The organism is Mycolicibacter senuensis, from assembly GCF_003284925.1.
GTDB lineage: Bacteria > Actinomycetota > Actinomycetes > Mycobacteriales > Mycobacteriaceae > Mycobacterium > Mycobacterium algericum_A.
This window is the reverse complement of record NZ_QMEX01000012.1, coordinates 1-57,257: the sequence shown is the minus strand read 5'-3', so window position 1 is coordinate 57,257 and position 57,257 is coordinate 1. Positions and strand designations below refer to the sequence as shown.

Here is a 57,257-nt window from a genome sequence, read left to right as displayed (position 1 = left end):
TCGTAGCGGACCAGCGTGTTGGTGCCGACGGTGACGGCGTAGCGAGCCCGCCGACCGGAGCGCCGGTCGTCGATGCGCGGGAATTCCACGCCGCGGTCGTCGAGCTGGGTCTGCTCGACGGAGCCATCCGCCAGGTCGATCGTCCAGCGCCACAGCGTGGCGGCGTCATCGAAAGCGCTGTCGTCGCGCCACAATTCGGGGTACCGGATCACTTGCAGCACAACGGAATCGCCGTCTGCTGACGTCACGTCATAGGCGTTGGCGATGTGAAAGACGTAGCAGGGGTCGACCTCGAACCAGCGCACCGCGCCGTACGGGTCGTCGCGGCGCAGCACCCCCAGGCGCGCACCGTAGGAGTCGTCCCACCGGTAGGGCAGGTCCTGGTCGGCGTCCATGGTCAGGGCCAGGCTCAAATCGAACAGCACCGGTAGGTCCAGGAACACGATGTGGCGGGCGGTCAGAGCGAAGTCGTGCATCAGGGTCAGCGCCGGAACGTCGATCGGACGGCTCAGGATCAGCTCGCCGGCGGCGTCGGCACGGTGATAGGTGACGTGCGGCTGCACCAGGCTGCCGTAGCCGAAGAAATGCAGCTCACCGGTGTCCGGGCAGATCTTGGGATGGGCGTTCATGGCGTCGACCAATTTGCCGCCGAAATCGTAGGCCCCCAACGTCTCCAGGTCGTTGCTGATCTGATACGGCAGGGACGTCTCCATCAGCGCCAGGGTCTTTCCGGCGTGTCGTATCACGTGGGTGTTGGCCACGCTGGAGCGCAGGTTGCGGCGGCCTCCGGCCCCGTACACCGGGAACGGGCGTTCAAAACTGTCGGTGTGCACCCAGCGGTTGCGGTACCAGGCGGCCCGACCGCGCTCCAACCGAATGCCGTGGACCATGCCGTCGCCGATGCACCAATGCCCCCTGGCGGTGCGCGGGTTCGGGCCGTTGCGCAGGTACCAGCCGGTCAGCTCGGGCGGGATGGCGCCCTCGACGGGGAGGTCGAACGCGATCAGCTCGTCGGGCACCGGGGCGTAGTTGCGGGTCCGGAAGAACGGCATGACCGTCTCGATCGGTGGGGCCGTTTCGCCGGTGCCCGGCGGCCCCGACCCGTTGCCGCTCAGCACCGGGACCCGGCGGGCGGGCAGTGCCCGGTCCGCCTCGAGGGCGTCCAGGTCCTCGCGTGAGAGCAACGACAGCAGCCGGGGAATCGGGGCCAGCTCGGCCACCGCACTTTGACACGATGAACACCGGTCGAGGTGCCCCTCGAATTCCCGGCGGTCGGCACTCGACAACGAACCCAGCACGTAGGCGGCGTCCCACGTGGCGTAGGGGTGATCGTCGCCGGTGGTGCCCGCGTCGAACTCGCCCGTCATCGCGTCATTCCCATCTCGTCGAGCGTGTGGCGCAGTGCGCGCAGTGCGTAATGCAGCCGGGATTTCACCGTGCCTTCGGCGATCCCGAGGTCGTCGGCGATCTGTGCGGTGGTCCAGCCTTGATAGTAGGAACGGCGAACCACGCCCCGGTGGTCCGCGGACAGCCGGGCAATCGCCTCGGCGACCAGCATCCGGTCCAGCGACAACCCGGCCTCATCCGGGCCCGGCGGGTCGGGTGTGGCAGGACCGGAACGACTCTCGGAGCGGAAACGCATGCTGCGGTGCTCGTCGATGACGATGTTGCGCGCGACGGTGAACAGCCAGGCCCGCGCCGAGCGGGTGACGTCGTCGACGACCTCGGGGTGCTGCCAGGCGCGCAACAGCGTCTCCTGGACCACGTCCTCGGCCCGGGAGGGGTCGCCGGTCAGCCGCAGCGCGTAGCGGCTCAAGGCGGCCGCGTGTTGGTCGTAGAGCATCCGCATGGCACCGGCTTCCGGAATGTCCATTCACAGCCTTCCGGTGGGAAATACGTCAGATCCGCCCCCCGCGTTCACCGCCGGCGCCGATGGCAGCGGTGCATTCAAGTGTGCGGCACCCGGCCGTTCGTCGCCACCCCCGCGGTACGGTCTTCGTCGTGTCGGTAGTCGAGGCCGCGATGTCGTGGCCGCAGGTCATCGTCCTGGCGATCGTGCAGGGGCTCACCGAATTCCTGCCGGTCTCGTCCTCCGGGCATCTGGCGCTGGTATCGCGGCTGTTCTTCGCCGGCGACGCCGGCGCGTCCTTCACCGCGGTCACCCAGCTCGGCACCGAGGTGGCGGTCCTGGTCTATTTCGCCAAGGACATCGCGCGGATCGCCACCGCGTGGCTGTCCGGGGTGGCGTCGGCGCTGACCAAGACGCCGCTGGCCGCCGACCGCCAGGTCGACTACCGGATGGGCTGGTACGTCATCATCGGCACCATCCCGATCTGCGTGCTGGGCCTGGTGTTCACCGACCAGATCCGGTCCGGGGTGCGCAACCTGTGGGTGGTGGCGACCGCGCTGGTGGTGTTTTCGGCGGTGATCGCCGCCGCCGAATACCTCGGCCGGCAGACTCGCCACGCCAAGCAGCTGACCTGGCGCGATGCCGTACTGGTGGGGTCGGCGCAAACCCTTGCGCTGGTGCCCGGCGTGTCCCGCTCCGGCGCCACGATCAGCGCCGGGCTGTTCGCCGGCCTGGACCGCGAGCTGGCCGCCCGGTTCGGCTTCCTGCTGGCCATCCCGGCGGTGTTCGCCTCCGGGCTCTTCTCGCTGCCCGACGCGTTTCACCCGGCCGGTACCGGGATGAGTGCCAGCGGGCCGCAACTGTTGGTGGCCACCCTGATCGCCTTCGGGGTCGGCTGGGCGGCGGTGGCCTGGTTCCTGCGGTTCCTGGTGTCCCACAGCATGTACTGGTTCGTCGGGTACCGGGTGGTCGTCGGGACGACGATCCTGGTCCTGCTGGCCACCGGTGTATTGGCGGCCCAGTCATGACGGTCATCCTGCTCCGGCACGGCCGGTCCAGCGCGAACACCGCCGGGGTGCTGGCCGGGCGTTCCGAAGGTGTCGAGCTCGATGCGTTGGGCCGCGAGCAGGCCGCACAGCTCGTCGACCGGTTCGCCGGGCTGCCCATCAAGGCGCTGGTGCGCTCACCGCTGCTGCGCTGCCGCAGCACCGTCGAGCCGCTGGCCGCCGCGCTCGGGCTGGACCCGCTCATCGACGATCGGCTCGCCGAGGTCGATTACGGAACCTGGACCGGTCGCAAGATGAGCGAGCTGACCGGCGAGCCGCTGTGGCGGGTGGTGCAGGCGCAGCCGAGCGCGGCGGTGTTCCCCGGCGGCGAAGGGCTGGCGCAGGTGCAGGCCCGGGCGGTTGCCGCGGTACGCGAACATGACCGGAAGCTGGCCGAGCAGCACGGCGCCGACGTGCTGTGGGTGGCCTGCAGCCACGGCGACGTCATCAAGGCGGTCATCGCCGACGCGCTCGGTGTCCACCTGGACGGTTTTCAGCGCATCACCGCCGACCCGGCGTCGGCCAGCGTGATCCGCTACACGCCGTTGCGCCCGTTCGTCATCCACCTCAATCACACCGGGGACTCACTGGCCGCCGCGGTCACAAATTCGCCGCCCGCCGACGGCTCGTCGAGCGACGCCGTCGTCGGTGGGTCCACCACCTAGTCGACGGGGATACCGGTGTCATCGCCGACTGCCGGTATTTTGGGAGATGCCATGTCCCGAGCCATCCACGTCTTTCGCACTCCCGACCGCTTCGTGGCCGGGACCGTCGGCCAACCCGGGAATCGCACCTTCTACCTGCAGGCGGTGCATGACGAGCGGGTGGTCTCGGTGGTGCTGGAAAAGCAGCAGGTAGCGGTGCTCGCCGAGCGGATCGGTGCACTGTTGTTGGAGGTCAACCGCCGATTCGGTACCCCGGTACCACCGGAGCCCACCGAGATCGAGGACCTCAACCCGCTGGTGACGCCGGTGGACGCCGAATTCCGGGTCGGAACCATGGGATTGGGTTGGGACTCCGAGGCGCAGACCGTGGTCGTCGAGCTGCTCGCGGTCAGCGACACCGAGTTCGATGCGTCGGTGGTCCTCGACGACACCGACGAGGGCCCGGACGCGGTGCGGGTGTTCCTGACGCCGGAGTCGGCGCGGCAATTCGCCACCAGATCGAACCGGGTCATCTCCGCGGGCCGCCCGCCGTGCCCGCTGTGCGACGAGCCGCTGGATCCGGCCGGCCACCTCTGCGTCCGCACCAACGGCTATCGGCGGGGTGCATTCGGGCCCGACGATGAGCCCGATGACCCCGACCTCTGACGATAGGGAGGCGCTGCGCTCCGGGGAGCTGGAGATCCTGGGCCGCATCCGCTCGGCGAGCAACGCCACTTTCCTGTGCGAGGCGACGATGGGGGAGCGGCGCACCCACTGTGTGTACAAGCCGATCGCCGGTGAGCAGCCGCTCTGGGACTTCCCGGACGGCACGCTGGCCGGCCGCGAGCTCGTCGCGCACCTGATCTCCGTCGAGCTGGGCTGGAACCTGGTGCCCTACACCATCATTCGCGACGGCCCCGCCGGGCCCGGCATGGTGCAGCTGTGGGTGGACCAACCTGGCGACGGCGGCGACCCGCCGGCCGGGCCCGCGCTGGTCGACCTGGCGCCGGTCGGCAAGATCCCGGCCGGCTACCTGTCGGTGCTGCGGGCCTACGACTACGCCGGTGACCCGGTGGTACTCGTGCACGCCGATGACCCCCGGTTGCGTCGCATGGCGGTGTTCGACGTGGTGATCAACAACGCCGACCGCAAGGGCGGACACATCCTGTGCGGCACCGACGGTGTGGTCTACGGCGTCGACCACGGCGTGACCCTGCACACCCAAGACAAGTTGCGCACCGTGCTGTGGGGCTGGGCCGGCATGCCGCTGGACGACCTGGCCGAGTTGCAGGCGCTGACCCGCTTGGCCGCCGCGCTGGACGGTCCGCTGGCCGCCGACCTGGAGCCACATCTGACGTCGGCCGAGATCGCGGCCCTGCGGCGGCGCGTCGAGGATCTGCTGGAACATCCGGTGATGCCCGGCCCCAACAGCCATCGCCCGATACCCTGGCCGGCGTTCTGAGGGCCTTCAGCACCGCCGCGGGTGCGTTCTGGTCGCGAAAATCCGCTTCGGGAGTACCAACCGCACACTCGCGGCGGGGCCCGCCAGCCGGGTCGGGGATACTTCCTGACGTGACGCTGACCGACGCGGCGCTGGCCGCCGAACTGGCCGTCGAGGCCGGGAAGCTGTTGCTCAAGGTCCGCGACGAGGTGGGGTTCGGCCACCCGTGGCGCCTCGGCGATGCCGGGGATGCGCTCGCGAACCGTTTGATCCTCAGCCGGCTGCGGGAGGTACGCCCCGACGACGCGGTGCTCAGCGAGGAATCGCCCGACGACCTGGCCCGGTTGCAGGCCGACCGGGTCTGGATCATCGACCCGCTCGACGGCACCCGGGAGTTCACCACCCCCGGACGTGATGACTGGGCGGTGCATATCGCGCTGTGGCAGCGAGACGGCTCGGGGCCGGGCGCCATCACCGACGCCGCGGTGTCGCTGCCGGCCTATGACAACAGGAGCAACGTCGTGTTCGCCACCGACACGGTCACCGCGAACGCCACGCCGGCCCGGGTCCCGAACCCGATACGGGTGGCGGTCAGCGCAACCCGGATGCCGGCGGTGGTGCGCATCATCCGGGAGGTACTGCCGGTCGAACCGGTGCTGATGGGTTCGGCGGGCGCCAAGGCGATGGCGGTGGTGCGCGGCGACGTGGACGCCTACCTGCACGCCGGCGGCCAATGGGAGTGGGATTCGGCCGCCCCGGCCGGTGTGGTGCGGGCGGCCGGGCTGCACGCCTCCCGGCTCGACGGTTCGCCGCTGCTCTACAACCGCCCCGACCCCTACCTGCCCGACCTGCTGATGTGCCGGCCCGAGGTGGCGCCGACACTACTTGACGCCATGCGGCGCACATTGTTCTGACCGCGGTGTTGATTCCGCGGTTCCAGCTTCACCTCGCCTCCGGCGAGCCTCGCTAAACCGCGGTGTTGATGCGGCGGTTCCAGCTTCACCTCGCCTCCGGCGAGCCTCGCTAAACCGCGGTGTTGATGCGGCGGTTCCAGCTTCACCTCGCCTCCGGCGAGCCTCGCTAAACCGCCGGGCCTTACAGTCGAGGGCATGCAATCGTGGTCCGCGCCGGCCGTTCCGGCCCTGCCCGGGCACGGCCCGGCGCTGCGTCTGTACGACACCGCCGACCGGCAGGTCCGCCCGGTGTCGCCGGGCCCGACGGCCACCATGTACGTCTGCGGCATCACCCCTTATGACGCCACCCATCTGGGTCACGCCGCCACCTATCTGGTCTTCGACCTGATTCACCGGCTCTGGCTCGACGCCGGCCACCCGGTGGACTACGTGCAGAACGTCACCGACGTCGATGACCCGCTGCTCGAACGTGCCGACCGTGACGGTGTGGACTGGCAGCTGTTGGCGGCCGATCAGGTCGAGCTGTTCGCGGCGGACATGACCGCGCTGCGGGTGCTGCCGCCCCAGCACTACGTTGCTGCCAGCGAGGCGATCGACGAGGTCGTCGAGGTGGTCGAGAAAATGCTGGCCTCCGGGTCGGCCTATGTCGTCGACGGCGAACACCCGGACGTCTATTTCCGCGCCGACGCCACCGAACAGTTCGGCTACGAATCGGGTCTCGACCGCGCCACCATGCTGGAACTGTTCGGCGAGCGCGGCGGAGATCCGGACCGGGCCGGCAAGACCGATCCGCTGGATGCCCTGCTGTGGCGCGCCGCCCGGCCGGGCGAACCCAGCTGGCCCGCGCCGTTTGGCGCCGGACGGCCCGGCTGGCACGTCGAGTGCGCCGCGATCGCGTTGAGCCGGATCGGCAGCGGGATCGACATCCAGGGCGGCGGGTCCGACCTGATCTTCCCGCACCACGAGTTCTCCGCCGCGCACGCCGAATCGCTCACCGGGGAGCGGCGTTTCGCCCGCCACTACGTGCATACCGGGATGATCGGCTGGGACGGACACAAGATGTCCAAGAGCCTCGGCAACCTGGTGCTGGTGTCCAAACTGCGCGCTCAGGGTGTGGAGCCGGCGGCGATCAGGCTGGGTCTGCTGGCCGGCCACTACCGCAGCGACCGGTTCTGGGACGACGCGATCCTGCGGGAGGCCGAGGCGCGGCTGGCCCGCTGGCGCGCCGCGACCACCCTGCCGGCCGGCCCGGCCGCCGACGACGTGATCGCCCGGCTGCGCCGCTACCTCGCCGACGACCTGGACACGGTGAAGGCGCTTGCGGCGCTGGACGGTTGGGCCACCGACGCACTGGAGTACGGCGGTCACGACACCGCCACCCCGCGGCTGGTGGCCACCGCGGTCGACGCCCTGCTGGGTGTGGCGCTCTGACCCAGCTGCGCCGGGAGTAGTTTGGCCGCATGGTTGCGATTCACTCCCAAGTCATCTTCATCACCGGCGGTGCGCACGGTATCGGCGCCGACACGGCCCGCCGGCTGCACGCTCAGGGCGCCAAACTGGTGCTGACCGACCTGGACCAGGCCCAGCTCACGGCGTTCGCCGACGAACTCGGCGGTGACCGGGTGCTGACCGTGGCCGCCGATGTCCGCGACCTGGACGCCATGCAGGCCGCCGCCGATGCGGCCGTCGAGCGGTTCGGACGGATCGACACCGTGGTCGCCAACGCCGGCATCGCCAGCTACGGCTCGCTGCTGGCCGTCGACCCGGAGGCGTTCCGGCGGGTGATCGACGTCAACCTGGTGGGGGTGTTCAACACGGTGCGGGCCACGCTGCCGGCCATCGTCGAGCGCCGCGGCTATGTGCTGATCGTGTCGTCGCTGGCGGCGTTCGCCGCTGCGCCGGGCATGATCCCCTACGACGCATCCAAGGCCGGTGTCGAGCACCTGGCCAACGCGTTGCGCCTGGAGGTCGCCCACCTCGGGGTGACCGTCGGCTCGGCGCACATGTCCTGGATCGACACCGCGCTGGTGCGCGACACCAAGTCCGACCTGTCGACCTTCGGTGAGTTGCTGGCCAAGCTGCCCTGGCCGCTGAACAAGACCACGTCGGTGGCCGAATGCGTCGACGCGTTCGTCGACGGCATCGAGAACCGTCGCACCCGGGTCTACTGCCCGCGCTGGGTGGGGCTGTTCCGCTGGCTCAAGCCGCTGCTGTCCAGCGGGGTCGCGGAGGGCCAGATCGGCAAGGTGGCCGCCGAAATGCTGCCGCGGATGGACGCCGAGGTCGCCGCGCTGGGCCGTTCCACCAGCGCCTACAACGAGGCCATAGAAAAGTAGGGCCGAACTGGGTCAGCGCCGCCGGCGGCGCAGGTAGCGCTCGAACTCCGCGGCCAGCGCGTCGCCGTCGATCTTGTTGAGCGCATCGGTCATGTCGACCTCGGCGTCGCCGCGCTCCTCCAGCGAGGTGACGTAGTCGGCGATCTCCTCGTCCTCGCTGGCCATCTCGGTGACCGCCAGCTCCCACTCCTCGGCTTGCGCCGGCAGATCGCCCAGCGGCACCTCGATGTCCAGGGCGTCCTCGACGCGGCGCAGCAGTGCGACCGTCGCCTTGGGATTGGGCGGCTGCGAGACATAGTGCGGCACCGCCGCCCAGAACGTCACCGCCGGAATCCCGGCCGCCACGCACGCGTCCTGAAACACCCCGGTGATCCCGGTCGGGCCCTCGTAGCGGGTCTCGGTCAGACCGAATCGGGTGGCCGACTCCGGCGAGTAGGCCGCCCCGGAGACCGGCACCGGCCGGGTGTGCGGGGTGTCGGCCAGCAGCGCGCCCAGGATCACCACGGTGTTGACGTCGAGTTGCTCGATGACCGCCAGCAGCTGGGCGCAGAACGTCCGCCAGCGCATGTTGGGCTCGACGCCGTGCATCAGCACGATGTCGCGGTCGCTGCCCGGTGGCCGGCAGTGCGAGACCCGCATCGACGGCCACACCAGTTCACGGGTGACACCGTCGAGCTGCCGGATCACCGGCCGGTTCACCTGGTAGTCGTAGTACGCCTCGTCGTCGATGTCGACGATCAGCCGGGCGTCCCAGATGTCGTGCAGGTGCTGCACCGCGTCGCTGGCGGCGTCGCCGGCATCATTCCAGCCCTCGAAAGCGGCCACCACGATGGTGTCGTGCAGGTCGGGAAGCGCGGTGCCGTCATCCGGTCGGGTCACACCGCCAGGGTAAGGCCTGTGCGGAGATCACGGGCCCTACCGGAGCGGCTGAGTCGGCTCGGTCGCCGGGGGATTCGTCCCTATGGCGGGTGAGCAAGTAGACTTTTCGGCGTCGAGAGGCGTTGCAACGGTTCGCCGGTTCCCGCCGGTGGCCGCCACGCTCGACGGAGTCAAGGACGCCTTCCGTCATGGAAGGGACCCGCGTGACTAACTTTGAGCCCAACATCCAGCCTGACTGCACCGAAGAGCTGACGGCTGCGCTGCGCCGGCGGATCGTGGTGATCGACGGCGCGATGGGCACGGCGATCCAGCGCGACCGGCCGGACGAGGCCGGTTACCGCGGCGAGCGCTTCAGCGAGTGGCCCACCCCGTTGCAGGGCAACAACGACCTGCTCACCTTGACGCAACCGGAGATCATTGAGGGCATTCACCGCGAGTATCTCGAGGCGGGCGCCGACATCTTGGAGACCAACACCTTCAACGCGAACGCGATCTCGCTGTCGGACTACGACATGGCGGACCTCAGCTATGAGCTGAACTATGCGGGCGCCGCCCTGGCCCGCAAGGCCGCAGCTGAATACAGCACCGGCGACAAGCCCCGCTACGTGGCCGGCACCATCGGGCCGACGACGCGCACCGCGTCGATCTCGCCGGACGTCAACGACCCCGGCGCCCGCAACGTCTCCTACGACCAATTGGTCGCCGCCTACCTCGAAGCCGCCAACGGCCTGGTCGACGGCGGCGCCGACCTCATCCTCATCGAGACGATCTTCGACTCGCTGAACGCCAAGGCCGCGGTGTTCGCCGTCGAGACGTTGTTCGAGGAACGCGGACGCCGCTGGCCGGTCATCATCTCCGGCACCATCACCGATGCGTCCGGGCGCACATTGTCGGGTCAGGTCACCGAGGCGTTCTGGAACTCGATCCGGCACGCCAGGCCGATCGCGGTGGGCCTCAACTGCGCCCTGGGCGCGCCGGAGATGCGGCCCTACATCGCCGAGATGGCGCGAATCGCCGACACCCACGTGTCCTGCTATCCCAACGCCGGCCTGCCCAACGCCTTCGGCGAGTACGACGAGGACCCGGAGCGGCAGGCCAGCTACATCGCCGAGTTCGCCGAGGCCGGCCTGGTCAACCTGGTCGGCGGTTGCTGCGGAACGGCGCCGGAGCACATCGCCGAGATCGCCAAGGTCGTCGAGGGCAAGCCGCCGCGCGAGCTGCCGAAGATCGAGGTCGCCACCCGGCTGGCGGGCCTGGAACCGCTCAACATCACCGACGACTCGCTGTTCGTCAACATCGGTGAGCGCACCAATATCACCGGTTCAGCCCGGTTCCGCAACCTGATCAAGGCCGAGGACTACGACACCGCGCTGTCGGTGGCGCTGCAACAGGTCGAGGCCGGTGCGCAGGTCATCGACATCAACATGGACGAGGGCATGATCGACGGCGTCGCCGCGATGGACCGGTTCACCAAACTGATCGCCAGCGAACCCGACATCAGCCGCGTCCCGGTGATGATCGACTCCTCCAAGTGGGAGGTCATCGAGGCGGGCCTGAAGAACGTGCAGGGCAAGCCGATCGTCAACTCGATCTCCATGAAGGAGGGCGAGGAGAAGTTCATCCGCGAGGCGCGGCTGTGCCGCAAGTACGGCGCCGCCGTCGTCGTGATGGCCTTCGACGAGCAGGGGCAGGCCGACAACCTGGAGCGCCGCAAGGAGATCTGCGGGCGCGCCTACCGGGTCCTGACCGAGCAGGTCGGCTTCCCGGCCGAGGACATCATCTTCGACCCGAACTGCTTCGCGCTGGCGACCGGCATCGAGGAGCACGCCACCTACGGGATCGACTTCATCGAGGCCTGCGCCTGGATCAAGGAGAGCCTGCCCGGGGTGCACATCTCCGGCGGCATCTCGAACGTGTCGTTCTCGTTCCGGGGCAACAACCCGGTCCGTGAGGCGATTCACGCGGTGTTCCTGTACCACGCGATCAAGGCCGGCCTGGACATGGGCATCGTCAACGCCGGAGCGCTGGTGCCCTACGACTCGATCGACGCCGAGCTGCGGGAACGCATCGAGGACGTGGTGCTGAACCGTCGCGCGGATGCGGCCGAGCGGCTGCTGGAGATCGCCGAACGGTTCAACTCCTCCGAGAAGGGCGAAGACCCCGCGGCGGCCGAGTGGCGCAACCTCCCGGCCCGCGAGCGGATCACGCACGCCCTGGTCAAGGGCATCGACGCGCACGTCGACGAGGACACCGAGGAGCTGCGGGCCGAGATCGCCGCCGCCGGCGGCCGGCCGATCGAGGTGATCGAGGGCCCGCTGATGGACGGCATGAACGTCGTCGGCGACCTCTTCGGCGCCGGCAAGATGTTCCTGCCGCAGGTGGTGAAGTCGGCCCGGGTGATGAAGAAGGCGGTGGCCTACCTGCTGCCGTTCATCGAGGCCGAGAAGCAGCCGGGCGACGCCGACCACACCAACGGCACCATCGTGATGGCGACGGTCAAGGGCGACGTCCACGACATCGGCAAGAACATCGTCGGGGTGGTGTTGCAGTGCAACAACTACACCGTCGTCGACCTCGGGGTGATGGTGCCCGCCGAGAAGATCCTGACCGCGGCCAGGGAGTACGACGCCGACATGATCGGCCTCTCCGGCCTGATCACCCCTTCGCTGGAGGAGATGGCCGGTTTCGCCGCCGAGATGGAACGCGAAGGCCTGGAGATCCCGCTTTTGATCGGCGGCGCGACCACCTCGAGCGCCCACACGGCCGTGAAGATCGCGCCGCGTCGTAGCGCTCCGGTGATCTGGGTCAAGGACGCGTCGCGCTCGGTTCCGGTGGTTGCCGCGCTGCTCGACGACAAGCAGCGCCCGGCGCTGCTGGAATCGACCGCGGCCGACTACGCGTCGCTGCGGGAACGGCATGCCCAGAAGAACGAGCGGCCGATGGTGCCGCTGGAGAAGGCCCGCGCCAACCGGACTCCCATCGAGTGGGACGGCTACACGCCGCCGGCGCCCGTTATTGGTACGGGAGTTTGGGAATTTCTTGACTACGATCTGGCCGAGTTGCGCGAGTACATCGACTGGCAGCCGTTCTTCAACGCCTGGGAGATGAAGGGCCGCTTTCCCGACATCCTCAACAACCCGGCTTCCGGCGAGGCCGCGCGCAAGCTGTACAACGAGGCCCAGCAGATGCTCGACACCGCGATCGCAGAGAAGTGGCTGACGGCCAACGCGGTCATCGGGTTCTTCCCGGCCAACGCGGTCGGCGATGACGTCGAGGTCTACACCGATGACACCCGGACCGAGGTGTTGACCGTGTTCCACAACCTGCGCCAGCAGGGCGCGCACCGGCCGGGAATCCCGAACCGGTCGCTGGGCGACTACATCGCCCCCAAAGACACAGGTCTGGCCGACTACATCGGCGCCTTCGCCGTCACCGCGGGGCTGGGCAGCGGCGAGAAGATCGCGGAGTTCAAGGAAGCACTCGATGACTACAGTGCGATCCTGCTGGAGTCGGTCGCCGACCGGCTGGCGGAGGCGTTCGCCGAACGGATGCACCAGCGGGTTCGTAAGGAGTTCTGGGGATTCCAGCCCGACGAGGCTTTGGACAACGACGCCCTGATCGCCGAGAAGTACCAGGGGATCCGCCCGGCCCCGGGCTACCCGGCCTGCCCGGAGCACACCGAGAAGGCGACGATCTGGAAGTTGATGGACGTCACCGAACGGACCCGCATCGAGCTGACCGACTCGATGGCGATGTGGCCCGGTGCCGCGGTCAGCGGCCTGTATTTTTCGCACCCGCAGTCGCAGTATTTCGTGATCGGCCGGTTGGCCCAGGACCAGGTCGCCGACTACGCGAAGCGCAAGGGCTGGACGCTGGCCGAGGCCGAGCGCTGGCTCGCCGCCAACCTCGGCTACAACCCGGAGGACTGAGTCCTGAGGTGCTGCCCTGATGGGTGAGTTGCGCGCGGTGCTGTGCGACATGGACGGCACCCTGGTCGATTCCGAGAAGCTCTGGGATGTCGCGATGGATGCGCTCTACGACCGCCTCGGCGGGGTGCTGACACCCCAGGTGCGGGCGGCCACGGTCGGTGGCAGCGCGGCCGACAACATCCGCATCGTCTACGACGACCTGGGCCTGACACCCGACCCGGCGGCGATGGCCGCCTCGGCGGCCTGGATGCACGACTACACCGCCGAGTTGTTCGATGCGGCCCTGCCCTGGTGCGACGGCGCCCAGGAGTTGCTGGAGGGACTCGCGGCGGCGGCCGTGCCCATGGCGCTGGTCACCAACACCCCGCGGCTGCTGGCCGAGCGGGCGCTGAACACCATCGGCCGGCACTATTTCGATGCGGTGGTCTGCGGTGACGAGGTGGGCCGGGGTAAGCCGGCGCCGGATCCCTACCTGCGGGCGGTCGAGCTGCTGGAGCTGGATCCGCGCGAGTGTCTGGCCGTGGAGGACTCGCCGACCGGCGCCGCCTCGGCCGAACTGGCCGGTTGTGCGGTGCTGGTGGTACCCAACGCGATACCGGTGCCGCCCGGTGCGATGCGTCACCAGGTGGGGTCGTTGGCCGGGCTCGGGCCGGCGGACCTGCACGAGATCTACACCCGACTCGCTGCCCCCCGCGAGCGTGCGCGTCTGCCCGCCGACACGCCGTAAAAACTGTGCAGCTGTGCACGCTCGCCCGGGCACCGCAACCACCACGGGCGAAACTGCCGTGACTGCCCGTGACCGGGCATGAAACAATCCCTGCTCGTGAAGACCTTCGAGGAGCTGTTCGCCGAGCTCGGTGAGCGCGCCGCCACCCGACCGGCCGGCAGCGCCACCGTCGCCGCGCTGGACGCCGGGGTGCACACCATCGGCAAGAAGATTCTGGAGGAGGCCGGCGAGGTGTGGCTGGCCGCCGAGCACGAGTCCGATGACGCGCTGGCCGGCGAGATCAGTCAGCTGCTGTATTGGACCCAGGTGCTGATGATCTCGCGCGGGCTGACGTTGTCCGACGTGTACCGGAAGTTGTGACCATGTTGCGTGTCGCGGTTCCCAACAAGGGAGCGCTCAGTGAGTCCGCCGCGGCGATGCTGGCGGAGGCCGGCTACCGCAGCCGCACCGACGCCAAGGACCTGACGGTCCTGGATCCGTCGAACAAGGTGGAGTTTTTCTTTCTGCGGCCCAAAGACATCGCCATCTACGTCGGGTCGGGGGAGCTGGATCTGGGGGTCACCGGCCGGGACCTAGCCCTGGAATCGACTGCGCCGGTGAGCGAACGGCTGGCGTTGGGATTCGGCTCGTCGCGGTTCCGCTACGCCGCCCCGGCCGGACGGGACTGGACCGTGGCGGATCTGGCCGGCAAGCGGATCGCCACCGCTTATCCCAATCTCGTTCGGAAAGACCTGGCGGCCAAGGGAATCGAGGCGACTGTCATCCGTCTGGACGGCGCGGTGGAGATCTCGATACAGCTCGGGGTGGCCGACGCGATCGCCGACGTGGTCGGGTCGGGCCGCACGTTGCGCCAGCACGACCTGGTGGCTTTCGGTGAGACACTGTGCGATTCGGAGGCGGTGCTCATCGAGGCCGCCAAACCGAACGGCCGCAGCCAACAGACGGCCGCAGCCCGCGATCAGCTGGCGGGCCGGATGCGCGGCGTGGTCTTCGGCCAGCAGTACCTGATGCTGGACTACAACTGTCCGCGGGCGGCTCTTGAGCAGGCCGCCGCGATCACCCCCGGCCTGGAGTCACCGACCATCGCTCCGCTGGCCGAGCCGGACTGGATCGCGGTCCGCGCGCTGGTGCCGCGCCGCCAGGTCAACGCGATCATGGACGAACTGGCCGCCATCGGAGCCAAGGCCATCCTCGCCTCGGACATCAGATTCTGCCGATTTTGATCAGTGCAGGTCGGGGAGTTGTCGACGTGTTAGCGTCCGGGAGAATCTAGGAGGCTCTCGTGACGCATTTCCTCGTGCTGCTCCTCGCGCTGTTGATCGGTGTCGTCGCCGGACTGCGTGCGCTGACCGCACCGGCCGTCATGGCCTGGGCGGCCGCACTGCACTGGATCAACCTGGACGGCACCTGGGCTCAGTGGTTGAGCCACCCGGCGACCGTCACCATCCTGACGGTGCTGGCGGTTGGTGAACTGGTCACCGATCAATTGCCCAAGACCCCCAACCGCACCATGCCGCTGCCGTTCACCGCTCGGATCGTGTTGGGCGGGTTCGCCGGTGCGGTGCTCGGCACGGCCTGGAACTACACCTGGACGGCACTGGGCGCGGGCATGATCGGCGCGGTGATCGGCACGTTGGTCGGTTTTGCCCTGCGGCAGCGCTTGGTCGCCGTCAGTGGCGGGCGCGACCTGCCGATCGCGCTGCTGGAAGACAGTGTCGCGGTACTGGGCGGCATCGCGATCGCCGCTTACACCGCGGTGCTGTGAGCTGAGACGTTCAGCGCCGCTGCAGCACCGAGCGGCCGTTCACGCGGCGCCGTCCATCGGCCAGCCGGGATAGGCCGGCGGGGTCCCGCCGAACGCCGGACACAACGCGCGGTGCGCGCACCAATCGCACAACCGCGACGGGTTCGGCCGGAAATCACCTGTGGCACCGGCAGTTTGGATTGCACGCCAGATCGCGATCAGAATCTTCTCGAAGCGCAGCAGCTCCGCGTGATCGGGTGAGTAGTCCAGCAACTGCCCGTCGGCCAGGTAGATCAGCCGCAGCTGGGCCGGAAGCACCCCGCGTGACCGCAGCAGCGCCACCGCATAGAACTTCATCTGGAACAGCGCCTTCGACTGGGCCGACGCGCTGCCCGGCGACGGCGCCCGGCCGGTCTTGTAGTCGACCACGCGCAGGCCGCCGGTCGGGGCGACGTCGATGCGGTCGACGAAACCTCGCAGCAGCGTCCCGTCGGCGAGTTCGACCTCGACGCGTTGTTCACAGCTCTGCGGATCGAACCGGCGTGGATCCTCCAGCCGGTAGTAGCCGCTGAGCAGTTTGCGCGCTTCGGCCAGCAACTGCTCGACATCGAGCCCGGCCGCCAGATCCGGTTCGGCGCTGATCAGCTCCTCCAAGGCCGGGGCGGCCAGCTCACGGGCCGTCTCCGGACCGCGCTGGGCGGCCGGCAGCGCGTAGAGGCGCTCCAGTGCGCCGTGCACCACCGTGCCGCGCAGCTGCGCCGTCGACGGCGGCTCGGACAGCCGGTCGATTGCCCGGAACCGATACAGCAGCGGGCACTGTTTGAAGTCGGCCGCCCGCGACGGGGACAACGCCGGCCTACTCATACGCGGAACCCTACGGGCATGCTCCGACAACCCACGCCTGCCACGCTGCGTAGGGTGAACGGCTGTGTCCGAATCCGGGATCTTCCAAGCAGGCGACCGGGCCCAGTTCACCGACGCCAAAGGCCGCCGCTACACCACGGTGCTGGTCCCCGGCGGTGACTTCCACACCCATCGGGGCGCCATCCCGCACGACGAGGTGATCGGGCTGCCGGACGGCAGCGTGGTCAAGTCCGCCAACGGTGACCCGTTCCTGGTGCTGCGGCCGCTGCTGGTCGACTATGTGATGTCGATGCCGCGCGGGGCGCAGGTGATCTATCCCAAGGATTCCGCACAGATCATTCACGAAGGCGACATCTTCCCCGGCGCCCGGGTGCTGGAGGCCGGTGCCGGATCGGGCGCGCTGACGCTGTCGTTGCTGCGAGCGGTCGGGCCGGAGGGCCAGGTGGTCTCCTACGAACTGCGCGATGACCACGCCGAGCATGCCCGCCGCAATGTCGAGACCTTCGTCGGGCAGCTGCCCGACAACTGGCGGCTGGTGATGGGCGATGTCGCCGACTGCGACCTGCCCGACGGGTCGATCGACCGGGTGGTGCTGGACATGCTGGCGCCGTGGGACGTGCTTGACGTCGTGTCGCGGGTGCTGATTCCCGGTGGGGTGCTGGTGATCTATGTGGCCACCGTCACCCAGCTCTCGCAGGTGAACGAGGCGCTGCGCGAGCAGCAGTGCTGGACCGAGCCGCGATCATGGGAGACCATGCAGCGCGGCTGGAACGTCGTCGGGCTGGCGGTGCGCCCACAACATGCGATGCGCGGCCACACCGCCTTCCTGGTCTGCGCCCGCAGGCTGGCGCCCGGCACGGTCACCCCGACCCGGCTGGGACGCAAACGCCCGATGTGAGCAGACGCGCCCGGTCGGGTTTACGGCCCCCAGAGGCGCGGATTCATCGCATGTGCCGACGGTGCCTGCAGTTCCACGGCGCCATCCGCGCCGGTCGTGTAGGGGAAGATCAGCCCTACCGCTGCGCCCTCACGGTGTTCGACACTGACCTCGATCCCGTCGCGGTGCGGATCGGTCAGCGTGACGTTCAAGGCGACGACGGCGGCCCGCAGGCTGTCCTTGAGCGCGGTCACGGCCCGCCAGTGCGCCGCCAACTGTTCGACGACCGCCGCTGATGTCGGGTAGTCCGGAGCGATCACCTGGCGTTCGCCGTCGACGGAAACCGCCAGCGCGAAAGGCAGGAACTCGCCGCGGGCCGCGATGGTTTCCAGGGCGAGGTTGACCGCGGCGTCGGTGAGCCCGTCAAGGTCCGCCTGCGCCTGTTCGGACACGGTGTCGCGCCAGCTCGTCATCCGCTGATCGCCTCCTCGTCAGATCGGTCTCAACGGTAGCCGGTCATCCTCACATGAAGACCGAATCGGCCTGCGGCACAATCTCAGTCGTCGCTGCGGCTCAACCGCCGCCGCACCGACAGCAGCTCGATCTCCGGGCGCGCGGCCACCAGTCGCTCGACCGCATCGAGGACCTCGACCACATGTCGGCGCTCCCCGGAAACCGCGGCCAGGCCGATCCCGCTGCGCCGGTGCAGCTCTACCGAATCCGTCTCGGCCGCTGACACATTGAACTTGCGGCGCAACTCCGCGACGATCGGGCGCACCACCGAGCGCTTCTGCTTGAGCGAGTGCACGTCACCGAGCAGCAGGTCGAACTCCAGCCACCCGATCCACATGGCTACGGCGTCGGCGTGGGAGGCGCTGTGGAGCCGGCATGTGCCTTGCCGAACGCCAGCAACGTTTTGGCGGTCTCGTGCGACAGTCGCCAGCCGCCGTCGCGCGGCGTGAACTCCATCGGGAACGAGAACCCACCGGCGTCGGGGTTGGCGGTGTTGACCGTGACGTCGGCGGTCACGTTGCCCGGGTGGCGGTCCGACCAGGTGATGCCGGCGGCATCGAGGTTCAGCGGCAGGTACCCGCCGTCTTTGAGCGCGGTGGCGAACTTGTCGATGGTCGCGGCGTCGGTGGGCTTGGCGCTCTCGATCAGGCTGACCTTCTCGGCGCCGGGAATCTCCGGATCGGACAACCGGTAGAGCACGTCCGTGAGGGTCTCGGGCGCCGGAAGCGGCGATGACTGCGGCTCTGCCGCCACCGTTGTCGTCGCCGTCACCGGGATTTCGGCCGGCGGCTCCGCCGGTTGTGGGTGGCTGGCGCAGCCCGACAGCGCCAGCACCGCCGCCAGGACGGTGCTCACGGTGCTCAAGGCGATGCGCTGCCGGGACATCCGCGATCAGTTCGACGTCAGTTGGACGAGGTCATCTGCGACAGCGTCATCAGCGATGTCTTGGACAACTTCCAGCCGCCCTGGTCGACGAACATCAAGTTGACCGAACGCGGCTCCAGCTGCGGTCCGGAGGCGGTGACATCCGCGGTGGCCACGCCGGGGCCGGCCGGCGCGATATTGGCCACGCTGATCGATAGCGGGAACTTACCGTTGGCGACGCCCTTGGCCATCTTGCGGTCCATCACGCTGCTCTCGACCGGGCCGAGGCCGCCCTCGATGAGGTGGGACTTGCCGGCGGCGGGGATGCCGGGATCGGCCAGGGTGTTGAGCACGTCGGTCAGCTGCTCGGGCGCCGGGATGGCGGCCGGCGGCTCGAGCGGCAGCGGCGCACCCCAAACCGTCAACTGCAGCTGCGGAGTGACGGTTGCAACCGAGGTCACACCTGCTGCGGCTGCCGCCACGAGCGCGGCGGCTGCGATGCCTGTGGCTAGGTATTTCACGGTCACAAAGGTCCTTTCGACGGCTTAAATCGTCACCCAGGCTAACAGCGTTTGTCGGTGTGTCGGATTGCCACAGCGCACGCGAATGCACAATGGCCGGTAGCGTTGAGGTATCCGTCGCTTCAACTTCCAGTTCGGGAAAGGAGCGCAACATGGACAACATGGGAGACTCGGCGCGTTCTGGGGCCTTCGACGCTTCCAGTGGCCCCGGCACGCCCGGCGACGACCTGGCCGAGCTGGAGGAGCTGCGCCGAGAGGCCGCTGTGCTGCGCGAACAACTCGACAACGCACCGCAGGACAGCGCCCGCGTTGGGCGTGACGTCCGACAGCTCGAAGCGCACATCGACTCGCTGACCGCGCGCAACTCCAAGCTGATGGAAACCCTTAAGGACGCACGTCAGCAGTTGCTGGCGCTGCGTGAGGAAGTCGACCGGCTTGGCCAGCCCCCCAGCGGTTATGGTGTGCTGCTGGCTACCCACGAGGACGAGACCGTCGACGTGTTCACCTCGGGGCGCCGGATGCGGCTGAACATCTCGCCGAACATCGATGTCTCGACGCTCAAGAAGGGCCAGACGGTGCGGCTCAACGAGGCGCTGACGGTAGTCGAGGCCAGCTCTTTCGAAGCGGTCGGGGAGATCTCCACGCTGCGGGAGCTGCTGTCCGACGGCCACCGGGCGCTGGTGGTGGGCCACGCCGACGAGGAGCGCATCGTGTGGCTGGCCGAGCCGCTGGTCGCCGAGGATCTGCCCGAACGCAACCCAGACGCCGACTCGGACGACCGGCGTCCCCGCAGGCTGCGCCCCGGCGACTCCCTGCTGGTGGACACCAAGGCCGGCTACGCCTTCGAGCGCATCCCCAAGGCCGAGGTGGAGGATCTGGTGCTCGAAGAGGTGCCGGATGTCAGCTACGGCGACATCGGTGGCCTGGGCCGGCAGATCGAGCAGATCCGCGACGCGGTCGAGCTGCCGTTCCTGCACAAGGACCTCTACCGCGAGTACGCCCTGCGCCCGCCCAAAGGTGTGCTGCTCTACGGCCCGCCCGGCTGTGGTAAGACGTTGATCGCCAAGGCCGTGGCCAACTCGCTGGCCAAGAAGATGGCCGAGGTGCGCGGCGACGACGCCCACGAGGCCAAGTCGTACTTCCTCAACATCAAGGGCCCGGAGCTGCTCAACAAGTTCGTCGGTGAGACCGAACGCCACATCCGGCTGATCTTCCAGCGCGCCCGGGAGAAGGCGTCCGAGGGCACACCGGTGATCGTGTTCTTCGATGAGATGGACTCGATCTTCCGCACCCGTGGCACCGGTGTCTCCTCGGACGTGGAGACCACGGTGGTTCCCCAGCTGCTCAGTGAGATCGACGGCGTGGAGGGGCTGGAGAACGTCATCGTGATCGGGGCCTCCAACCGCGAGGACATGATCGACCCGGCGATCCTGCGGCCCGGCCGCCTCGACGTCAAGATCAAGATCGAGCGTCCCGACGCCGAAGCCGCCCAGGACATCTTCTCCAAGTACCTCACCGTGGGGTTGCCGGTGCACGCCGACGACCTGGCCGAGTTCGGCGGGGACCGCGCGGCCTGCATCAAGGCGATGATCGAGAAGGTCGTCGACCGGATGTACGCCGAGATCGACGACAACCGGTTCCTGGAGGTCACCTACGCCAACGGTGACAAGGAAGTCATGTACTTCAAGGACTTCAACTCCGGGGCGATGATCCAGAACGTCGTCGACCGGGCGAAGAAGAACGCCATCAAGTCGGTGCTGGAGACCGGTCAGCCCGGTCTGCGCATCCAGCACCTGCTGGATTCGATCGTCGACGAGTTCGCCGAGAACGAGGACCTGCCCAACACCACCAACCCCGACGACTGGGCGCGGATCTCGGGCAAGAAGGGCGAGCGGATCGTCTACATCCGCACCCTGGTCACCGGCAAGTCGTCGAGCGCCAGCCGGGCGATCGACACCGAGTCCAACCTCGGTCAGTACCTGTAGGGCCCCTGATTCGGCGAGCGTGCATGTCTGTGCGCCGACACGCCGCGAACCCTGAACATCTGTGCACGTTCGCGGCACCCGGTTTGGCCGATGCGGCGCTCGCCTAGGCTCTAGGCATGCAACGGATCATCGGTACCGAAGTCGAATACGGCATCGCTTCGCCGTCGGATCCGACCGCGAACCCGATCCTGACCTCGACTCAGGCGGTGCTGGCCTACGCCGCTGCCGCCGGAATCCCGCGCGCCAAGCGCACCCGCTGGGACTACGAGGTGGAGTCACCGCTGCGCGACGCCCGCGGCTTCGACCTAAGCCGATCGAGCGGCCCGCCGCCGATCATCGACGCTGACGAGGTCGGCGCGGCCAACATGATTCTGACCAACGGGGCGCGGCTCTACGTCGATCACGCCCACCCCGAGTACTCCGCACCCGAGGTGACCGACCCGCTGGACGCGGTGATCTGGGACAAGGCCGGCGAGCGGGTGATGGAGGCCGCCGCTCGCCACGTGGCCAGCGTGCCGGGCGCCGCCAAGCTGCAGCTCTACAAGAACAACATCGACAACAAGGGCGCCTCCTACGGCAGCCACGAGAACTACCTGATGAGCCGGCAGACGCCGTTCTCGGCGATCATCGCGGGTCTGACCCCGTTTTTCGTGTCGCGGCAGGTGGTCACCGGCTCCGGCCGCGTCGGTCTGGGCCCGGCCGGCGACGAACCGGGCTTCCAGCTCTCGCAGCGCGCCGACTACATCGAGGTCGAGGTGGGGCTGGAGACGACGCTGAAACGCGGCATCATCAACACCCGCGACGAACCGCACGCCGACGCCGACAAGTATCGCCGGCTGCACGTGATCATCGGCGACGCCAACCTCGCCGAGACGTCGACGTATCTGAAGCTGGGGACGACCGCGCTGGTGCTCGATCTCATCGAGGAGGGGCCCGAGCACGGGATCGACCTGAGCGACCTCGCCCTGGCCCGCCCCGTGCGCGCCGTCCATGTGATCAGCCGCGACCCGACGCTGCGGGCGACCGTCGCGCTGGCCGACGGGCGGGAGATGACCGGTCTTGCGCTGCAACGCATCTACCTCGACCGGGCGGCGAAGCTGGTCGATGCGCGCGATCCGGACGCGCGCGCCACCGACATCATCGAGACCTGGGCTCGGGTCCTCGACCAGCTGGAACGCGACCCGATGGAGTGCGCGGACCTGCTGGACTGGCCGGCCAAGCTGCGGCTGCTGGAGGGTTTCCGGCAGCGCGAGAATTTGAGCTGGTCGGCGCCGCGGCTGCACCTGATCGATCTGCAGTACTCCGACGTCCGCCTCGACAAGGGCCTCTACAACCGGCTGGTCGCCCGCGGGTCGATGAAGCGGCTGATCACCGAGCAGCAGGTGCTCGACGCGGTCGACAACCCGCCGACCGACACCCGCGCCTACTTCCGCGGTGAGTGCCTGCGCCGGTTCGGCGCCGACATCGCCGCGGCCAGCTGGGACTCGGTGATCTTCGACCTGGGTGGGGAGTCGCTGGTGCGCATACCCACCGTGGAGCCGCTACGGGGCAGCAAAGCCCACGTCGGGGCGCTGCTGGACTCGGTGGACAGCGCGGCTGAACTGGTGGAACAACTCACCACGTAGGCACAACGCGTCTTAGCCCGCGTCCGGATCGGTGCCGACGGTAGGGTGGAGAAACCGGCGTGCGCGTCATGCGTGGGCCGATGGAGATGCAGGAGGCAGCGATGGCTCAAGAGCAGACGAAGCGTGGCGGTGGCGGTGGCGACGAGGACGACCCCACCGGTCCCGCGGCGGCCGGCCAGGAGCGTCGCGAGAAGCTGACCGGTGAGACCGACGACCTGCTCGACGAGATCGACGACGTGCTGGAAGAGAACGCAGAAGACTTCGTACGCGCATACGTCCAAAAGGGCGGCCAGTGAGCTGGCCGTTCCATGACCGTCTTCCTGTCAGTTCCGCACTTCCCGGGTTGCCGTCCAGTTCGGTAGACCTGTCGTCGTTCTCGGATTTCCTGCGCCGTCAGGCACCGGATCTGTTGCCGACGGGTAGTGCGGGTCTGAATTCGAGTGCCGCGGCCGAGTTGCCGCACGGCACCACCATCGTCGCGCTCAAATACCCCGGCGGTGTGGTGATGGCAGGCGACCGGCGCTCCACGCAGGGCAACATGATCGCCGGGCGCGACGTCCAGAAGGTCTACATCACCGACGAGTACACCGCCACCGGCATCGCCGGCACCGCGGCGGTGGCCGTCGAGTTCGCCCGGCTCTACGCCGTCGAGCTGGAGCACTACGAGAAGCTCGAAGGGGTGCCGCTGACGTTCGCCGGCAAGGTGAACCGGCTGGCGATCATGGTGCGCGGCAACCTCGGTGCGGCGATGCAGGGGTTGCTGGCGTTGCCGTTGCTGGTGGCCTACGACATCGACGAGCTTGACGCCCAGCACGCCGGGCGCATCGTGTCGTTCGACGCGGCGGGCGGCTGGAACGTCGAGGAGGAGGGCTATCAGGCGGTGGGCTCCGGGTCGCTGTTCGCCAAGTCGTCGATGAAGAAGCTGTACGCCCAGGTGTCCGACGCCGATTCCGCGTTGCGGGTGGCGGTGGAGGCACTGTACGACGCCGCCGATGATGATTCGGCCACCGGCGGACCGGATTTGGTGCGCGGTATCTACCCGACCGCGGTCAGCATCGACGCCGACGGAGCCGTGGATATCGCTGAGGAGCGCATCGCGGAACTGGCCCGCGAGATCATCGAGAGTCGCACGCGCGGACGGGGGACCACGCCGAAGGCCGGCGCAGGCAAGAAGGGCGGGGGTAAGAAATGAGCTTCCCGTACTTCATCTCGCCTGAGCAGGCGATGCGTGAGCGCGGTGAGTTGGCGCGCAAGGGCATCGCGCGCGGCCGCAGTGTGGTGGCGCTGGCCTACGCCGACGGTGTGCTGTTCGTCGCCGAGAATCCTTCGCGCTCACTGCAGAAGATCAGCGAACTCTACGACCGGGTGGGGTTCGCCGCCGCCGGCCGGATCAATGAGTTCGAGAATCTGCGACGCGGCGGCATCCAGTTCGCCGACACCCGCGGCTACGCCTACGACCGCCGCGACGTCACCGCACGCCAGCTGGCCAACGTCTACGCGCAGACCCTGGGGACGATCTTCACCGAGCAGGCCAAGCCCTACGAAGTCGAGCTGTGCGTGGCCGGGGTCGCATACCAGGGCCAGACCAAAGCCCCTGAGCTGTACCGGATCACCTACGACGGGTCGATCACCGACGAGCCGCACTTCGTGGTGATGGGCGGCACCACCGAGCCGGTGATCGCCGCGCTCAAAGAGTCCTACACCGAGAACGCCGAACTCGCCGATGCCCTGCACATCGCGGTCAATGCGCTCAAGCAGACCGACACCGGCAACGGTGCTGAGCAGCGCGAGCTGGGACCGGGCACCCTCGAGGTGGCGATCCTGGACGCCAACCGGCCGAAGCGGGCATTTCGCCGTATCGCGCGGTCGACACTGGAAGAGTTGCTGCCGCAGGAAGATTCGTCGGGGGAGAACTCCAGCAACTCTTCCGGCTAGGGCGCCGACTACCGATCGATCCGGAAGCGCTTGATTCGCGCGCCGGCGCCGGAAGCGAGTTCGACGCGACTGCGCGGTACGCCGAAATGCTCGGCAAGGACCCTGATGACCGCCGCGTTGGCTTTGCCGTCGACGGCCGGCTCGCGCACGTAGACCGTCAGCTGGCCGTCGTCGTCGGTCTCCACCAGCGGGCCTTTGCGGCTGCCGGGTTTGACCTTGACGACGACGGTTTCGGTCACCGCACAGGCAACTTACCGCGCGACGATCACCGACGAGCCGTGCCCGAACAGGCCCTGGTTGGCCGTGACACCCACGGTGGCGCCCTCGACCTGCCGGCCGGTGGCGGTGCCGCGCAGCTGCCAGGTCAGCTCGCACACCTGGGCGATGGCCTGCGCCGGGATCGCCTCCCCGAAACAGGCCAGCCCGCCGGACGGGTTCACCGGAACGCGACCGCCGATGGTGGTGGCGCCACTGCGCAACAGTTGCTCGCCTTCACCCTTGGCGCACAGACCCAGGTGCTCATACCAGTCCAGCTCCAGCGCGGTGGACAGGTCGTAGACCTCGGCCAGGCTGACGTCTTCGGGGCCAATACCGGCTTCGGCGTAGGCCGCGTCCAGGATCTGGTCTTTGAACACCCGTTCCGGGGCGGCCACCACCGCGGTGGAATCCGTTGCAATATCCGGCAATTCGGGCAGGTGCTGCGGATACTGCGGGGTCACCGTGGACACCGCGCGCACCGACGGCACACCCTCGAGGGAACCCAGGTGCTTGCGGGCGAACTCCGCGCTGGCCACGATCAGCGCGGCCGCGCCGTCGGAAGTGGCGCAGATGTCGAGCTGGCGCAGCGGGTCAGACACCACCGGGCTGGCCAGCACGTCTTCGACCGCGGATTCCTTGCGGTAGCGGGCATTCGGGTTGCTCAAGCCGTGCCGGGAGTTCTTCACCTTGACCTGTGCGAAGTCCTCGGAGGTGGCGCCGTAGAGGTCCATCCGGCGGCGCGCCAGCAGCGCGAAGTACACCGGGTTCATCGCCCCGATCAGGTGGAACCGCTGCCAGTCCGGGTCATTCTTGCGCTCACCGCCGACCGGGGCGAAGGCGCCCTTGGGAGTGGTGTCGGCGCCGATCACCAGTGCCACGTCGCAGAACCCGGCCAGGATCTGGGCGCGGGCGCTCTGCAGTGCCTGCGAACCGGACGCGCACGCGGCGTAGCTCGACGACACCGGAACCCCGTTCCAGCCCAGCTTCTGGGCGAACGTCGACCCGGCGATGAAACCGGGGTAGCCGTTGCGGATGGTGTCCGCGCCTGCCACCAGCTGGATCTGGCGCCAGTCCAGGCCGGCCTCGGCCAGCGCGGCGCGGGCGGCGACCACCCCGTACTCGGTGAAGTCGCGGCCCCACTTGCCCCACGGGTGCATGCCGGCACCCAGGATGTACAGCGGTTCGGGTGCGCTCACGCGTCCACCTTCTTCCACGCATAGACGGTGCGCGTCACGCCGTCGTCGTCGGTGTAGAGCGGCATGGTGGTCAGCTCCATCTCCATGCCGACCTTGAGGTCCGCGGCCAGCGTGCCCTCGACCACCTTGCCCAGCACGATCAGGCCCTCGTCGGCCAGCTCCACCGCGGCGATCGCGAACGGCTCGAACGGGTCGCTGGGCGGGTACGGTGCCGGCGGTAGGTACCGGTTCTCGGTGTAGCTCCAGATCTTGCCGCGCCGCGACAGCGCGACGGGCTCCAGCACGTCGCCGTCGCAGGCCGGGTTGGGGCAGTTGTTCTCCCGCGGCGGGAACACATAGGTGCCGCACTGCGGGCACTTGGCGCCGATCAGGTGGGGGAGGCCGGCGTCGTCGGTGGTGTACCACCCGTCGATGGCCGGCTGCGAGGCTACATCTGGCACCAGGTCAGCGTACCCAACCCCGGCGGCAAAACTGAAACGTGTTGCAATTCCCCCGGCGCCGACGGGTGTCGGCGGCAGGTGCCTAGAGTTGTCTCCGTGAGCCCAGCCAAGACCGCCCCGACCGACGCTGCGCAAGACACCCAGACCCCACCGACGCTGTTGCTGCTGGACGGAAACTCGCTGGCCTACCGCGCCTTCTACGCCCTGCCCGCGGAGAACTTCAAGACCCGCAGCGGCCTGACCACCAACGCCGTCTACGGGTTCACCGCCATGCTGATCAACCTGCTGCGCGATGAAACGCCCACCCACGTCGCCGCCGCGTTCGACGTGTCCCGGCAGACGTTCCGCTCCGAGCGCTACCCGGAATACAAGGCCACCCGCTCGTCGACGCCCGACGAGTTCCGCGGTCAGATCGACATCACCAAAGAGGTCCTCAACGCGCTGGGGATCACCACCTTGTCCGAGCCCGGCTACGAGGCCGACGACCTGATCGCCACGCTGGCCACCCAGGCCGACGGCGAGGGCTACCGGGTGCTGGTAGTCACCGGCGACCGCGACGCACTGCAACTGGTCAACGACAACGTGACCGTGCTCTACCCCCGCAAGGGGGTCAGTGAGCTGACCCGGTTCACCCCCGAGGCCGTGCTGGAGAAGTACGGCCTGACCCCGGCGCAGTACCCGGATTTCGCGGCGCTGCGCGGCGACCCCAGCGACAACCTGCCCGGTATCCCCGGGGTGGGGGAGAAGACCGCCACCAAATGGATCGCCGAGTACGGCTCCCTGGAAGGACTGGTCGACAAGGTCGACACCGTCAAGGGCAAGGTCGGAGATGCGTTGCGCGCCAACCTTTCCAGCGTGATCCTCAACCGGGAGCTCACCGACCTGGTGCGCAACGTGCCGCTGGCCCAGACACCGGACACGCTGCGGCTGCTGCCGTGGGACCGTGAGCAGATCCACCAGCTCTTCGACGACCTGGAGTTCCGGGTGCTGCGGGATCGGCTGTTCGAGACGCTCGCCACCGCCGAGCCGGAGGTGGAGGAAGGCTTCGAAGTGCGCGGCGGTGCGCTGGAGCCGGGCACGGTCGCCGCCTGGTTGGCCGAGCACGCAGCCGACGGCCGCCGCGCCGGACTGGCGGTGATCGGCACCCACCGCAGCTACGACAGCGACGCCACCGCACTGGCGATCGCCACCGCCGACGGGGAGGGCGGCTACGTCGACACCGCCACCCTGACCGGCGACGACGAGGCGGCGCTGGGCGCCTGGCTGGCCGATTCGGCCAGACCCAAGGCGCTGCACGAGGCGAAGCTGGCCATGCACGACCTGGCCGGTCGCGGCTGGAGGCTCGACGGTGTCACCAGCGACACCGCGCTGGCCGCCTACCTGGTCCGGCCCGGCCAGCGCAGCTTCAGCCTCGACGACCTGTCGGTGCGTTACCTGCGCCGCGAGCTGCGCGCCGAATCCGATGAGCAGCAACAACTCTCGCTGCTCGATGACACCGACGGCGTCGATGACCAGGCGGTGCAGACCGCGATCCTGCGGGCCCGTGCCGTCACCGATCTGGCCGACGCGCTGGACACCGAGCTGGCCCGCATCGACTCGGGCGGCCTGCTCGACGACATCGAATTGCCGCTGCAGCGGGTACTGGCCGAGATGGAGTCCGTGGGGATCGCCGTCGACCTCGACCACCTCGGACAGCTGCAGAGCCACTTCGGCGACCAGATCCGTGACGCGGCCGAGGCCGCCTACGCGGTGATCGGCAAGCAGATCAACCTCGGTTCGCCCAAACAGCTGCAGGTGGTGCTCTTCGACGAGCTCGGCATGCCCAAGACCAAGAAGACCAAGACCGGCTACACCACCGACGCCGACGCGCTGCAGTCACTGTTCGACAAGACCGGTCACCCGTTCCTGGAGCACCTATTGGCGCACCGCGACGTCACCCGGCTCAAGGTCACCGTCGACGGGCTGCTGAAATCGGTTGCCTCCGATGGTCGTATCCACACCACGCTGAATCAGACCATCGCGGCGACGGGCCGGCTGTCCTCCACCGAACCCAACCTGCAGAACATCCCGATCCGCACCGACGCGGGCCGGCAGATCCGGGATGCCTTCGTGGTGGGGGCCGGCTACACCGAGCTGATGACCGCCGACTACAGCCAGATCGAGATGCGCATCATGGCGCATCTGTCGGCGGATGACGGCCTGATCGAGGCGTTCAACACCGGCGAGGACCTGCATTCGTTCGTCGGATCGCGGGCGTTCGGCGTGCCGATCGACGAGGTGACCGCGGACATGCGCCGCCGGGTCAAGGCGATGTCCTACGGCCTGGCTTACGGCTTGAGCGCCTACGGGTTGTCGCAGCAGCTCAAGATCTCCACCGAAGAGGCCAAAGAGCAGATGGACGCCTACTTCGACCGGTTCGGCGGGGTGCGCGACTACCTGCATGACGTCGTCGAGCAGGCCCGCAAGGACGGCTACACCTCCACGGTGCTGGGCCGGCGGCGCTACCTGCCGGAGCTCGACAGCAGCAACCGCCAGGTCCGCGAGTCCGCTGAGCGGGCCGCGCTCAACGCCCCCATCCAGGGCAGCGCGGCCGACATCATCAAGGTGGCGATGATCAATGTCGACAACGCGTTGAAGGCTTCCGGCCTGCGGTCGCGGATGCTGCTGCAGGTGCACGACGAGTTGCTGTTCGAGGTCGCCGAGGGCGAGCGCGCGGAGCTGGAGGAGTTGGTGCGCACCCAAATGGGCGGCGCCTACCAGCTCAGCGTCCCGCTCGAGGTCGCGGTCGGCTACGGGCGCAGCTGGGACGCCGCCGCACATTGACCGACGTGGCGAACCGGAAAACTCCTTCTCGAATCGGGTGTGACAGCCTGACATACTGATGACTGACGGCGGGAGGTACCAGTGTGTGGCGGCGCGCTCGAATAATCCTGTTAATGCTGGTCTTCGGCTTTCTGGCGGCTGGGCCGGTGCAGGCGGCCGCTGAGCGGCCGCTGCGCCCGGAGCGCTACGACGCGTGCACCGCGCCGACCGTCGCTCCGTTGGAGCCGGTCGCCGACGGCAGCGAGTCGGCCACCCGCGGCCCGGGCCAGGAAGGCTGTGCGCCAGCGGCATCGCCTTCCCCCGAGCCCGAGTTCCGGCCCGTCGAGCACCCGTGTGGCACCTACAGCAACGCCAACGGGGTGTTCGACCTGGTGGTGGTCCGCGGTGACGCACGCTGCGACGAAGCCCGCAGCGTGTTCGAGCGGTTTGATGCCGCCCAGCCCACCGACCCCTTTTTCTGCGCGGACGAGGGCGCCGATATCCGCGAGGCCAGGGGAGTGGTCCGGTTCTGCTGCAGTGAAGATGCGCGGTACGAGCTGCGAGTCATCCCCTGAGTGGCCCGGGCCGGGATTTCTGCGCGGAAGCTACCGGCGGGCCGGCAGCGGTGAACGGTAACCGGCCATCACCTGCAGCACCGGGGCCGCCGCCCGTGCCGCCAGCACCCCGTGGGCGTCTTCGTGCTGCAGTGCGAACACCTCGGGATCACCGAAGCCGCGGTCGATGCGGTCCCGCACGAACGCCAGCTTGACCACCTGGGCGGCGAACTTCTTGACGCTACGTGCGGCGGGCTTGCCGCCGATACGCCGCGCCTCGCGGAGCGCGTGCTTGCGCGCCCGGATCGAACCCAGCCAGGTCTCCTCGTTCGGGCTGATCAGCCCGCCCACCACCATGGCGGGCAGCTTGGTGGCGACCAGGTGTTGCTCGTGCCGGCGACTCACCGCGCCCAGCACCACCATCAGCAAAAACACCGGGACCATCCAGAACAGGTAGGTGGTCAGGAAGTACCGGGCGCCGCCCATCGCCAGCGACGCGTTCCACAGGGCGTGCATGCCCACCGCCCCCAGGTAACCGAGCAGGATCACGAACGCCTTCGACCAGAACCCGCGGCGACGCAGCGCGAAGAACACCCCGATACCGGTCATCGTGGTGAACAGCGGGTGGGCGAACGGCCCGACGACCAGTCGCGCGATGGCCACCGCGGCCATCTTGGCCGGCGAGTCGGCGGGCGCGATGTAGACGATGTCCTCCATCCAGGCGAATCCCACCGCCGCTACGCCCGCGTAGACCATGCAGTCGGTCAGCGAGTTGAGCTGATGGCGCCGGCGGCCGGTCAGCATGATCAGCAGGAACAGCCCCTTGGCGGCCTCCTCGATGAACGGCGCCTGGATCGCGGCCATGTCGAAGGTCTTCGACACCAACGGCCGCACCGTGGCCACCGAGGATCCGAACGTCTCCAGCCCCACCGCCAGCACCACGGCGACCGACGCTCCCCACAGAAAGGCCAGCTGCAGCAACCGGCGTGGTTCGGGCTCCCAGCGGTCCAGCCACCGGTAGCACAGCAGCACCACCAGCATTGACATGCTGGCCAGCACCAGCGCGGTGAGGGTGCCGGCCGGGTTGGCCGCGGTGAAGAACAGCAGCAGCAACGCGGTGAGGACGCTGAGCAGGACGATGACGTACAGCGGCGCTCCGACCTTGCGGCGGTTCCGCGTCTGGGGCATAGCGACGCAGCGTAGACCACCGGTTTGTCCAGCGTGCAACGCGTCGAGTAGCCTCGACAGGTAGTCCTCGGCCAGTTCTAGCAGGGTCGTCGGCCACCGCATGTCTCGCATGCGTGATATCACCTGTCCCTACGACCACAACTTGTCCGGAGCAACCCAACACATGCCAAGTCCCACCGTCACCTCGCCGCAAGTAGCCGTCAACGACATCGGCTCGGCCGAGGATTTTCTCGCCGCCATCGACAAAACGATCAAGTACTTCAACGATGGCGACATCGTGGAAGGGACGATCGTCAAGGTTGACCGGGACGAGGTCCTGCTCGACATCGGCTACAAGACCGAAGGCGTCATTCCCAGCCGCGAGCTGTCCATCAAGCACGACGTCGACCCCCACGAGGTGGTGTCCGTCGGTGACGAGGTCGAGGCCCTGGTCCTGACCAAGGAGGACAAAGAAGGCCGGCTGATCCTGTCCAAGAAGCGCGCCCAGTACGAGCGCGCCTGGGGCACCATCGAAGAGCTCAAGGAGAAGGACGAGGCCGTCAAGGGCACCGTCATCGAGGTCGTCAAGGGCGGCCTGATCCTCGACATCGGGCTGCGCGGCTTCCTGCCCGCCTCGCTGGTGGAGATGCGCCGGGTCCGTGACCTGCAGCCCTACATCGGTCGCGAGATCGAGGCCAAGATCATCGAACTGGACAAGAACCGCAACAACGTGGTGTTGAGCCGCCGCGCCTGGCTGGAGCAGACCCAGTCCGAGGTGCGCAGCGAGTTCCTCAACCAGCTGCAGAAGGGCGCCGTTCGCAAGGGCGTGGTGTCCTCGATCGTCAACTTCGGCGCGTTCGTCGACCTGGGCGGCGTGGACGGCCTGGTGCACGTCTCCGAGCTGTCCTGGAAGCACATCGACCACCCGTCCGAGGTAGTTCAGGTGGGCGACGAGGTCACCGTCGAGGTGCTCGACGTGGACATGGACCGCGAGCGGGTTTCGTTGAGCCTCAAGGCCACCCAGGAAGACCCGTGGCGGCACTTCGCCCGCACCCACGCGATCGGCCAGATCGTGCCGGGTAAGGTCACCAAGCTGGTGCCATTCGGCGCGTTCGTCCGCGTCGAGGAGGGCATCGAGGGCCTGGTGCACATCTCCGAGCTGGCTGAGCAGCACGTCGAGGTGCCCGACCAGGTGGTCGCGGTCGGCGACGACGCGATGGTCAAGGTCATCGACATCGACCTGGACCGGCGCCGGATCTCGCTGAGCCTCAAGCAGGCCAACGAGGACTACAGCGAGGAGTTCGACCCCTCGAAGTACGGCATGGCCGACAGCTACGACGAGCAGGGCAACTACATCTTCCCGGAGGGCTTCGACGCCGAGACCAACGAGTGGATCGAGGGTTTCGACAAGCAGCGCACCGAGTGGGAGGCCCGCTACGCCGAGGCCGAGCGTCGTCACAAGATGCACACCGCGCAGATGGAGAAGTTCGCCGCCGCCGAGCACGCCGAGCCGCGCTCGGGTGCCAACGGTTCGCACCGCGACGAGGCTCCGGCCGGCGGTTCGCTGGCCAGCGACGAGCAGCTCGCCGCGCTGCGGGAGAAGCTCGCCGGTAACAGCGCCTAGGCACGCTGTAGCGCAGATGCTGCGGATCGGGCTGACCGGCGGTATCGGCGCCGGCAAGTCGACGGTGTCGGCCACCTTCAGCCGGTTCGGCGCCGTCGTCGTCGACGGCGACGTCATCGCCCGTGAAGTTGTCGAACCCGGCACCGAAGGCCTGGCCGCACTGGTCGAGGCCTTCGGGCCGGGGATCCTGCTGCCCGACGGGGCGCTGGACCGTCCTGCGCTGGCCGCGATCGCCTTCAGCGACGACGACAAGCGGGCCACGCTCAACGGCATCGTGCACCCGTTGGTGGCGCGGCGCCGCAGTGAGCTGATCGCGGCGGCCGGCTCCGACGCGATCATCGTCGAGGACATCCCGCTGCTGGTCGAATCGCAGATGGCGCCGATGTTCCCGCTGGTGATCGTCGTGCACGCGGACATAGAAACCCGCGTAGCCCGGCTGCGGCAATACCGCGGCATGTCCGAGGCGGATGCGCGGGCCCGCATCGCCGCACAGGCCACCGAGCCGCAGCGTCGTGCGGTCGCCGACGTCTGGCTGGACAACTCCGGGGATCCCGACGATTTGACGGCCCAGGCGCGGCAGTTGTGGCAGCAGCGCATCGAGCCGTTCGCCCACAACCTGGCGGCCCGCCGCACCGTGTCGTCGCCGGCCCAGCCGGTGCCGGCCGACCCGACCTGGCCGGATCAGGCGCAGCGCATCATCGCCCGGCTGCAGACCGCCTGCGGGCACCGGGCGCGGCGCATCGACCACGTCGGCGAGACCGCGGTGGCCGGGCGCGACGCCCCGGACGTCATCGACATGCAGGTCACGGTGGAATCCCTGGCGGTAGCCGACGAGCTCGCCGAGCCGCTGCTGGCGGCCGGTTATCCCCGGGTCGAGGGCGTCACCGCCGACAGCGCCCTCACCGACGACGATCCGACGTTGTGGGAGAAACGGGTTCACGCTTCCGCTGACCCGGGACGGCCCACCCGCATCCAGCTGCGGGTCGACGGTTGGCCCAACCAGCGGTTTGCCCTGCTGGTTCCGGCTTGGCTGGCGGCCAACCCGGAAGAGCGCCTCGCTGACGCCGACGAGCCCGACGAAGCCGCCTACCGGCGGGCGTGGGGGTGGGCCGACGACACCGGCTGGCGTCCGTCTTAGCGCCGATCGCGGTGACCCGCGGCGATCCCCGCTAGGTCAGGCCATGCTGCTGATCAGCGCGCCGCAGAGCATCGCGCCGTTGCGCGGGTCGCTGCTGTCTTTCCAGGTGGTGACGAAGCGGTCGCTCTTCACGGCGACGATGTCATCCACGTGGATCTCGCAGTGCACGTTCGCCGACGACGGCCAGCGCAGCCGGATCACCATGCCCGCCTTGCTCGGGTCGGACAGCACCGCGTTGGCCTGGAACGGCGCCCCGAAGGCGTCGATGTCGCCGCTGGCGGTCTGGGTGTCGTTGAGCATGAAGGTGACGACACTGCCTTGGGTCCAGGCGTCGACCCGCGCGATGTAGGTGACGTTGTGCAGCTCGTCAGCTGCGGCCGTCGCCGGGATCAGCTGACCGCACCCCAACAGGGCCGCGGTCGTCGCGGTGGCGACACCGATTCGCAGGTTGGCGTTCATCTTCTCGAGATTACCTAACCAACGGCCGGTGCTGGCGCGGTTGCCTAGTGCGCTTCCGGCATCGATCCGGTGAGACCGTCGCTGACCGGCCAGGACACCGGCATGCCCAGGCCGGTCAGCCAGCCCTGCAGGTCGTAGCCGTTGCCGGCCAGGCCGTCGATGGCGGCGACCGCCCGCATCACCGCCCGCTCGGCGTCGTCCTGGGTGAGCAGGCCCTCCCGCACCGCGACCATCAACTCGTCGACGTCGGTGAGCGCGATGTCGCGGCCGGTACGCACCACCAGGTCCAGATAGTGGTCGCGGGAGCGCCACTGCGCGGGTCCCGGGATGTAGTCGCCGACGTCGAGGTAGAAATCTTGGTCGCGTTCGTGGCCCGGGTTGAAGTGGAAGATCGTTGCACGCAGCCCCAACTCGGGGAGCAGCCACGACTCCAGGTAGCGGAACTGGGCGCGTCCCGGGGTGGGTCGCGCCAGGTAGAGACCCCACGGCTGCACGGTGTAGACGTCGACGGCGCGCACCACCCCTTTCGGGTCGGTGTTGGTGTTCGCGACCAGGTCAAAGGTCTCGTGCTTGGGCGGATGCACCGTGCTGGCTCCTCCCGGGCCGCCGCTGGGCGGCCGCGTCGGCGCCGGACGCCTGTCAGACACCCGGCCTACTCTGGGTTCGTGGCTTTCGCAACCGAACACCCCGTCGTCGCGCATTCGGAGTACCGGCCTCCCGCCGACGCCGTCGAAGGCATCGTGCGGGCCGGTGGCCGTTTCGAAGTGGTCAGCGACTACCAGCCCGCCGGTGACCAACCTACCGCCATCGCCGAACTGGACCGGCGCATCACCGCCGGGGAGAAGGACGTGGTGCTGCTCGGCGCCACCGGCACCGGCAAGTCGGCCACCGCAGCCTGGCTGATCGAGCGGCAGCAGCGGCCCACCCTGGTGATGGCGCCGAACAAGACGCTGGCCGCACAGCTCGCCAATGAACTACGAGAGATGTTGCCGCACAACGCCGTCGAGTACTTCGTCTCGTACTACGACTACTACCAGCCGGAAGCCTACATCGCTCAAACCGACACCTACATCGAGAAGGACAGCTCCATCAACGACGACGTGGAGCGGCTGCGCCACTCGGCGACCTCGAGCCTGCTGTCCCGGCGCGACGTGGTGGTGGTGGCGTCGGTGTCCTGTATCTACGGCCTGGGCACCCCGCAGTCCTACCTGGACCGCTCCGTCGAGCTGCAGGTCGGCTCGGAGGTACCGCGCGACGGGCTGCTGCGGCTGCTGGTCGACGTGCAGTACACCCGCAACGACATGTCGTTCACCCGCGGCTCCTTCCGGGTCCGGGGCGACACCGTCGAGATCATCCCCTCCTATGAGGAGCTGGCCGTGCGCATCGAGTACTTCGGCGACGAGATCGAGGCACTGTATTACCTGCATCCGCTCACCGGGGACGTGGTCCGCAAGGTCGACTCGCTGCGGATTTTCCCGGCCACCCACTACGTGGCCGGTCCGGAACGGATGACGCAGGCCATCTCCACCATCGAGGAGGAGCTGGCCGTCCGGCTCGACGAGCTGGAGCGCCACGGCAAGCTGCTGGAGGCGCAGCGGCTGCGGATGCGCACCAACTACGACATCGAGATGATGCGCCAGGTCGGGTTCTGCTCGGGCATCGAGAACTATTCGCGTCACATCGACGGTCGCGGCGCCGGCTCGCCCCCGGCCACCCTGCTGGACTACTTCCCGGAGGACTTCCTGCTCATCATCGACGAATCCCACGTCACGGTGCCGCAGATCGGCGGCATGTACGAGGGCGACATGTCGCGGAAGCGCAACCTGGTGGAATTCGGCTTCCGGCTGCCGTCGGCGTGCGACAACCGGCCGCTGACCTGGGAGGAGTTCGCCGACCGGATCGGGCAGACCGTCTACATGTCGGCCACCCCCGGCCCCTACGAGCTGGCCCAGGCGCAAGGCGAGTTCGTCGAGCAGGTGATCCGCCCGACCGGCCTGGTCGACCCGAAGGTGGTGGTGAAGCCGACCAAGGGCCAGATCGACGACCTGATCGGCGAGATCCGGCAGCGCGCCGAGGCCGACGAGCGGGTGCTGGTGACCACGCTGACCAAGAAGATGGCCGAAGACCTCACCGACTACCTGCTGGAGATGGGGATCCGGGTGCGCTACCTGCACTCCGAGGTCGACACGCTGCGCCGGGTGGAACTGCTGCGGCAGCTGCGGCTCGGCGACTACGACGTCCTCATCGGGATCAACCTGCTGCGGGAGGGCCTGGACCTGCCGGAGGTGTCGCTGGTGTCGATCCTCGACGCCGACAAGGAGGGCTTCCTGCGCTCCACCCGCAGCCTGATCCAGACCATCGGCCGCGCCGCCCGCAATGTCTCCGGCGAAGTGCACATGTACGCCGACAAGATCACCGACTCGATGCGCGAGGCCATCGATGAGACCGAACGGCGCCGCGCCAAGCAGGTCGCCTACAACGAGGCGAACGGTATCGACCCGCAGCCGCTCCGCAAGAAGATCGCCGACATCCTCGACCAGGTGTATCGGGAGGCGGCCGACAGCGAAACCGTCGAGGTCGCCGGCTCGGGGCGCAACGCCTCGCGTGGGCGGCGCGCGCAGGGCGAGCCCGGCCGCGCGGTCAGCGCCGGGGTGTTCGAGGACCGCGACACGGCCGGCATGCCGCGCGCCGAACTGGCCGACCTGATCAAGGACCTCACCGAGCAGATGATGAACGCCGCGCGTGACCTGCAATTTGAGCTCGCCGCCCGAATCCGCGATGAGATCGCCGACCTCAAGAAAGAATTGCGGGGTATGGACGCGGCCGGAATCAGGTGACGCGCCAGCATGGGGACCGTTTTCGCGTGTCATGGCGATCCGTGATTGACTGCAAGCGGTGGTGGATCTGACTGAAGCGGTGACGACCGAATCCGCTATAAACACCGGCAGCTGGCGCGAGCTGCTCGGAAGGCGCTACTTAGGCACCTCAGCCGTGCTAGCCGGGGGCGTGGCCCTCTACGCCACCAACGAGTTCCTGACGATCAGCCTGCTACCGAGCACGATCAAAGAGATCGGCGGCGAACGGTATTACGCCTGGGCCACCACGCTATATCTGGTCGGGTCGGTGCTCGCCGCCGCCGCAGCCAACGCGGTGCTGGTTCGGATCGGTTCCCGGTTCGCCTACCTGCTGGGCCTGCTGGCATTCGGCGTCGGCGGTGTGGTGTGCGCCATGGCGCCCCAGATGGAGATCCTGCTGGTCGGCCGCACCTTGCAGGGTATGGGCGGCGGCCTGTTGGCCGGGCTGGGTTATGCGCTGATCAATGCGGTCCTGCCCAGCTGGCTGTGGACCCGCGCATCCGGGCTGGTCTCGGCGATGTGGGGTGTCGGGACCCTGGTGGGGCCGGCGGCCGGTGGCCTGTTCGCCCAGTTCGGCATCTGGCGGTGGGCGTTCGCCATCATGGCGGTGCTGTCCGGAGTGATGGCCGTGGCGGTGAGTGTGGTGCTGCGTGCCAGCCGCGGCGGCCAACAGGACGACACGATGAAGGTCCCGGTGCGCTCACTGCTGTTGCTGGGGGGCGCCGCGCTGGTGGTCAGCACCGCGCAACTGCCGCACAGTCTCGTCGGGGCCGCCAGTCTGCTGATCGCGGGCGCGGTGCTGTTGGGCGTGTTCCTGGTGGTGGATCGGCGCTCGTCGGCGGCGGTGCTGCCCCCCAGTGCGTTCCACCCCGGCCGGGAGAAGTGGATCTACCTGACGCTGGGCCTGTTGATGGCCACCACCAAGGCCAACCTGTACATCCCCCTGCTCGGGCAGCGACTGGCTCACCTGCCGCCGGTGATGGCGGGATTCCTGGGTGCCGCCTTGTCGACCGGCTGGACGATCAGCGAGATCGCCAGCGCCTCGGTCAGCAAGGTGCGGGTGGTCATCGGGCTGGTGATCAGCGGGCCGCTGGTGATGGCGGGCGGCCTGGCGGTGGTCGCGTTCGCTCGGATGAGCAGTTACAACCCGACCGCGGTGGGCGCGATCTGGGCGCTGGCGCTGCTGGTCGTCGGTGTCGGTGTCGGTGTCGGCTGGCCGCATCTGTCGGCCTGGGCCATGAGCTGCGTCGACGACCCCGCCGAGGGCGGCACGGCCGCCGCGGCGATCAACACCGTCGCGCTGATCGGCGGGGCATTCGGCGCCGGCATTGCCGGCCTGGTGGTCAACACCGCGATGAGCTCCGGCCTGCCGGCGGCCCGCTGGCTGTTCGCGATCTTCGCGGTCATGGCCGCCGTGAGTTGTGTGGTGGCCTATCGGGCCGCCCGCGGCGCCGAACCGCTGGTCGGCGCCCACGCCTGAGCGGCTTAGCGGTCATGCGGCGGTTTCTGCTTCGCCTCTCCTTCGTCGAGCCTCGCTGAACCGCCGGGTTCATGCGGCGGTCCCAGCTTCGCCTCTCCTTCGTCGAGCCTCGCTGAACCGCCGGTCGACTTGATGACCTGGGAGAAGGTGAACTGCCAACGTTCGACGGCGTGGAAGCCCAGCTGGCGTAGCACCTGGCCGTCGGGGGTGCGGGCGAACCGGGCGCCCAGCGGCAGCTTGACGGCGACCTGGTGGGCGGGCAGGGACCGGTCGTGATCGGTGATCGTCCAGATCGTCGGGCAGCCGGCGAGCTGATCGCTGAGCGCCCACACCGCCAGATGCCCGTCCCAGAGCCGGCCCAGCTGCTGCCGGTGCGGGCCCCGGCCCGGGTCTCGCAGCTTGGCGAACGTCGCGGGCCGACCGGCCGGCAGTGCCCGGATCGGGCCGGGCAACCACCTGGTGGTGTTGTCGATCAGGAGGCAATCCCCGGGCCGGGCGTGCGCATCGATGACATCGGCCACCGCACTGTAGTCCCAGCCCTCTTTGGAGTAGCGATCACGTTGATTGGCAACATAATTCGGTGCGGCGGCGATGACCAGTACCGTCAGGGCGCCGATGATGGCGCGGCGAGGCCGGGCGAGTGTGGTCACGGCGGTGTTCAACGAGAGGGCCAACGCGATCGCCATGGCGGGCGCGGTGCTGATCAGGTAGCGCGGATAGTAGACGGGTTTCACCATCACCGAATAGGCCACGGTCGCCACGGTGGGGATGACCAGCCAGGCGACGCAGAGCAACGCCAGCTGCCGCAGCTCGCCGGCGGGTGCCGGGCGGACCCCGGCACGCACGGCCACCACAGCGGCGGCGATCAGCAACCACGCCGAGATCGCGAAGGGCACGCTGTTGTCGAAGAACTGCTGCTGCGCGATCTCGATCACGGTGTGCGCATCCGCCGGCCGAATCCAGGCGACCTGCCAGATCTGCTGCCGGCTGAACCACAGAAACGGGGCCAGTACGGCCAGCGCGATTCCGGCGGCGCCCGCAAAGCGCCGCTTCGCCGTGTGGTCGCACCCGCACGCCCGCAGCCCCACCGCATGCACCGCCACCATGAGCACGGTGAAGGTGTTCAGCAGTGTCGAGGCCACCACCGCCGCGCCGTAACCCAGCCACAGCGGCCGGGTGTTCCGGCGCGCCGCGCTCGCCCACAGCACCGTCAGCCAGACCGCGGACGCCGCCGCGAACGCATACGGGCGCGCTTCCACCCCGGCCCACGTCATCCGCGGCAGCACCGCATACAGCACGCCGGCGCAGATCGACACCGGCCGGTCGGCGAACCGGCGACACAACACCACCACCCCGGCGGCACCGGCGCCGACCGCCAGGCAACTCGGCGCCCGCGCCCAGAATTCCGTCGCCGGGAACAGGGCGAACCAGCCGTGCATGAACAGGTAGTACAGGCCGTGCACCGCGTCGATGTGGCTCAGCAACTGCCACAATTCCGGCAGCGATCGATGCGTCGACGCCGAGATCGTGGCCGACTCGTCGAACCACAGTGACGGCCGGCTCGCGCCGATGCCGCTGATCAGCGTCGCCACCACCGCGATCAGGAACGCGTCCGGGGGCCGGCGCCGCCGGCGGGGCGGACCCGCCGCGGTGCTCACCGGTGCCCGGTTCAGTACCAGGCTCAACGGCGTCTGCTATCGCGAGCATTGACGGTTATGGCAGTCCACGCTACCGCCCGGTGCGCCGTGTCAGCCACGTCACGACGGCGGTGAGATGCGGTTTTCGTGCCCCTCAATGGCGATGTGTGTGCAGCGACGCAGACGACATGTGACGCCAATCGCCCCCATCGGGGCCTCCGACGCGTTAATGTCGCCATGGCTTACTAGCGAGCATTGCAACTTTTCACCGGGAGGGTTACGGATGAGCGGCTACAAGACGGTGGTGGTCGGCACGGACGGCTCGGATTCTTCGTTGCGTGCCGTCGACCGTGCCGGTCACCTGGCGTCGGGTGAGGGTGCGAAGGTCGTCATCGCCACCGCTTACCTGCCGCACGCCGACGACCCGCGGGCCGTCGACGCGCTGAAAGACGAGAGCTACAAAGCCTCCGGCAGCGCCCCGATCTACGCCATCCTCAAGGAAGCCAAGGAGCGGGCCATCGCCGCCGGCGCCTACGAGGTGGAGGAGCGCGCCATCGTCGGCGCCCCGGTGGACGCGCTGGTGGAGTTGGCCGAGTCGGTCAAGGCCGACCTGTTGGTAGTCGGCAACGTGGGGCTGAGCACGATCGCCGGGCGGCTGCTGGGGTCGGTGCCGGCCAACGTGTCGCGGCGCGCCAAGGTCGACGTGTTGATCGTGCACACCACCGGCTGACCGGGCCGGCCAGGTTCTTTTCGGCGGGCGCGGTCGCCAGACACGCGATCGCGGATTCGGTTTCGGCGCCGGGTTTTTGCGGCGCACAAACGCAGCGACGCATCACGGCGGAAACGCCGTCACCAACCCCGTTCGCGCCACTCCGCCAAGTGCGGCCGCTCGGTTCCGAGGGTGGTGTCGTCGCCGTGGCCCGGGTAGACGACGGTGTCGTCGCCGAACCGGTCGAACACCTTGGCGCTCACGTCACCCAGCAGCCGCTCGAAATCGCCTGGCTGCCAGGTCTTTCCGACGCCACCCGGAAATAGACAGTCGCCGGTGAACAGCTGCGTGACCCCCCCGGTGGCCGCGCCGTCCAGCGCCAGTGCCACCGAGCCCTCGGTGTGGCCCTGCAGGTGGATCACGTCGAAGGTCAGGTCACCCACCGTCACGGTGTCGCCGTCGGCCAGCAGCCGGTCGGGGGTCACCGGAAGCGGTTCGGCGTCCAGCGCGTGCGCCGCGGTGGGCGCCCCGGTGGCCTCGGCGAGTGCCTCCAGCGCCTGCCAGTGGTCGAAGTGCTGGTGGCTGGTCACGATCAGCGCCACCTCGGGCGCGTAGTCGCGCACCAGCGCCAGCAGCGTGTCGGCATCGTTGGCCGCGTCGATCAGCAGCGTCTTGCCGGTGTTGGTGCAGGTCACCAGGTAGGCGTTGTTGTCCATCGGACCCACCGACGTCTTGATGATCGTCGCCCCGGGCAGGGTGCGGCGGGCTGCGGTGCCGGGATCGACGTGGCCGGTGTAGGTGTCGTCAACCGAGATTTTCGGGGTCATATCCGCCACCGTACTGGCCGTGAGCTGCGTGTCGGTACGGCCACCTAGCATGGACGGGTGGCTGACCGGCTGATCGTCAAGGGTGCGCGTGAACACAACCTGCGCAGTGTCGACCTGGACCTGCCGCGGGACGCGTTGATCGTCTTCACCGGGCTGTCCGGTTCCGGCAAGTCCTCGCTGGCCTTCGACACGATCTTCGCCGAGGGGCAGCGCCGCTACGTCGAATCGCTGTCGGCGTATGCCCGCCAGTTCCTCGGCCAGATGGACAAACCGGATGTCGACTTCATCGAGGGCCTGTCACCGGCGGTGTCCATCGACCAGAAATCCACCAACCGCAACCCGCGGTCGACGGTGGGCACCATCACCGAGGTGTATGACTACCTGCGGCTGCTGTACGCCCGTGCCGGTACCCCGCACTGCCCGGTCTGCGGTGAGCGTATCGCCCGCCAGACCCCGCAGCAGATCGTCGACCAGGTGCTGGCCATGGATGAGGGGCTGCGCTTTCAGGTGTTGGCGCCGGTGGTGCGCACCCGCAAGGGGGAGTTCGCCGACCTGTTCGAGAAGCTCAACACGCAGGGCTACAGCCGGGTCCGGGTCGACGGGGTGGTGCATTCGCTCACCGACCCGCCCAAACTCAAGAAGCAGGAGAAACACGACGTCGACGTCGTGGTGGACCGGTTGACCGTCAAGGAGTCGGCCAAGCAGCGGCTCACCGATTCGATCGAGACGGCGCTGGGACTGGCCGACGGCATCGTGGTGCTGGAGTTCGTCGACCGCGACGACGACCATCCCCACCGTGAGCAGCGGTTCTCCGAGAAGCTGGCCTGCCCCAACGGGCACCCGCTGGCGGTCGACGACCTGGAGCCGCGGTCGTTCTCGTTCAACTCGCCTTACGGGGCGTGCCCCGAATGCGCCGGGCTGGGCATCCGCAAGGAGGTCGACGCCGACCTGGTGGTGCCCGACCCGGACCGCACCCTGGCCGAGGGGGCGGTGGCGCCGTGGTCGATGGGCCCCACCAGCGAGTACTTCACCCGGATGATGGCCAGCCTGGGCGCCTCGATGGGCTTCGACGTCGACACTCCGTGGCGCAAGCTGCCGGTCAAGGCGCGCCGGGCCATCCTGGAGGGCTCCGACGAACAGGTCCACGTGCGGTACCGCAACCGTTACGGGCGGACCCGCTCCTACTACACCGATTTCGAAGGTGTGATGGCGTTCCTGCAACGCAAGATGGAGCAGACCGAGTCTGAGCAGATGAAGGAACGCTACGCCGGCTTCATGCGTGACGTGCCCTGCCCGGAATGTGCCGGCACCCGGCTCAAACCGGAGATCCTGGCGGTGACCATGACCGCCGGCGACTACGGCAGCAAATCCATTGCGCAGGTGAGTGACCTGTCGATCGCGGAGTGCTCCGATTTCCTCAACGCGCTGACGCTGGGCCCGCGGGAGCAGGCCATCGCCGGCCAGGTGCTCAAGGAGATCCAGTCGCGGCTGAGCTTCCTGCTCGACGTCGGGCTGGAGTATCTGACGCTGTCGCGGGCAGCCGGAACGCTGTCCGGCGGTGAGGCGCAACGTATCCGGCTGGCCACCCAGATCGGTTCGGGTCTGGTCGGGGTGCTCTACGTGCTCGACGAGCCGTCGATCGGGCTGCATCAGCGTGACAACCGCCGGCTGATCGAAACCCTGGTGCGGCTGCGCGACCTGGGCAACACCTTGATCGTCGTCGAGCACGACCTGGACACCATCGCGCACGCCGACTGGATCGTCGATATCGGTCCGGCGGCCGGGGAGCACGGCGGGCGAATCGTGCACAGCGGGCCCTACGCCGAGTTGGTGGCCAACCGCGACTCGATCACGGGCGCCTACCTGTCCGGCGCGAAAAGCATTGCGGTGCCGCAGCTTCGGCGGCCGGTGGATGCCAACCGCCAACTCGGCGTGGTCGGCGCACGCGAACACAACCTGCGTGGTGTCGCCGTGGCGTTCCCGCTCGGGGTGCTGACCGCCGTCACCGGGGTGTCCGGTTCGGGAAAGTCGACGCTGGTCAACGACATTCTGGCGTCGGTGCTGGCCAACAAGCTCAACGGCGCCCGGCTGGTGCCCGGCCGGCACACCCGCATCACCGGCCTGGATCACCTGGACAAGCTGGTGCGGGTCGACCAGTCACCGATCGGGCGCACCCCGCGGTCCAACCCGGCCACCTACACCGGGGTGTTCGACAAGATCCGCACCCTGTTCGCGGCTACCACCGAGGCCAAGGTGCGCGGCTATCAGCCGGGCCGGTTCTCGTTCAACGTCAAGGGCGGTCGGTGTGAGGCGTGCACCGGCGACGGCACCATCAAGATCGAGATGAACTTCCTGCCGGATGTCTATGTGCCGTGCGAGGTCTGCCACGGCGCGCGCTACAACCGGGAGACCTTGGAGGTGCACTACAAGGGCAAGACCATCGCCCAGGTGCTCGATATGTCGATCGAGGAGGCGGCGGAGTTCTTCGAGCCGATCACCGGCATCCACCGTTATCTGCGAACCCTGGTCGACGTCGGACTGGGCTACGTGCGGTTGGGCCAGCCCGCACCGACGCTGTCCGGCGGGGAGGCGCAGCGGGTGAAGCTGGCCTCGGAGTTGCAGAAGCGCTCCACCGGTCGGACGGTCTACATCCTCGACGAGCCCACCACCGGCCTGCACTTCGAGGACATCGCCAAACTGCTGGGCGTCATCAACGGGCTGGTCGACAAGGGCAACACGGTGATCGTCATCGAGCACAACCTGGATGTGATCAAGACCGCCGACTGGATCATCGACATGGGCCCCGAAGGCGGGGCCGGCGGGGGAACGGTGGTGGCCACCGGCACACCCGAGGATGTGGTGGCCGTGCCGGAGAGCTACACCGGCAAGTTCCTCGCCGAAATCCTGGACGTACCGGTCAAACCCGCCAAGCCGGCGAAGCGGCGGCGCAAGGCGAGTGCTTAGGAGCGAGATGTCATCAGAGGCTGCGGTGGCGTGGCGCTCACCGTAGCGCCTTGACCAGCGGCGACGGGAACCGCGGCGCTATCCGCGTGCCGTCCAGCCAGGCGGTGAGCTCGCTCGCCCGCTGCTCCAACACCTGACGCGCCGGCCGGCCGGGGTCCTCCAGCAGCTGCAGCTGCACCTCGGCGGCGGCGTTCTGGCACCAGCCGCCCACGATCCGGCCGTTCCACCACACCGTGGGTCCGGCGTTGCCGTAGTTGTCGAAGAGCTGGCCGCGATGCTCGCCGAGATACCAGTCGCGGTGATACCAGCCCATCGTGGTGACGTCGAGCCCGGGCAGCAGCGCACCCCACGGTTCGGGTTCGGGCTCGGGTTCCAGGTCATCGGGCAGCGCGTACCCGGGGGTGCCGTGCAGGTCGACGTCGACGGCGCCGATGCCGCTCAACGCTTTTCGGACCGCCGTCTTGGTGGTGCCGAACCACCATTTGATGTCGTCGGCGGTGGCCGGGCCGAAGGCCCGCAGCCAGGTCGCGACCAGGCGTGCCTGTGCCTTCTCGGCGGGGATCGGTTCGCCCGGTTCGCCGAGCCAGTCGGCGGCGGCCGCCCACCGGGGCCGCGACGAGGTCCAGCTTGCGTCGTTGGGTCCGCGCACGATGTCGCCCTGGGCGCCGAGCACGGTCAACGCGCGCGGGGCCAGCTGCGTCTGGCCGCCGTAGGCCTTGCCGGGTGCGGGGTCGTAGGTTCCGGCCAGTTCGGGTAGTGCCGCACGTAGTTCGGCGCTGCTGGCCGGGCCGTGCTCTTCGAGGTGTCGCAGCACCGCCGTGCCGGCCCGGGCCAACCAGCGTCCTCCGTCGTCGGCGACACCGGCTTTGGCCACGTCGGCGATGAGTCGGCGGCGTTCGGTGTCGGCCACCCGGTCGCTGGCGGCGGCCTGCACGGTAGGCAGCTCGGCGGTGTCGACCACCCACAGCGTGCGGCGCATCGCCAGCTGCTTGATCAGCGACCGTTTCTCATACAGCGCACTGTCCAGGTCGGCGACCGTGAATGGTGACGATCGCGCCCACAGCGACAGATACGGGGTGGCCGGATCGGTCGCGTGCAGGCCGATGAGCGTGGCGGCTATCTGCGTGATCGGCTCGGTCGCGGTCTCAGGGGCCAGAAAGTGCCGGCGTGCCAAGCGGGTTCGCCGTTCGGCGATGGTGAAGGCCCGCACCCGTCAGTGCTCGTCGTCGCGCATCGAGGCGCGGATCTGCTTCAACCGGTCGGCGGCGGCGCGCTGCCTGTCCTGGTACTGCTTCTCGACGGTGCGGCCCTCCGGGGTCTCTGCGTCCAGTTCCTGCGCGCCGATCGAGGTCTGAAACCGGTTCTCGATCTTCTCGCGCACCGAATCGAAGGTCGGCACGCCGGTGTCGTCGTAGCCGGTGTCGGGCTGCGGGGCGTCCGGATCGTCACCCATGTTCGCCACGGTACCGCCGGCGATCGAAATAGCGGACCATCAACGCCCAGTAGCCCATGGTCAGCGTCATCGCCACGGCGGTGGCGGCCACCGTCGGCAGCAGCAGCCGGCGGCGGGCGCTGGCCAGCGCCCATGCGGTCGCGGCGCTACCGGCGACGTTCACCAGCAGTGCGGCGTCGCGCGGCCGGTCGGTGACCCACTGCTCCTCACCGAGCATCGCGCGCGTCGACCAGGCCGCCTGATCGGCCGGCGCACCGAAGATCACTGGGTTCAGCGCGAACCACACCGATATCCACGCCGCATCCCGCCAGGACCGCCGCCACACCGGCACCAGGATCAGCGGTGTGGTCGCCCAGCGACTCCAGGCGCTCCACGGATTGGCGTGCCTGGCGAACACGGCGCGGCGCAGCCGCGCCACCGCCGGCGTCGGGCGGGTCATCGACGTGGCTCGCGGACGTCGTGGGCCGGCCTCGGCCCGGCCGCTGCTGCCTCCGGTGACTCGACCGGGAACGGCACGGGTTGCACTCCCGGGGTGCTCAGCCGCCCCGCCAGCCAGGGCAGCGCCTCGGCGAACATTCTGCCGGCGAACGGCCAGTCATGCTGGCCCGGCGCGGTGACCACGGCGCAGTCGATGCCGTTGGCCCGGCCCAGCGTGCACAGCGACTTCGCGGCGGCCAGCTGACCGCCGGTGTCGGCAACGGTCGCGCTGCCGTTGACCCCGAACCATCCCGAAACCCCGTAATAGCGACCGTGTTTGGCGATCACCGTCGACGGGTCGAACGCCGCCCAGGCCTGTGGGCTCCCCCCGAAGAGCCGATTGACGGTCTGGGAGCGGGTTCCGGCGTTGGGGCCGAGGTCACCGGCGATGTCGACGAAGGTACTGAATCGTTCGGGGTGCATCGCGGTCAAGTCGACCGCGCACGTGCCGCCCATCGACCAGCCGGCGACACCCCAGTGCGACGGATCGGGGCTGGCGCCGAACTGCGAGATCACGTACGGCACCACGTCTTCGGTCAGGTGGTCGGCGGCGTTGCCGCGGGGGCCGTTGACGCATTCGGTGTCGTTGTTGAACGAACCGCCCGAGTCGACGAACACCAGGATCGGTGCATTGCCGTCGTGCGCCGCCGCGAACGCGTCGACGGTGTTGATAGCGCCCCCCGAGCGCAGCCAGTCGGCGGGAGTGTTGAACTCCCCGCCGATCATCATCACGACGGGCAGGGCCGGCGGCGGGTTCTGGGCGAACCACGCCGGCGGCAGGTACACCAGCTCGCCGCGATGTTTGAAATGCGAAGCGTCGGAGGGAATCGTCACCTTCAGCACCTGCCCGCGCGCGGGCGTGGTGCCCGACCCGGCCAACGCGTTCACCGCGGCCAGGTCGCTCTGGTCGGGCAGCGGCCCCGACGTCAGATTCCCCCAGGCGCTCTGCACCGTCGGGAAGTAGCCCACCCAGCTGTTGAGCGTCAGGGCCGCGCTGATCGCACACAGCGGCACGGCCAGCACCGATATGCCGCGACGCCACCAGGCCGCACCCCGCCAGCCCAGGAGCAGCAGGCCGGCCGCGGCGCCGGTGAGCGCGATCCACACCCACAGTGCCGGCGGCGACGGCTGGGCGATCAGCCCATCGTCGGCGGCGAACCGGTAGGCGCCGACCGCCACCGCCAGCCCCACCGCGCCTATCACCGGCAGCCACCGGCGCGACCGCCGGCCCACGCCCAGCACCAGCGCCAGCACCGCCGCCGCCTGCACCGTGACCGGAATCCAGCCGTGCATCAGCGAGGTGTGTTCGCCGCTCGCCAGAATCACCCCTCCATGATGGACCGCCATCGCGATCAGCGGGGTTTGGCCAGCGGGAACGGCAGGGTGTCGCGGATGCTGTGGCCGGTGATGAGCATGACCACCCGGTCCACGCCCATGCCCAGCCCGCCGGTCGGGGGCATCGCGTACTCCATGGCCTGCAGGAAATCCTCGTCGAGTTCCATCGCCTCGGGGTCGCCGCCGGCGGCCAGCAGCGACTGCTGCTGCAGCCGGCGGCGCTGCTCCACCGGATCGGTGAGCTCGCTGTAGGCGGTGCCCAACTCCACGCCCCACGCCACCAGGTCCCACCGCTCGGCCACCCCGGGCTTGCTGCGGTGCGGCCGGGTCAGCGGCGACACCGAGGTGGGGAAGTCGGTGTAGAAGGTGGGCCGCTCGGTGCGGGCCTCGACCAGGTGCTCGTAGAGCTCGAGCACCACCGCACCGGCATCCCACTGCCGCAAAAAGTGCACGCCCACCCCGTCGCACAATCGGCGCAGCGTGCCCAGATCAGTGTCGGCGTCGATCTTTTCGCCGAGGGCCTCCGAGACCGCGTCGTGCACGGTGCGCACCGGCCACTGCCCGGAGATGTCGACCGGCTCCAGGCCCGCACCGCCGGCGACGGGCCGCATCACCACCGGCGCGCCGTTGGCCGCCACCGCGGCGTTCTGGATCAGCTCGCGCGCCCCGTCGATCCAGGCCAGGTAGTCGCCGTGGGCCTGGTAGGCCTCCAGCAGGGTGAACTCCGGGTTGTGGCTGTAGTCGACCCCCTCGTTGCGAAACGCCCGGCCCAGCTCGAACACCCGCTCCAGCCCGCCCACGCACAACCGCTTGAGGTACAGCTCCGGGGCGATCCGCAGGTACAGGTCGAGGTCATAGGCGTTGATGTGGGTGACGAACGGGCGGGCGTTGGCGCCGCCGTGCAGCTGCTGCAGAATCGGGGTCTCGACCTCCAGGAATCCCTTGGCGAACAAGGTGTCCCGGAGGGAGCGCAGCACGTTGCTGCGCGCGGTGATCAGCTCGCGGGCCTGCGGATTGATCGCCAGGTCCACATAGCGGGTCCGCAACCGGACCTCGGGGTCGGTCAGGCCCTTCCACTTGTCCGGGAGCGGACGCAGGCACTTGCCGACCAGCCGCCACCGTGTCACCAGCAGCGACGGAGTTCCGTTGCGGCTCTGCCCCGTCGCGCCGGTGGCCTCGATCAGGTCGCCGAGGTCGACGCCCGAGCTGAAGTCCGCGGCACGCACGTCGCCGCCGGTGGCCAGCACCGAATCGTCGAGCAGCAGTTGCACCTCACCGGACCAGTCCCGCAACTGGGCGAACAGCACGCCGCCGTAGTCGCGTATCCGCAGCACCCGCCCGGTCACCGACACGCTCTGCCCGGCGCCGGCATCCAGCGCCTGGGCGACGGTGTGACTGGGCGGCGCACCCACCGGGTAGGCGTCAACACCACTGTCCTGCAACGACTTCAACTTCGCCATCCGGCCCCGCACCTGCTCGGGGAGCCGGGGGAGCGGGCCGGCTGCCTCGGGTGCCTCGGCGGCCTCGGTGTCGGGGGCGGTGCCGTCGTCGTGCAGCCGCTCGGTGGCGGCCACCGTCGCCGGCACCGACGAGCGTTGGCCGGTGTGCTGTTCCTTGCGCTGGGAGAACGGCAGCATCAGGAAGCCTTCGGCGATCACTGAGGCCACCCCGACCCGGGGGATGAGCCGAGCGTCTTCGTAGCAGGCGTAACGCGGCACCCACTCCGGCTGGTACTTCATGTTGGAGCGGTAGAGCGTCTCCAACTGCCACCAGCGGGAGAGGAACATCAGCAGCCGGCGCCAGACCCGCAGCACCGGGCCGGCACCCAGCTGGGCGCCCTGCTCGAAGGCGGCCCGGAACATCGCGAAGTTCAGTGAGATGCGGTTGACGCCGACGGTGGCGGCCTGCAGCGCCAGGTCGCTGACCATCAACTCGATGGTGCCGTTGGGGGATTGCGGTGAGCGGCGCATCAGATCCAGCGATACCCCGCTGCGGCCCCATGGCACCAGCGACAGCATCGCCACCACTTCGCCGGTTTGTGAGCCGGACCGCGGCTCACCGCGCACCGCTTCGACCAGCAGGCAGTTGACGTCGGCCGGATCGCCCAGCCGGCCCAGCGCCATGGAGAAGCCGCGCTCGGATTCGGTGTCGCGCCAGGCGTCGGCGCGTTCGATCACCTGGGCCATCTCCTCGGCGCCGATCTCGCCGTGTCGCCGCATCCGCACCGTCAGGCCGGAGCGGCGGGCCCGCGCGACTGCCTGGCGCACCCCGCGCATGTCCGGACCGGACAGCTTGAACTCCGCTGGCCGAAGGATCGCCTCGTCCCCGATCTCCAACGCGCTCAGGCCGGCGTCCCGGTAGGCCTGCGCGCCGGCGAAACCGGCGCCCATGACACCGGGCGCCCAGCCGTAGGTCTGGCATACCCGCAGCCAGGCGCTGATGGCCTGCGGCCAGGCCCGCGGATCGCCCACCGGGTCGCCGCTGGCCAGGCAGACCCCGACCTCGACCCGGTAGGTGATGGCGGCGCGCCCGTTGGGGGCGAACACCACCGACTTGTCGCGGCGCGTGGCGAAGTAGCCCAGCGAGTCGTTCTGGCCGTAGGCCTCGAGCAGCCCGCGGATCGCCGACTCGTCCTGGCCGGTCAGGGCGTTGTCGGCCCGCTGGGACAAAAACAGCACGATTGCGGCGATCATCAGGGTCAGCGCCCCGAGCAGCCCGCACAGCGCCTTGAGCCCGAACTCCGGCTCGCCGGGGAAGAAGTCCGGTTCCAGCAGCCCGAACCCGACCACCCGGTTCACCACGTAGGGCAGCCGCAGCGGGGGCTGCACCGTCCCGGGGAACACCTCGATGAGTCCCCAGCACAGCAGGATCGCCACCGTCCAGCCGGCGACCAGCGTGGCGGCCGATCGCAGCAGGGCACCGCGGCGCACCTTGGCCCAGAACTCGCCGCGGGCGGCCACCAGCACGACGATCGCGGCCACATGCAGCGCCAGGCCCGCGACACCGCTGATGACCTGGAAGCGGTCGGAGGCGTCCGACACCAGCCGGCTGAGGTTCCAGCCGCCGGCGACCACCAGGCTGGCGATCAGCAGCCACCAGGCGATGCGCTTGTGGGCGCTGAGCGCCGCGGCCAGCAGCGCCAGCACGAATGCCCAGGCCAGGCTGGTGTCGGGGAAGTTGAACAGGTACTTGTCGATGAACTCACGCGGCACCCGGATCGCCCACCGGATCACCGGCGACATGCTCGACAGCAGCGACAGCGTGGCGGCGATGCCGACGGCCCAGGCCGCAGCCGCGGGAACCCAGCGCAACCGGGAGGTCGACTGGCTGCGCGAACGCGGGCCGGTGAGCGTCATAGCCCGGGAGAATAGGCAATCAAGCCGGGAAAAAAGTGTGAGGGACTCCGCCGGGGCGAAACGTCCGGGCCGGAGGAGTGCCGAACTGCTGCTAGACTGTCGGACGCGACCGTCCCGGCGTACGCCAGGACTGCAAGTGGAGTTCCCTCCCACCTCTAGCCGCGGAGCGATCCGTAGGCCTAGTGGTCCGGTCGCAGGCGGTGCGAACCGCCTGCTCTGCGCAGCGCGCGCAGGCGTCCCGATGGTATCGGGCCGCGACCGGTCGGTATCGGGCCCTGCTTCGTGCAGGGCTTTTTTGCTGGTGGGTGGTTTCAGCGCCGCTGCGTCCGGACGAGCACTGCGGCGGCCGCGACCGGAAGACTACCCAGGGAGGTCCCATCAGCACTGAGATCCGCGTCAACGAGCGCATTCGCGTACCTGAGGTCCGTTTGATCGGCCCGGGAGGGGAGCAGGTAGGCATCGTGCGCATCGAGGATGCGCTTCGCGTCGCCGCGGATGCCGATCTCGACCTTGTCGAAGTAGCCCCGACCGCGAAACCGCCGGTCTGCAAGATCATGGACTACGGCAAGTACAAGTACGAGGCGGCCCAGAAGGAGCGCGAGTCTCGCAAGAACCAGCAGCAGACCGTCGTCAAGGAACAGAAGCTGCGCCCCAAGATCGACCCCCACGACTACGAGACGAAGAAGGGCCACGTGGTCCGCTTCCTCGAAGCCGGGGCGAAGGTCAAGGTGACGATCATGTTCCGCGGACGTGAGCAGTCCCGGCCCGAGCTGGGCTACCGGCTGCTGCAGCGACTGGGCGCCGATGTCGCCGAGTACGGCTTCGTCGAGACCTCCGCCAAGCAGGACGGGCGCAACATGACGATGGTGCTGGCACCGCACCGCGGCGCGAAAACCCGGGCCAAGGCCGCAGAAGATGCCGGCGCGGGCGCCAAGCCCCCCGCATCGGCCCCGGACGACGCGGCCGACGCGGCCGAGCCCAAACCCGAAAACTGACACCGAATACCAGAACTGAGGAAACATGCCCAAGGCGAAAACCCACAGTGGCGCTTCGAAGCGGTTCCGTCGCACCGGCACCGGCAAGATCGTGCGGCAGAAGGCCAACCGTCGCCACCTGCTCGAGCACAAGCCGAGCACCCGCACTCGCCGGCTGGCCGGGCGCACCGAGGTGGCTGCTGCCGACGCCAAGCGCGTCAACAAGATGCTGAACGGCTGATAGCCGCTCCGCGCTACGCAAATCCCTTACGTCCCAACGAGAGTAGGAACACCCCATGGCACGCGTGAAGCGGGCAGTCAACGCCCAGAAGAAGCGTCGCACCATCCTGAAGGCCTCGAAAGGCTACCGTGGCCAGCGGTCGCGGCTGTACCGCAAGGCCAAAGAGCAGCAGCTGCACTCGCTGACCTACGCCTACCGTGACCGTCGCGCCCGTAAGGGCGACTTCCGCAAGCTGTGGATCACCCGGATCAACGCGGCGGCCCGCGCCAACGGCGTCACCTACAACCGCCTGATCCAGGGTCTTAAGGCCGCCGGTGTCGAGGTGGACCGCAAGAACCTCGCCGAGATAGCCGTCAGCGACGCGGCAGCGTTCACCGCGCTGGTCGAAGTGGCCAAGGCCGCGCTGCCCGAGGATGTCAACGCGCCCTCCGGCGAGGCCGCCTGACCCTGCTGGGTCTTTCCGGGATGCTGACCGAACGCTCGGCCCGCGTGGTCGCGGCGGTCAAGCTGCACCGGCACGCCGTCAGGAAGCGTGAACAGCGCTTCCTGGCGGAGGGTCCCAATCTGGTCGAGGCCGCGATCCGTCGCGGTCTGGCCGTCGAGGTCTTCGCCACCGAATCGGCGGCGCAACGCCACGGCGAGCTGCTGACGTCCGTACGGGCGCCGGTGCACCAGGTCACCGACCGCGCGGCAAAGGCGTTGTCGGACACCGTCACCCCGGCCGGCTTGGTCGCCGTATGCACGGTTCCGGAACCGGACCTGGGCGGGTTGCTGGCCGAGGCGCCGCACCTGGTGGCGGTCGCGGTGGGCATCGGCGAGCCGGGTAACGCCGGCACCCTGATCCGTATCGCCGACGCCACCGGGGCTTCCCTGGTGGTGTTGACCGGCAACAGCGTCGATCCCTACAACGGCAAGTGCCTGCGCGCCTCGGCGGGCAGCGTATTCAACGTCCCGGTCGTGGTGGCCGCCGACACCGACGCGGTCCTGGCGGCGCTGCGCGAAGCGGGGTTGCAGCTGCTGGCCACGGCGTTGGACGGCGACCTGAGCCTCGACGACGCCGATCCGGTGCTGACCGCACCCACCGCGTGGCTGTTCGGCCCGGAATCCCACGGCTTGCCGGCTGCCGTCGCGGCCGCCGCGGACCATCGGGTGCACATCCCGATGTCCGGCGGCGCGGAGAGCCTGAATGTGGCTGCCGCAGCAGCGATCTGCCTGTATCAGAGCGCGCGGGTGCAGCGCGGCGCCCGGTCTTAGGCGGCCTTGCGGCGCGGCGGGCGCGGCGCCAGGCCACCGCCGGCCGCCAGTGAGAAGGTGCTGTGCACGAACGCGCCGGCCCGCTCGACCAGCTTCATGCCCCGGCTGACCCGCGGCACATAGTGCATGCCGCTGGCGCGCCGTTCCTTGGGCGGTCCGCTGAACCAGGGGGCTTCGATAAGCGGTGCATCCGCGGCGATCTTGCCCTGTTCGCGCTTGTAGCCGGCCAGCGCACGTGGATGCAGCCGGATCTCCTCGGGGACCACGCTGAACGCCAGGTGGGCGGCCTTGCCCAACAGCCGGAACAACACCTCGTCGCCTTCTGACCAGCGCAGCCCGGCCTTCTCCCGCACCACCGGCTCGAACAACCCGGCGGCCACCCAGCGCTGGGCGGCCAGCGCCGGCTTGAACAGCTGATCCCACACGCCGGTGGGCATCATCACGAACCACGGCTTGGGGATGCGCATGTCCAGGATGCCCTGCGCGGCCGGCGTCATCTCCAGCTCTTCCTCGCAGACCCGGTCCCAGTACTCACAGAACTCGTCCCAGGACTTCGGGACCGGGCGCATGCTCATGCCGTACATCCGGTACCACTGCACATGCTCGTCGAAGAGCTGGTGCTTCTCGGCCTCGGTCAGCCCGCCGCAGAAGTACTCCGCCAGCTTGATGATCAACATGAAGAACGTCGCATGCGCCCAGTAGAAAGTCTCAGGATCCAGCGCGTGGTAGCGCCGGCCCTGCGCATCGGTGCCCTTGATGTCGCGGTGGTAGTCGCGGATCGCCGCGCCGGTGGACTGGGCGCGCATGCCGTCGTAAACCACGCCCATGATCGGGTACACCGACCGCGTCACCCGCTGCAGCGGTTCACGCCACAGGCTGGAGTGGTCCTCCACGCCGGCGCCCAGGCCGGGGTACATGTTCTCGATTGTGCCGATCCACATGCCCATTACGCCGGTGCGGATATCACCAAAGTACTTCCAGGTCAGCGATTCGGAATTCAACGGTTCCACGGCCGGCGCGGGTTTGGGAGCGGCCGGCGCGGGGGCACTCTGCTCCGCGGGCTCAGCTGCCCGCTCGGCGGACGTGGTCGGCGTAATGGTCATCACGTCTCCTGTCTGGCGAACCTGACACAACCATAATTATGACAACACATGTTGTCTAGATTATCGAGGGCGCGTCGCGACGGGATTGTCGATCGTGGCGTGTGCCACGTGTCTCGGCCGTTGCCGGTGGCCACAACCGCCACCTACGCTGGGGCGCATGGACCTTGAGCCGGTCGGTCGGCAGGCTGACGAGCTCGAGGAGGTGGTGGGGATGCCGGAGCATGCCGCGTCGAGCCGCCGCCGTTCGTTCTCCCTCGACGACGCCGCGGCCTGGTTGAACCGCACGACCAACGACGTGCGGGTGGTCGACTTGGTCCGCCGGGTGCGCCGGGCGCTGCCCGGCGACCCCGAGTTCGGCGATCCGCTCTCGACCGCCGGCGACGGGGGACCGCAGGCCGCCGCCCGAGCGGCCGGCCGGCTGATGGGTGACCGCTCCGCGGCGTCGCGCGAGGTCAGCCTGGGGGCCTTGCAGATCTGGCAGGCGTTGACCGAGCGGATTTCTCGCGCCCCCACCAATGCCGAGGCCACGCTGGTCTTCACCGACCTGGTCGGATTCTCCACGTGGTCGCTGCGGTCCGGCGACGACGCCACCCTCACCTTGCTGCGACGGGTGTCGCAGGTGGTCGAACCGCCGCTGCTGGACGTCGGCGGCCGCATCGTCAAACGGATGGGCGACGGGATCATGGCGGTGTTCCGTGAGCCGCTGATCGCGGTCGGCGCGGTGCTGGAAGCCCAGGATGCGATCGCAACGGTCGAGGTCAACGGCTTCACCCCGCGGATGCGGGCCGGTATTCACACCGGGCGGCCGCAGCGGCTGGCCGATGACTGGCTGGGCGTGGACGTCAACATCGCCGCGCGGGTGATGGAGCGGGCCGTCAAGGGCGGCATCGTGGTGTCGGGGGCGACGCTGGAACGCATCGAGCCCGGCGCGCTCGAGGAGCTGGGTGTGACGGCCAAGCGGGCCCGCCGACAGGTGCTGTCGGCCAAGACCAGTGGTGTGCCGGCCGATCTGATGATGTATCGGCTCAAGGCGGTTCGCCGCGAGCCCCCCGCCGACGACTGAGCGTGGCGTTAACTTACTTGTAGGCCGGGCGAATTCACGCAGACGAGTGGAGGAACCCGGTTTCTTGGAATAGTCTGCGTGAACCAGCCATCTAATTGTGCAGTTCTACACAGGTCGCCTTCAGCGCAGAAGCGGGGAAACATGTCAGGTCGGGAACAGCGTCGGAGGAACGACCGGCGGGTTCGTCATCGGGTGGTCGGCGCCGGCGGCACGGTGGCCGCGTTCCTGGCGTTCGGCATGGCTCCGCTGGCCGCGGCGCCCACGGCGCACGCCGACCTCGACTTCGACTGGCTGACCGATCTGTTCGCGCCGGCGTCGGACTCGGCGTGGGGCTGGGACACCGACGCCTGGGACAGCAGCACCTGGGACATCAGCTCCTGGTTCGACTCCTCGGCCGACCCGGGCATCGCGCTCGACACCAGCGCATTCGACATGACGTCGTTGTTCAACACGTTCTTCTACCAGCCGCTGCACACGGCCATGGAGGCCTGGATCGAGAATCCGAGCAACGCCTGGCTGCTCGACATGATCAACTCGCTCAATACGAATCCGGATTACTGCGGGCTGATCTGCAACGGTGACGACGGCACCGCGGACAGCATCAATGGCGGTAACGGCGGCTGGTTGTTCGGCGACGGGGGAGCCGGTTACGCCGCCGATGAAGACGGTATCGGTGGCGGTATCGGTGGTAACGCCGGGATGTTCGGCAACGGCGGTGCGGGCGGTGCTGGTATCGAGGGCGGCGACGGCGGTGCTGGTGGCACAGGCGGCTCGATCATGGGCATCGGCGGCGCCGGCGGCGTCGGCGGCCAGGGGATGCAGGGCCTCACCGACGCCAACGGAAACGGTACGGCCGGCAGCGAGGGTGCCGCCGGCGGTAACGGCGGCGTCGGCGGTAACGGCGGCGAGGTCTTCGGCAACGGGGGTAACGGCGGCGCCGGTGGCCAGGGCGGCAAGGGCGGCACCGGTGGTACCGGTGCCGACGGTGTCGACGGCGACTGGGCAGTCAACAACGGCAACGGGACCGACGGCGGCGACGGCGGTGCCGGTGGTAACGGCGGCGTCGGTGGTAACGGTGGTGCTGCCGGTACGGCGCACCACGAGGGCAGCGGCTCCGACGGCGCCGGGGGTGTCGGGGGCAACGGAGGTGCCGGCGGCGATGTCGGCCTCGGTGGCGACGGTGGCAACGGTGCCGCCG

54 protein-coding genes (1 of these 54 running past the window's edge) are annotated in these 57,257 nt (G+C 68.8%); 32 read left to right on the top strand and 22 right to left on the bottom strand.

The annotated features are described in order from the left end of the window. Both DQP56_RS06210 and DQP56_RS06205 read right to left on the bottom strand, forming a co-directional pair. Positions 1–1,367, bottom strand: the 5' portion of a protein-coding gene (locus tag DQP56_RS06210; RefSeq protein ID WP_112684083.1) for a carotenoid oxygenase family protein. Its footprint begins 265 nt before the window's first position; only the first 1,367 of its 1,632 coding nucleotides appear in the window; the start codon lies at positions 1,365–1,367; the stop codon falls past the left edge of the window. Further along, entirely contained in the window at positions 1,364–1,873 is a 510-nt protein-coding gene (locus DQP56_RS06205) for a sigma-70 family RNA polymerase sigma factor (RefSeq protein WP_112684082.1), read from the bottom strand. The genes DQP56_RS06210 and DQP56_RS06205 overlap by 4 nt, the downstream gene beginning before the upstream one ends. Before the next feature lie 149 nt (positions 1,874–2,022). Between DQP56_RS06205 and DQP56_RS06200 the strand changes: the two genes are divergently transcribed. The 7 genes from DQP56_RS06200 to DQP56_RS06165 all read left to right on the top strand — a co-directional run bounded on the left by DQP56_RS06200 (position 2,023) and on the right by DQP56_RS06165 (position 8,230). Further along, positions 2,023–2,877 (top strand): undecaprenyl-diphosphate phosphatase, encoded by an 855-nt coding sequence (locus DQP56_RS06200; protein WP_112684096.1) that lies wholly within the window; start codon positions 2,023–2,025, stop codon positions 2,875–2,877. After that, the gene (locus DQP56_RS06195) at positions 2,874–3,560 is read left to right on the top strand and encodes a histidine phosphatase family protein (protein WP_112684081.1); all 687 of its coding nucleotides are present in this window, start codon (positions 2,874–2,876) and stop codon (positions 3,558–3,560) included. The genes DQP56_RS06200 and DQP56_RS06195 overlap by 4 nt, the downstream gene beginning before the upstream one ends. Before the next feature lie 51 nt (positions 3,561–3,611). Further along, on the top strand, positions 3,612–4,205 hold the full coding sequence (locus DQP56_RS06190; protein WP_112684080.1) for an Rv2134c family protein: 594 nt from the start codon (positions 3,612–3,614) through the stop codon (positions 4,203–4,205). Then, the gene (locus DQP56_RS06185; RefSeq protein ID WP_112684079.1) at positions 4,189–5,001 is read left to right on the top strand and encodes an Rv2133c family protein; all 813 of its coding nucleotides are present in this window, start codon (positions 4,189–4,191) and stop codon (positions 4,999–5,001) included. Before DQP56_RS06190 ends, DQP56_RS06185 begins: the two co-directional genes overlap by 17 nt. A 110-nt stretch (positions 5,002–5,111) precedes the next feature. Further along, positions 5,112–5,894 (top strand): 3'(2'),5'-bisphosphate nucleotidase CysQ, encoded by a 783-nt coding sequence (locus DQP56_RS06180; RefSeq protein WP_112684078.1) that lies wholly within the window; start codon positions 5,112–5,114, stop codon positions 5,892–5,894. A 195-nt stretch (positions 5,895–6,089) separates the two neighbouring features. Continuing rightward, the gene (gene mshC / locus DQP56_RS06170) at positions 6,090–7,325 is read left to right on the top strand and encodes a cysteine--1-D-myo-inosityl 2-amino-2-deoxy-alpha-D-glucopyranoside ligase (RefSeq protein ID WP_112684076.1); all 1,236 of its coding nucleotides are present in this window, start codon (positions 6,090–6,092) and stop codon (positions 7,323–7,325) included. A gap of 29 nt (positions 7,326–7,354) precedes the next feature. After that, the gene (locus DQP56_RS06165) at positions 7,355–8,230 is read left to right on the top strand and encodes an SDR family oxidoreductase (protein WP_013828709.1); all 876 of its coding nucleotides are present in this window, start codon (positions 7,355–7,357) and stop codon (positions 8,228–8,230) included. 12 nt (positions 8,231–8,242) lie between these two features. Here the strand turns inward: DQP56_RS06165 and DQP56_RS06160 are convergent, their stop codons facing one another. After that, a complete protein-coding gene (locus tag DQP56_RS06160) occupies positions 8,243–9,109 on the bottom strand; it encodes a PAC2 family protein (RefSeq protein ID WP_112684075.1) in 867 nt (288 codons plus the stop codon). Between the two features lie 203 nt (positions 9,110–9,312). Between DQP56_RS06160 and metH the strand changes: the two genes are divergently transcribed. The 5 genes from metH to DQP56_RS06135 all read left to right on the top strand — a co-directional run bounded on the left by metH (position 9,313) and on the right by DQP56_RS06135 (position 15,530). Next, complete coding sequence (gene metH, locus DQP56_RS06155) at positions 9,313–13,038, top strand: methionine synthase (protein ID WP_112684095.1); 3,726 nt, start codon at positions 9,313–9,315, stop codon at positions 13,036–13,038. A 19-nt stretch (positions 13,039–13,057) separates the two neighbouring features. Next, the gene (locus tag DQP56_RS06150; RefSeq protein ID WP_112684074.1) at positions 13,058–13,765 is read left to right on the top strand and encodes an HAD family hydrolase; all 708 of its coding nucleotides are present in this window, start codon (positions 13,058–13,060) and stop codon (positions 13,763–13,765) included. A 78-nt stretch (positions 13,766–13,843) separates the two neighbouring features. Then, on the top strand, positions 13,844–14,125 hold the full coding sequence (locus DQP56_RS06145; protein WP_112684073.1) for a phosphoribosyl-ATP diphosphatase: 282 nt from the start codon (positions 13,844–13,846) through the stop codon (positions 14,123–14,125). A gap of 2 nt (positions 14,126–14,127) precedes the next feature. Continuing rightward, positions 14,128–14,988 (top strand): ATP phosphoribosyltransferase, encoded by an 861-nt coding sequence (gene hisG, locus DQP56_RS06140; RefSeq protein WP_112684072.1) that lies wholly within the window; start codon positions 14,128–14,130, stop codon positions 14,986–14,988. A 59-nt stretch (positions 14,989–15,047) separates the two neighbouring features. Then, positions 15,048–15,530, top strand: a complete 483-nt coding sequence (locus tag DQP56_RS06135) for a DUF4126 family protein (RefSeq protein WP_112684071.1) — start codon at positions 15,048–15,050, stop codon at positions 15,528–15,530. A gap of 39 nt (positions 15,531–15,569) precedes the next feature. On the opposite strand, the gene DQP56_RS06130 is transcribed toward DQP56_RS06135, so the two are convergent. Beyond that, positions 15,570–16,373 carry a RecB family exonuclease gene (locus tag DQP56_RS06130; protein ID WP_112684070.1) on the bottom strand — a complete coding sequence of 268 codons (804 nt, stop codon included), beginning with the start codon at positions 16,371–16,373 and terminating at the stop codon, positions 15,570–15,572. Between the two features lie 64 nt (positions 16,374–16,437). On the opposite strand from DQP56_RS06130, the gene DQP56_RS06125 reads away from it, so the two are divergent. Beyond that, a complete protein-coding gene (locus tag DQP56_RS06125) occupies positions 16,438–17,271 on the top strand; it encodes a tRNA (adenine-N1)-methyltransferase (RefSeq protein WP_112684069.1) in 834 nt (277 codons plus the stop codon). A gap of 20 nt (positions 17,272–17,291) precedes the next feature. Here DQP56_RS06125 and DQP56_RS06120 read toward each other — a convergent pair whose 3' ends face one another. The 4 genes from DQP56_RS06120 to DQP56_RS06105 all read right to left on the bottom strand — a co-directional run bounded on the left by DQP56_RS06120 (position 17,292) and on the right by DQP56_RS06105 (position 19,154). Continuing rightward, positions 17,292–17,723: a hypothetical protein gene (locus tag DQP56_RS06120; RefSeq protein ID WP_112684068.1), complete on the bottom strand. Its 432-nt coding sequence runs from the start codon at positions 17,721–17,723 to the stop codon at positions 17,292–17,294. 83 nt (positions 17,724–17,806) lie between these two features. Beyond that, positions 17,807–18,100, bottom strand: coding sequence for a DUF503 domain-containing protein (locus tag DQP56_RS06115; protein WP_112684067.1), 294 nt, complete (start codon positions 18,098–18,100; stop codon positions 17,807–17,809). A 2-nt stretch (positions 18,101–18,102) separates the two neighbouring features. Further along, positions 18,103–18,648, bottom strand: a complete 546-nt coding sequence (gene lppK, locus DQP56_RS06110) for a lipoprotein LppK (protein ID WP_112684066.1) — start codon at positions 18,646–18,648, stop codon at positions 18,103–18,105. A gap of 17 nt (positions 18,649–18,665) precedes the next feature. Continuing rightward, entirely contained in the window at positions 18,666–19,154 is a 489-nt protein-coding gene (locus DQP56_RS06105) for an MTB12 family secreted protein (RefSeq protein WP_112684065.1), read from the bottom strand. A gap of 155 nt (positions 19,155–19,309) precedes the next feature. On the opposite strand from DQP56_RS06105, the gene arc reads away from it, so the two are divergent. From arc to prcA, 5 genes are all read left to right on the top strand, one after another. Beyond that, positions 19,310–21,133 (top strand): proteasome ATPase, encoded by a 1,824-nt coding sequence (gene arc, locus DQP56_RS06100; protein ID WP_112684094.1) that lies wholly within the window; start codon positions 19,310–19,312, stop codon positions 21,131–21,133. Between the two features lie 116 nt (positions 21,134–21,249). Further along, the gene (gene dop, locus DQP56_RS06095) at positions 21,250–22,758 is read left to right on the top strand and encodes a depupylase/deamidase Dop (protein WP_112684064.1); all 1,509 of its coding nucleotides are present in this window, start codon (positions 21,250–21,252) and stop codon (positions 22,756–22,758) included. A 101-nt stretch (positions 22,759–22,859) separates the two neighbouring features. Next, positions 22,860–23,054, top strand: coding sequence for a ubiquitin-like protein Pup (locus tag DQP56_RS06090; protein WP_013828730.1), 195 nt, complete (start codon positions 22,860–22,862; stop codon positions 23,052–23,054). Further along, positions 23,051–23,950, top strand: coding sequence for a proteasome subunit beta (prcB, locus tag DQP56_RS06085; RefSeq protein ID WP_112684063.1), 900 nt, complete (start codon positions 23,051–23,053; stop codon positions 23,948–23,950). Before DQP56_RS06090 ends, prcB begins: the two co-directional genes overlap by 4 nt. Beyond that, complete coding sequence (prcA, locus tag DQP56_RS06080; protein ID WP_112684062.1) at positions 23,947–24,693, top strand: proteasome subunit alpha; 747 nt, start codon at positions 23,947–23,949, stop codon at positions 24,691–24,693. Before prcB ends, prcA begins: the two co-directional genes overlap by 4 nt. An 8-nt stretch (positions 24,694–24,701) precedes the next feature. Here prcA and DQP56_RS06075 read toward each other — a convergent pair whose 3' ends face one another. From DQP56_RS06075 to DQP56_RS06065, 3 genes are read right to left on the bottom strand one after another with little or no spacing between them, the layout of a single operon-like run. Beyond that, on the bottom strand, positions 24,702–24,932 hold the full coding sequence (locus DQP56_RS06075; protein ID WP_112684061.1) for a DUF167 domain-containing protein: 231 nt from the start codon (positions 24,930–24,932) through the stop codon (positions 24,702–24,704). Between the two features lie 12 nt (positions 24,933–24,944). Then, complete coding sequence (locus DQP56_RS06070) at positions 24,945–26,147, bottom strand: lipid-transfer protein (protein ID WP_112684060.1); 1,203 nt, start codon at positions 26,145–26,147, stop codon at positions 24,945–24,947. After that, positions 26,144–26,587 carry a Zn-ribbon domain-containing OB-fold protein gene (locus DQP56_RS06065; RefSeq protein ID WP_112684059.1) on the bottom strand — a complete coding sequence of 148 codons (444 nt, stop codon included), beginning with the start codon at positions 26,585–26,587 and terminating at the stop codon, positions 26,144–26,146. The genes DQP56_RS06070 and DQP56_RS06065 overlap by 4 nt, the downstream gene beginning before the upstream one ends. A gap of 96 nt (positions 26,588–26,683) precedes the next feature. Here DQP56_RS06065 and polA point away from each other — a divergent pair, with 96 nt between their 5' ends. Together polA and DQP56_RS06055 are read left to right on the top strand one after the other, a co-directional pair. Then, positions 26,684–29,410 carry a DNA polymerase I gene (polA, locus tag DQP56_RS06060; RefSeq protein WP_112684058.1) on the top strand — a complete coding sequence of 909 codons (2,727 nt, stop codon included), beginning with the start codon at positions 26,684–26,686 and terminating at the stop codon, positions 29,408–29,410. Positions 29,411–29,523: 113 nt separating this feature from the next. Further along, the gene (locus tag DQP56_RS06055) at positions 29,524–29,964 is read left to right on the top strand and encodes a hypothetical protein (RefSeq protein WP_112684057.1); all 441 of its coding nucleotides are present in this window, start codon (positions 29,524–29,526) and stop codon (positions 29,962–29,964) included. Between the two features lie 30 nt (positions 29,965–29,994). Here DQP56_RS06055 and DQP56_RS06050 read toward each other — a convergent pair whose 3' ends face one another. Further along, entirely contained in the window at positions 29,995–31,131 is a 1,137-nt protein-coding gene (locus tag DQP56_RS06050; RefSeq protein ID WP_112684056.1) for a PrsW family intramembrane metalloprotease, read from the bottom strand. 163 nt (positions 31,132–31,294) lie between these two features. On the opposite strand from DQP56_RS06050, the gene rpsA reads away from it, so the two are divergent. Both rpsA and coaE read left to right on the top strand, forming a co-directional pair. After that, entirely contained in the window at positions 31,295–32,734 is a 1,440-nt protein-coding gene (rpsA, locus tag DQP56_RS06045) for a 30S ribosomal protein S1 (protein WP_112684093.1), read from the top strand. Between the two features lie 16 nt (positions 32,735–32,750). Beyond that, positions 32,751–33,872: a dephospho-CoA kinase gene (gene coaE, locus DQP56_RS06040; protein WP_112684055.1), complete on the top strand. Its 1,122-nt coding sequence runs from the start codon at positions 32,751–32,753 to the stop codon at positions 33,870–33,872. A 36-nt stretch (positions 33,873–33,908) separates the two neighbouring features. Here coaE and DQP56_RS06035 read toward each other — a convergent pair whose 3' ends face one another. Together DQP56_RS06035 and DQP56_RS06030 are read right to left on the bottom strand one after the other, a co-directional pair. Then, the gene (locus tag DQP56_RS06035; protein WP_112684054.1) at positions 33,909–34,331 is read right to left on the bottom strand and encodes a hypothetical protein; all 423 of its coding nucleotides are present in this window, start codon (positions 34,329–34,331) and stop codon (positions 33,909–33,911) included. 44 nt (positions 34,332–34,375) lie between these two features. Then, positions 34,376–34,915, bottom strand: coding sequence for a ribonuclease FAU-1 family protein (locus DQP56_RS06030; RefSeq protein WP_112684053.1), 540 nt, complete (start codon positions 34,913–34,915; stop codon positions 34,376–34,378). Between the two features lie 81 nt (positions 34,916–34,996). Between DQP56_RS06030 and uvrB the strand changes: the two genes are divergently transcribed. Next, positions 34,997–37,168 (top strand): excinuclease ABC subunit UvrB, encoded by a 2,172-nt coding sequence (gene uvrB, locus DQP56_RS06025; RefSeq protein ID WP_112684052.1) that lies wholly within the window; start codon positions 34,997–34,999, stop codon positions 37,166–37,168. Positions 37,169–37,226: 58 nt separating this feature from the next. Beyond that, positions 37,227–38,666: an MFS transporter gene (locus DQP56_RS06020; protein WP_165824913.1), complete on the top strand. Its 1,440-nt coding sequence runs from the start codon at positions 37,227–37,229 to the stop codon at positions 38,664–38,666. A gap of 5 nt (positions 38,667–38,671) precedes the next feature. Here the strand turns inward: DQP56_RS06020 and DQP56_RS06015 are convergent, their stop codons facing one another. Next, complete coding sequence (locus DQP56_RS06015; protein WP_234825524.1) at positions 38,672–40,351, bottom strand: glycosyltransferase family 39 protein; 1,680 nt, start codon at positions 40,349–40,351, stop codon at positions 38,672–38,674. Positions 40,352–40,586: 235 nt separating this feature from the next. Between DQP56_RS06015 and DQP56_RS06010 the strand changes: the two genes are divergently transcribed. Further along, complete coding sequence (locus DQP56_RS06010; RefSeq protein WP_112684051.1) at positions 40,587–41,033, top strand: universal stress protein; 447 nt, start codon at positions 40,587–40,589, stop codon at positions 41,031–41,033. A gap of 119 nt (positions 41,034–41,152) precedes the next feature. On the opposite strand, the gene DQP56_RS06005 is transcribed toward DQP56_RS06010, so the two are convergent. Then, entirely contained in the window at positions 41,153–41,839 is a 687-nt protein-coding gene (locus tag DQP56_RS06005; RefSeq protein WP_112684050.1) for an MBL fold metallo-hydrolase, read from the bottom strand. A 57-nt stretch (positions 41,840–41,896) separates the two neighbouring features. Here DQP56_RS06005 and uvrA point away from each other — a divergent pair, with 57 nt between their 5' ends. Then, positions 41,897–44,803: an excinuclease ABC subunit UvrA gene (gene uvrA, locus DQP56_RS06000; protein WP_112684049.1), complete on the top strand. Its 2,907-nt coding sequence runs from the start codon at positions 41,897–41,899 to the stop codon at positions 44,801–44,803. Between the two features lie 37 nt (positions 44,804–44,840). Here uvrA and DQP56_RS05995 read toward each other — a convergent pair whose 3' ends face one another. The 5 genes from DQP56_RS05995 to lysX are packed head-to-tail and all read right to left on the bottom strand — an operon-like array spanning position 44,841 to position 51,424. Continuing rightward, positions 44,841–46,013, bottom strand: a complete 1,173-nt coding sequence (locus tag DQP56_RS05995; RefSeq protein WP_112684048.1) for a winged helix DNA-binding domain-containing protein — start codon at positions 46,011–46,013, stop codon at positions 44,841–44,843. 3 nt (positions 46,014–46,016) lie between these two features. Further along, positions 46,017–46,256 carry a hypothetical protein gene (locus DQP56_RS05990; RefSeq protein ID WP_165824912.1) on the bottom strand — a complete coding sequence of 80 codons (240 nt, stop codon included), beginning with the start codon at positions 46,254–46,256 and terminating at the stop codon, positions 46,017–46,019. Continuing rightward, complete coding sequence (locus DQP56_RS05985; protein WP_353617105.1) at positions 46,249–46,695, bottom strand: DUF6653 family protein; 447 nt, start codon at positions 46,693–46,695, stop codon at positions 46,249–46,251. Before DQP56_RS05985 ends, DQP56_RS05990 begins: the two co-directional genes overlap by 8 nt. Then, positions 46,692–48,080, bottom strand: coding sequence for an alpha/beta hydrolase (locus tag DQP56_RS05980; protein WP_205868806.1), 1,389 nt, complete (start codon positions 48,078–48,080; stop codon positions 46,692–46,694). Before DQP56_RS05980 ends, DQP56_RS05985 begins: the two co-directional genes overlap by 4 nt. A gap of 5 nt (positions 48,081–48,085) precedes the next feature. Continuing rightward, the gene (gene lysX, locus DQP56_RS05975) at positions 48,086–51,424 is read right to left on the bottom strand and encodes a bifunctional lysylphosphatidylglycerol synthetase/lysine--tRNA ligase LysX (protein WP_112684046.1); all 3,339 of its coding nucleotides are present in this window, start codon (positions 51,422–51,424) and stop codon (positions 48,086–48,088) included. A 377-nt stretch (positions 51,425–51,801) separates the two neighbouring features. Between lysX and infC the strand changes: the two genes are divergently transcribed. Genes infC through DQP56_RS05955 form a run of 4 tightly spaced genes read left to right on the top strand, consistent with a single transcriptional unit; the run spans position 51,802 to position 53,893 of the window. Next, positions 51,802–52,419: a translation initiation factor IF-3 gene (infC, locus tag DQP56_RS05970; RefSeq protein ID WP_234825525.1), complete on the top strand. Its 618-nt coding sequence runs from the start codon at positions 51,802–51,804 to the stop codon at positions 52,417–52,419. A gap of 25 nt (positions 52,420–52,444) precedes the next feature. After that, positions 52,445–52,639 carry a 50S ribosomal protein L35 gene (gene rpmI, locus DQP56_RS05965; RefSeq protein WP_013828757.1) on the top strand — a complete coding sequence of 65 codons (195 nt, stop codon included), beginning with the start codon at positions 52,445–52,447 and terminating at the stop codon, positions 52,637–52,639. 55 nt (positions 52,640–52,694) lie between these two features. After that, positions 52,695–53,084, top strand: a complete 390-nt coding sequence (gene rplT, locus DQP56_RS05960) for a 50S ribosomal protein L20 (RefSeq protein WP_013828758.1) — start codon at positions 52,695–52,697, stop codon at positions 53,082–53,084. A gap of 20 nt (positions 53,085–53,104) precedes the next feature. Continuing rightward, complete coding sequence (locus tag DQP56_RS05955; protein ID WP_112684045.1) at positions 53,105–53,893, top strand: TrmH family RNA methyltransferase; 789 nt, start codon at positions 53,105–53,107, stop codon at positions 53,891–53,893. On the opposite strand, the gene DQP56_RS05950 is transcribed toward DQP56_RS05955, so the two are convergent. Then, positions 53,890–54,996 (bottom strand): oxygenase MpaB family protein, encoded by a 1,107-nt coding sequence (locus tag DQP56_RS05950; RefSeq protein WP_234825523.1) that lies wholly within the window; start codon positions 54,994–54,996, stop codon positions 53,890–53,892. The genes DQP56_RS05955 and DQP56_RS05950 overlap by 4 nt on opposite strands. 211 nt (positions 54,997–55,207) lie before the next feature. Between DQP56_RS05950 and DQP56_RS05945 the strand changes: the two genes are divergently transcribed. Together DQP56_RS05945 and DQP56_RS24630 are read left to right on the top strand one after the other, a co-directional pair. Continuing rightward, complete coding sequence (locus DQP56_RS05945; protein WP_165824914.1) at positions 55,208–56,059, top strand: adenylate/guanylate cyclase domain-containing protein; 852 nt, start codon at positions 55,208–55,210, stop codon at positions 56,057–56,059. Positions 56,060–56,200: 141 nt separating this feature from the next. Next, a partial coding sequence (locus DQP56_RS24630) for a PGRS repeat-containing protein (RefSeq protein WP_353617104.1) occupies positions 56,201–57,257 on the top strand: 1,057 nt, incomplete at its 3' end.

Coding starts and splice junctions, on each gene's coding strand:
- DQP56_RS06115 (WP_112684067.1), bottom strand. CDS start 18,100: ATGTGGATCGGGTGGCTGGAGTTCGACCTGCTGCTCGGTGACGTGCAC.
- DQP56_RS06190 (WP_112684080.1), top strand. CDS start 3,612: ATGTCCCGAGCCATCCACGTCTTTCGCACTCCCGACCGCTTCGTGGCC.
- dop (WP_112684064.1), top strand. CDS start 21,250: ATGCAACGGATCATCGGTACCGAAGTCGAATACGGCATCGCTTCGCCG.
- arc (WP_112684094.1), top strand. CDS start 19,310: ATGGGAGACTCGGCGCGTTCTGGGGCCTTCGACGCTTCCAGTGGCCCC.
- DQP56_RS06005 (WP_112684050.1), bottom strand. CDS start 41,839: ATGACCCCGAAAATCTCGGTTGACGACACCTACACCGGCCACGTCGAT.
- DQP56_RS06120 (WP_112684068.1), bottom strand. CDS start 17,723: ATGACGAGCTGGCGCGACACCGTGTCCGAACAGGCGCAGGCGGACCTT.
- hisG (WP_112684072.1), top strand. CDS start 14,128: ATGTTGCGTGTCGCGGTTCCCAACAAGGGAGCGCTCAGTGAGTCCGCC.
- rpsA (WP_112684093.1), top strand. CDS start 31,295: ATGCCAAGTCCCACCGTCACCTCGCCGCAAGTAGCCGTCAACGACATC.
- DQP56_RS06055 (WP_112684057.1), top strand. CDS start 29,524: ATGCTGGTCTTCGGCTTTCTGGCGGCTGGGCCGGTGCAGGCGGCCGCT.
- rplT (WP_013828758.1), top strand. CDS start 52,695: ATGGCACGCGTGAAGCGGGCAGTCAACGCCCAGAAGAAGCGTCGCACC.
- DQP56_RS06200 (WP_112684096.1), top strand. CDS start 2,023: ATGTCGTGGCCGCAGGTCATCGTCCTGGCGATCGTGCAGGGGCTCACC.
- DQP56_RS05945 (WP_165824914.1), top strand. CDS start 55,208: ATGCCGGAGCATGCCGCGTCGAGCCGCCGCCGTTCGTTCTCCCTCGAC.
- mshC (WP_112684076.1), top strand. CDS start 6,090: ATGCAATCGTGGTCCGCGCCGGCCGTTCCGGCCCTGCCCGGGCACGGC.
- DQP56_RS06150 (WP_112684074.1), top strand. CDS start 13,058: ATGGGTGAGTTGCGCGCGGTGCTGTGCGACATGGACGGCACCCTGGTC.
- DQP56_RS05950 (WP_234825523.1), bottom strand. CDS start 54,996: ATGACCATTACGCCGACCACGTCCGCCGAGCGGGCAGCTGAGCCCGCG.
- lysX (WP_112684046.1), bottom strand. CDS start 51,424: ATGACGCTCACCGGCCCGCGTTCGCGCAGCCAGTCGACCTCCCGGTTG.
- DQP56_RS06185 (WP_112684079.1), top strand. CDS start 4,189: ATGACCCCGACCTCTGACGATAGGGAGGCGCTGCGCTCCGGGGAGCTG.
- DQP56_RS05985 (WP_353617105.1), bottom strand. CDS start 46,695: ATGACCCGCCCGACGCCGGCGGTGGCGCGGCTGCGCCGCGCCGTGTTC.
- DQP56_RS06010 (WP_112684051.1), top strand. CDS start 40,587: ATGAGCGGCTACAAGACGGTGGTGGTCGGCACGGACGGCTCGGATTCT.
- coaE (WP_112684055.1), top strand. CDS start 32,751: ATGCTGCGGATCGGGCTGACCGGCGGTATCGGCGCCGGCAAGTCGACG.
- DQP56_RS06145 (WP_112684073.1), top strand. CDS start 13,844: ATGAAACAATCCCTGCTCGTGAAGACCTTCGAGGAGCTGTTCGCCGAG.
- DQP56_RS06035 (WP_112684054.1), bottom strand. CDS start 34,331: ATGAACGCCAACCTGCGAATCGGTGTCGCCACCGCGACGACCGCGGCC.
- DQP56_RS06130 (WP_112684070.1), bottom strand. CDS start 16,373: ATGAGTAGGCCGGCGTTGTCCCCGTCGCGGGCGGCCGACTTCAAACAG.
- rpmI (WP_013828757.1), top strand. CDS start 52,445: ATGCCCAAGGCGAAAACCCACAGTGGCGCTTCGAAGCGGTTCCGTCGC.
- DQP56_RS06195 (WP_112684081.1), top strand. CDS start 2,874: ATGACGGTCATCCTGCTCCGGCACGGCCGGTCCAGCGCGAACACCGCC.
- DQP56_RS06205 (WP_112684082.1), bottom strand. CDS start 1,873: ATGGACATTCCGGAAGCCGGTGCCATGCGGATGCTCTACGACCAACAC.
- lppK (WP_112684066.1), bottom strand. CDS start 18,648: ATGTCCCGGCAGCGCATCGCCTTGAGCACCGTGAGCACCGTCCTGGCG.
- DQP56_RS06050 (WP_112684056.1), bottom strand. CDS start 31,131: ATGCCCCAGACGCGGAACCGCCGCAAGGTCGGAGCGCCGCTGTACGTC.
- DQP56_RS05955 (WP_112684045.1), top strand. CDS start 53,105: ATGCTGACCGAACGCTCGGCCCGCGTGGTCGCGGCGGTCAAGCTGCAC.
- DQP56_RS05980 (WP_205868806.1), bottom strand. CDS start 48,080: ATGGCGGTCCATCATGGAGGGGTGATTCTGGCGAGCGGCGAACACACC.
- prcA (WP_112684062.1), top strand. CDS start 23,947: ATGAGCTTCCCGTACTTCATCTCGCCTGAGCAGGCGATGCGTGAGCGC.
- DQP56_RS05990 (WP_165824912.1), bottom strand. CDS start 46,256: ATGGGTGACGATCCGGACGCCCCGCAGCCCGACACCGGCTACGACGAC.
- DQP56_RS06165 (WP_013828709.1), top strand. CDS start 7,355: ATGGTTGCGATTCACTCCCAAGTCATCTTCATCACCGGCGGTGCGCAC.
- DQP56_RS06090 (WP_013828730.1), top strand. CDS start 22,860: ATGGCTCAAGAGCAGACGAAGCGTGGCGGTGGCGGTGGCGACGAGGAC.